This window comes from Rhizobium sp. RHZ02 (assembly GCF_014851575.1).
GTDB classification, from domain to species: Bacteria; Pseudomonadota; Alphaproteobacteria; order Rhizobiales; family Rhizobiaceae; genus Rhizobium; species Rhizobium altiplani.
This window is the reverse complement of sequence record NZ_JACUZX010000014.1, coordinates 1-56753: the sequence shown is the minus strand read 5'-3', so window position 1 is coordinate 56753 and position 56753 is coordinate 1. Positions and strand designations below refer to the sequence as shown.

The 56753-nt window shown below is 60.7% G+C and carries 51 protein-coding genes and 3 pseudogenes; 27 read left to right on the top strand and 27 right to left on the bottom strand.

Annotation, left to right across the window (positions count from 1 at the left end):
- Nucleotides 1–264 precede the first annotated feature (264 nt).
- The 5 genes from IB244_RS19520 to IB244_RS19500 form a co-directional block, all read right to left on the bottom strand.
- Nucleotides 265–582, bottom strand: coding sequence for an ArsR/SmtB family transcription factor (locus IB244_RS19520; RefSeq protein WP_018857565.1), 318 nt, complete (start codon nt 580–582; stop codon nt 265–267).
- 96 nt (nt 583–678) lie between these two features.
- The gene (locus IB244_RS19515; RefSeq protein ID WP_192305290.1) at nt 679–1434 is read right to left on the bottom strand and encodes a HugZ family protein; all 756 of its coding nucleotides are present in this window, start codon (nt 1432–1434) and stop codon (nt 679–681) included.
- A 32-nt stretch (nt 1435–1466) separates the two neighbouring features.
- The gene (choV, locus tag IB244_RS19510; RefSeq protein ID WP_018857567.1) at nt 1467–2519 is read right to left on the bottom strand and encodes a choline ABC transporter ATP-binding protein; all 1053 of its coding nucleotides are present in this window, start codon (nt 2517–2519) and stop codon (nt 1467–1469) included.
- Nucleotides 2516–3361: a choline ABC transporter permease subunit gene (choW, locus tag IB244_RS19505; RefSeq protein WP_018857568.1), complete on the bottom strand. Its 846-nt coding sequence runs from the start codon at nt 3359–3361 to the stop codon at nt 2516–2518. Before choW ends, choV begins: the two co-directional genes overlap by 4 nt.
- Nucleotides 3362–3442: 81 nt before the next feature.
- On the bottom strand, nt 3443–4399 hold the full coding sequence (locus IB244_RS19500) for a choline ABC transporter substrate-binding protein (protein ID WP_169682781.1): 957 nt from the start codon (nt 4397–4399) through the stop codon (nt 3443–3445).
- A 237-nt stretch (nt 4400–4636) separates the two neighbouring features.
- Between IB244_RS19500 and IB244_RS19495 the strand changes: the two are divergent.
- The 3 genes and pseudogenes from IB244_RS19495 (at nt 4637) to IB244_RS19485 (ending at nt 7596) form a co-directional block, all read left to right on the top strand.
- Nucleotides 4637–5238: pseudogene (locus tag IB244_RS19495) on the top strand (thymidine kinase).
- Between the two features lie 73 nt (nt 5239–5311).
- Nucleotides 5312–6406 (top strand): hypothetical protein, encoded by a 1095-nt coding sequence (locus tag IB244_RS19490; RefSeq protein ID WP_192305288.1) that lies wholly within the window; start codon nt 5312–5314, stop codon nt 6404–6406.
- Between the two features lie 75 nt (nt 6407–6481).
- Nucleotides 6482–7596, top strand: a pseudogene (locus IB244_RS19485) (DUF2333 family protein).
- An 8-nt stretch (nt 7597–7604) separates the two neighbouring features.
- Here IB244_RS19485 and IB244_RS19480 read toward each other — a convergent pair.
- Nucleotides 7605–8330: a helix-turn-helix transcriptional regulator gene (locus IB244_RS19480; RefSeq protein ID WP_025660418.1), complete on the bottom strand. Its 726-nt coding sequence runs from the start codon at nt 8328–8330 to the stop codon at nt 7605–7607.
- A gap of 241 nt (nt 8331–8571) precedes the next feature.
- Nucleotides 8572–9096, bottom strand: coding sequence for a TIGR00645 family protein (locus tag IB244_RS19475; protein WP_018857574.1), 525 nt, complete (start codon nt 9094–9096; stop codon nt 8572–8574).
- 155 nt (nt 9097–9251) lie between these two features.
- On the opposite strand from IB244_RS19475, the gene IB244_RS19470 reads away from it, so the two are divergent.
- Both IB244_RS19470 and IB244_RS19465 read left to right on the top strand, forming a co-directional pair.
- Nucleotides 9252–10931 carry a formate--tetrahydrofolate ligase gene (locus tag IB244_RS19470; protein ID WP_192305286.1) on the top strand — a complete coding sequence of 560 codons (1680 nt, stop codon included), beginning with the start codon at nt 9252–9254 and terminating at the stop codon, nt 10929–10931.
- 57 nt (nt 10932–10988) lie between these two features.
- Entirely contained in the window at nt 10989–11243 is a 255-nt protein-coding gene (locus tag IB244_RS19465; protein ID WP_192305284.1) for a hypothetical protein, read from the top strand.
- 53 nt (nt 11244–11296) lie between these two features.
- Here IB244_RS19465 and IB244_RS19460 read toward each other — a convergent pair whose 3' ends face one another.
- Nucleotides 11297–12148, bottom strand: coding sequence for an extensin family protein (locus tag IB244_RS19460; RefSeq protein ID WP_192305282.1), 852 nt, complete (start codon nt 12146–12148; stop codon nt 11297–11299).
- Between the two features lie 264 nt (nt 12149–12412).
- On the opposite strand from IB244_RS19460, the gene IB244_RS19455 reads away from it, so the two are divergent.
- From IB244_RS19455 to queF, 8 genes are all read left to right on the top strand, one after another.
- On the top strand, nt 12413–14716 hold the full coding sequence (locus tag IB244_RS19455) for a TonB-dependent hemoglobin/transferrin/lactoferrin family receptor (protein WP_192305280.1): 2304 nt from the start codon (nt 12413–12415) through the stop codon (nt 14714–14716).
- 248 nt (nt 14717–14964) lie between these two features.
- Nucleotides 14965–17154: an anthranilate synthase gene (locus tag IB244_RS19450; protein WP_018857579.1), complete on the top strand. Its 2190-nt coding sequence runs from the start codon at nt 14965–14967 to the stop codon at nt 17152–17154.
- Nucleotides 17155–17171: 17 nt separating this feature from the next.
- Nucleotides 17172–17879, top strand: a complete 708-nt coding sequence (locus IB244_RS19445; protein WP_018857580.1) for a DUF2161 domain-containing phosphodiesterase — start codon at nt 17172–17174, stop codon at nt 17877–17879.
- A gap of 254 nt (nt 17880–18133) precedes the next feature.
- Entirely contained in the window at nt 18134–18592 is a 459-nt protein-coding gene (locus IB244_RS19440; protein WP_192305278.1) for a (2Fe-2S)-binding protein, read from the top strand.
- Nucleotides 18593–18595: 3 nt separating this feature from the next.
- Nucleotides 18596–20755: a xanthine dehydrogenase family protein molybdopterin-binding subunit gene (locus IB244_RS19435; RefSeq protein ID WP_169682766.1), complete on the top strand. Its 2160-nt coding sequence runs from the start codon at nt 18596–18598 to the stop codon at nt 20753–20755.
- 11 nt (nt 20756–20766) lie between these two features.
- A complete protein-coding gene (locus IB244_RS19430; RefSeq protein WP_192305276.1) occupies nt 20767–21420 on the top strand; it encodes an Isoquinoline 1-oxidoreductase subunit in 654 nt (217 codons plus the stop codon).
- Nucleotides 21421–21672: 252 nt separating this feature from the next.
- Nucleotides 21673–22587 carry a CDF family cation efflux transporter EmfA gene (gene emfA / locus IB244_RS19425; protein ID WP_192305274.1) on the top strand — a complete coding sequence of 305 codons (915 nt, stop codon included), beginning with the start codon at nt 21673–21675 and terminating at the stop codon, nt 22585–22587.
- On the top strand, nt 22588–23052 hold the full coding sequence (queF, locus tag IB244_RS19420; RefSeq protein ID WP_018857585.1) for a preQ(1) synthase: 465 nt from the start codon (nt 22588–22590) through the stop codon (nt 23050–23052). It abuts the gene before it with no gap.
- Nucleotides 23053–23097: 45 nt separating this feature from the next.
- Here the strand turns inward: queF and IB244_RS19415 are convergent, their stop codons facing one another.
- Complete coding sequence (locus tag IB244_RS19415; protein WP_018857586.1) at nt 23098–23892, bottom strand: glycosyltransferase family 25 protein; 795 nt, start codon at nt 23890–23892, stop codon at nt 23098–23100.
- 126 nt (nt 23893–24018) lie between these two features.
- Nucleotides 24019–24822 carry a DUF2076 domain-containing protein gene (locus tag IB244_RS19410; protein WP_025660408.1) on the bottom strand — a complete coding sequence of 268 codons (804 nt, stop codon included), beginning with the start codon at nt 24820–24822 and terminating at the stop codon, nt 24019–24021.
- Nucleotides 24823–25036: 214 nt separating this feature from the next.
- Here IB244_RS19410 and IB244_RS19405 point away from each other — a divergent pair, with 214 nt between their 5' ends.
- The 3 genes from IB244_RS19405 to leuA all read left to right on the top strand — a co-directional run bounded on the left by IB244_RS19405 (nt 25037) and on the right by leuA (nt 29085).
- The gene (locus tag IB244_RS19405) at nt 25037–25624 is read left to right on the top strand and encodes an ATP-dependent Clp protease proteolytic subunit (protein ID WP_018857588.1); all 588 of its coding nucleotides are present in this window, start codon (nt 25037–25039) and stop codon (nt 25622–25624) included.
- A gap of 229 nt (nt 25625–25853) precedes the next feature.
- Nucleotides 25854–27038: a benzoate/H(+) symporter BenE family transporter gene (locus tag IB244_RS19400; protein WP_018857589.1), complete on the top strand. Its 1185-nt coding sequence runs from the start codon at nt 25854–25856 to the stop codon at nt 27036–27038.
- Nucleotides 27039–27369: 331 nt separating this feature from the next.
- Nucleotides 27370–29085 carry a 2-isopropylmalate synthase gene (gene leuA / locus IB244_RS19395; RefSeq protein ID WP_169682762.1) on the top strand — a complete coding sequence of 572 codons (1716 nt, stop codon included), beginning with the start codon at nt 27370–27372 and terminating at the stop codon, nt 29083–29085.
- A gap of 44 nt (nt 29086–29129) precedes the next feature.
- On the opposite strand, the gene IB244_RS19390 is transcribed toward leuA, so the two are convergent.
- A complete protein-coding gene (locus IB244_RS19390; RefSeq protein ID WP_169682760.1) occupies nt 29130–29504 on the bottom strand; it encodes a winged helix-turn-helix transcriptional regulator in 375 nt (124 codons plus the stop codon).
- 99 nt (nt 29505–29603) lie between these two features.
- Between IB244_RS19390 and IB244_RS19385 the strand changes: the two are divergent.
- Nucleotides 29604–30566: pseudogene (locus IB244_RS19385) on the top strand (zinc-binding alcohol dehydrogenase family protein).
- A gap of 26 nt (nt 30567–30592) precedes the next feature.
- Here IB244_RS19385 and IB244_RS19380 read toward each other — a convergent pair.
- From IB244_RS19380 to IB244_RS19365, 4 genes are all read right to left on the bottom strand, one after another.
- Nucleotides 30593–31435 (bottom strand): anti-sigma factor family protein, encoded by an 843-nt coding sequence (locus IB244_RS19380; protein ID WP_192305318.1) that lies wholly within the window; start codon nt 31433–31435, stop codon nt 30593–30595.
- 1 nt (nt 31436) lies between these two features.
- On the bottom strand, nt 31437–31943 hold the full coding sequence (locus tag IB244_RS19375) for an RNA polymerase sigma factor (RefSeq protein WP_018857593.1): 507 nt from the start codon (nt 31941–31943) through the stop codon (nt 31437–31439).
- Nucleotides 31944–32112: 169 nt separating this feature from the next.
- A complete protein-coding gene (locus IB244_RS19370) occupies nt 32113–32667 on the bottom strand; it encodes a hypothetical protein (protein WP_409564074.1) in 555 nt (184 codons plus the stop codon).
- Between the two features lie 156 nt (nt 32668–32823).
- Nucleotides 32824–33732, bottom strand: a complete 909-nt coding sequence (locus IB244_RS19365) for a metallophosphoesterase family protein (RefSeq protein WP_409564073.1) — start codon at nt 33730–33732, stop codon at nt 32824–32826.
- Nucleotides 33733–33845: 113 nt separating this feature from the next.
- Here IB244_RS19365 and IB244_RS19360 point away from each other — a divergent pair, with 113 nt between their 5' ends.
- Nucleotides 33846–34283 (top strand): NUDIX domain-containing protein, encoded by a 438-nt coding sequence (locus IB244_RS19360; RefSeq protein ID WP_051085592.1) that lies wholly within the window; start codon nt 33846–33848, stop codon nt 34281–34283.
- Between the two features lie 9 nt (nt 34284–34292).
- Here the strand turns inward: IB244_RS19360 and IB244_RS19355 are convergent, their stop codons facing one another.
- Nucleotides 34293–35279: a glutathione S-transferase family protein gene (locus IB244_RS19355; protein WP_026371828.1), complete on the bottom strand. Its 987-nt coding sequence runs from the start codon at nt 35277–35279 to the stop codon at nt 34293–34295.
- Nucleotides 35280–35549: 270 nt separating this feature from the next.
- Here IB244_RS19355 and IB244_RS19350 point away from each other — a divergent pair, with 270 nt between their 5' ends.
- On the top strand, nt 35550–36050 hold the full coding sequence (locus tag IB244_RS19350) for a GNAT family N-acetyltransferase (RefSeq protein WP_025660399.1): 501 nt from the start codon (nt 35550–35552) through the stop codon (nt 36048–36050).
- A gap of 72 nt (nt 36051–36122) precedes the next feature.
- The gene (locus IB244_RS19345) at nt 36123–37433 is read left to right on the top strand and encodes an MFS transporter (protein ID WP_169682754.1); all 1311 of its coding nucleotides are present in this window, start codon (nt 36123–36125) and stop codon (nt 37431–37433) included.
- On the opposite strand, the gene IB244_RS19340 is transcribed toward IB244_RS19345, so the two are convergent.
- From IB244_RS19340 to IB244_RS19320, 5 genes are read right to left on the bottom strand one after another with little or no spacing between them, the layout of a single operon-like run.
- Complete coding sequence (locus tag IB244_RS19340) at nt 37430–37846, bottom strand: GNAT family N-acetyltransferase (RefSeq protein ID WP_018857600.1); 417 nt, start codon at nt 37844–37846, stop codon at nt 37430–37432. The genes IB244_RS19345 and IB244_RS19340 overlap by 4 nt on opposite strands.
- A gap of 4 nt (nt 37847–37850) precedes the next feature.
- Nucleotides 37851–39920 (bottom strand): hypothetical protein, encoded by a 2070-nt coding sequence (locus tag IB244_RS19335; RefSeq protein WP_192305272.1) that lies wholly within the window; start codon nt 39918–39920, stop codon nt 37851–37853.
- A 1-nt stretch (nt 39921) separates the two neighbouring features.
- Entirely contained in the window at nt 39922–42735 is a 2814-nt protein-coding gene (locus IB244_RS19330) for a DUF4159 domain-containing protein (protein ID WP_192305270.1), read from the bottom strand.
- Complete coding sequence (locus tag IB244_RS19325; protein ID WP_018857603.1) at nt 42732–43652, bottom strand: DUF58 domain-containing protein; 921 nt, start codon at nt 43650–43652, stop codon at nt 42732–42734. The genes IB244_RS19330 and IB244_RS19325 overlap by 4 nt, the downstream gene beginning before the upstream one ends.
- Before the next feature lie 12 nt (nt 43653–43664).
- Complete coding sequence (locus tag IB244_RS19320) at nt 43665–44675, bottom strand: AAA family ATPase (RefSeq protein ID WP_018857604.1); 1011 nt, start codon at nt 44673–44675, stop codon at nt 43665–43667.
- A gap of 158 nt (nt 44676–44833) precedes the next feature.
- On the opposite strand from IB244_RS19320, the gene IB244_RS19315 reads away from it, so the two are divergent.
- Genes IB244_RS19315 through IB244_RS19305 form a run of 3 tightly spaced genes read left to right on the top strand, consistent with a single transcriptional unit; the run spans nt 44834 to nt 47351 of the window.
- Entirely contained in the window at nt 44834–45457 is a 624-nt protein-coding gene (locus IB244_RS19315; RefSeq protein ID WP_192305269.1) for a DUF1285 domain-containing protein, read from the top strand.
- Nucleotides 45454–46104, top strand: coding sequence for a CoA pyrophosphatase (locus IB244_RS19310; protein ID WP_018857606.1), 651 nt, complete (start codon nt 45454–45456; stop codon nt 46102–46104). Before IB244_RS19315 ends, IB244_RS19310 begins: the two co-directional genes overlap by 4 nt.
- Complete coding sequence (locus IB244_RS19305; protein WP_192305267.1) at nt 46101–47351, top strand: CCA tRNA nucleotidyltransferase; 1251 nt, start codon at nt 46101–46103, stop codon at nt 47349–47351. Before IB244_RS19310 ends, IB244_RS19305 begins: the two co-directional genes overlap by 4 nt.
- A 1-nt stretch (nt 47352) precedes the next feature.
- On the opposite strand, the gene IB244_RS19300 is transcribed toward IB244_RS19305, so the two are convergent.
- The 3 genes from IB244_RS19300 to hemF form a co-directional block, all read right to left on the bottom strand.
- Entirely contained in the window at nt 47353–47538 is a 186-nt protein-coding gene (locus IB244_RS19300) for a DUF1059 domain-containing protein (RefSeq protein ID WP_018857608.1), read from the bottom strand.
- A 111-nt stretch (nt 47539–47649) separates the two neighbouring features.
- Nucleotides 47650–47910: a hypothetical protein gene (locus IB244_RS19295; RefSeq protein ID WP_025660392.1), complete on the bottom strand. Its 261-nt coding sequence runs from the start codon at nt 47908–47910 to the stop codon at nt 47650–47652.
- 90 nt (nt 47911–48000) lie between these two features.
- Nucleotides 48001–48915, bottom strand: coding sequence for an oxygen-dependent coproporphyrinogen oxidase (gene hemF / locus IB244_RS19290; RefSeq protein ID WP_018857610.1), 915 nt, complete (start codon nt 48913–48915; stop codon nt 48001–48003).
- Between the two features lie 166 nt (nt 48916–49081).
- Between hemF and IB244_RS19285 the strand changes: the two genes are divergently transcribed.
- Nucleotides 49082–49342, top strand: a complete 261-nt coding sequence (locus IB244_RS19285) for a hypothetical protein (RefSeq protein WP_026371829.1) — start codon at nt 49082–49084, stop codon at nt 49340–49342.
- Between the two features lie 5 nt (nt 49343–49347).
- Here IB244_RS19285 and IB244_RS19280 read toward each other — a convergent pair whose 3' ends face one another.
- Together IB244_RS19280 and IB244_RS19275 are read right to left on the bottom strand one after the other, a co-directional pair.
- Nucleotides 49348–50994, bottom strand: coding sequence for a Na/Pi cotransporter family protein (locus IB244_RS19280; RefSeq protein ID WP_192305265.1), 1647 nt, complete (start codon nt 50992–50994; stop codon nt 49348–49350).
- A 195-nt stretch (nt 50995–51189) separates the two neighbouring features.
- Complete coding sequence (locus IB244_RS19275) at nt 51190–51651, bottom strand: tRNA (cytidine(34)-2'-O)-methyltransferase (protein WP_018857613.1); 462 nt, start codon at nt 51649–51651, stop codon at nt 51190–51192.
- Nucleotides 51652–52039: 388 nt separating this feature from the next.
- Here IB244_RS19275 and IB244_RS19270 point away from each other — a divergent pair, with 388 nt between their 5' ends.
- Entirely contained in the window at nt 52040–53896 is a 1857-nt protein-coding gene (locus IB244_RS19270; RefSeq protein WP_062370252.1) for an ABC transporter ATP-binding protein, read from the top strand.
- Nucleotides 53897–53956: 60 nt separating this feature from the next.
- Here the strand turns inward: IB244_RS19270 and IB244_RS19265 are convergent, their stop codons facing one another.
- Nucleotides 53957–54166 (bottom strand): ribbon-helix-helix protein, CopG family, encoded by a 210-nt coding sequence (locus tag IB244_RS19265; protein ID WP_018857615.1) that lies wholly within the window; start codon nt 54164–54166, stop codon nt 53957–53959.
- A 182-nt stretch (nt 54167–54348) separates the two neighbouring features.
- Here IB244_RS19265 and IB244_RS19260 point away from each other — a divergent pair, with 182 nt between their 5' ends.
- Both IB244_RS19260 and IB244_RS19255 read left to right on the top strand, forming a co-directional pair.
- Nucleotides 54349–56268 (top strand): ABC transporter ATP-binding protein, encoded by a 1920-nt coding sequence (locus IB244_RS19260; RefSeq protein ID WP_113471832.1) that lies wholly within the window; start codon nt 54349–54351, stop codon nt 56266–56268.
- A gap of 323 nt (nt 56269–56591) precedes the next feature.
- The coding region (locus IB244_RS19255) for a ubiquinol-cytochrome c reductase iron-sulfur subunit N-terminal domain-containing protein (RefSeq protein WP_192241685.1) at nt 56592–56753 on the top strand (162 nt) is incomplete at its 3' end.

Genomic DNA, 56753 nt, shown 5'->3' with positions numbered 1-56753 from the left:
CTGTTCTCCATGGCCGTTTCGGAGGCCCTTCCCAGTATTGGCTGATGCGGTTTTTTTACTGCCCGGTCAAATTATCAGCGGTTCTTCGGGCGTCAAGCCGCTGACATTGCCGTCAGGCCGTTGCATCGGAGGTACGCGCAAAAAATAGACCGGCATCGCTGCCGGTCTAAAAGTATGTAAACGTGCTGAAATGAGGTTGCCACACTATTCCGGATGCATTTCACGGCAGTGGGGCTTATCAGCTGACATTATGTCAGCTTGTCCTTACGCCGCGGACTTTGCCTGGCTTTGAACAGAGTAGATGTCGGTGAGGGCTTCGAGGATCCTGAGGACCGGCTCGGAGCTGCTGGAGTAGTAGATCGTCTGGGCGTCGCGGCGCGTCTTCACCAGTTTCTGGGCGCGCAGCTTTGACAAGTGCTGCGACAGCGCGGACTGGCTCAAGCCAACCTCCTGCGCCAGCGCACCGACCGGGATTTCGCCCTTCACGAGGTTGCAGAGAATGAGAAGCCTTTTCGGGTTTGCCATTGCGGACAAGAGCGCAGCGGCAATATTCGCATTGGCGGTTAAATCGATTGTGTCCATATCTTCTTCCCGATGTGAAACTAATTTCAAAAACGCATGTTCCCGCTCAATGCCGGACGGCGAAAACTATCAATACGGCGTCAAGATTGTATATAGCTAAATTTCAGGTATTGCGGATTTTATGTTAGATATATGGAAATAAACGTCCTCGATGTCCTCTGCGACGGCAGCGAATTCGCAACGCAGAAGCAAATCACCCGAAATCAGATCGAAACCGGCGCAGTCCACTCCACAAATGCGCCAATCGCCGCCGTTGCCGGCCTTCAAACTCGCTGCGGTCATGGGGGCGAGATCGGGGCTTGTACCTAGTAATTCTTGCACTATCGCATCGGCCTGCGCCGCCACGTTCTCGTTCCCGGGGGATCGAATCGTCAGGTCGTCTCCATCAAGAAGATAGGCGCGACCAAACCCACCATTCAGGCTCGCGGATTGCGGCACCAGCCGGAGGAAGCGGAAATCCGGGAAATCGATATAGAGCTTTGCCTTGGCATGGCGGTTGAGGAAGCGGCTGCGAATCCGGGCATGGATGACGCTGTCGCGCTCGACCGGTTCGGCAAGGCATTGGGTCGTCAAGCGCGGATAGGCCAGTGGATCGCCCTTGCCGGGCTCGCCCGTCAGAAGCGACGCACGGCGATCGGCGTCGAGCGCGCGGGTATGCGTCGACAGGCCCGACACGAGAATGACGGGAACGCCATCGATGTCGGTGCCGAGAAGTACCCGGCTGGCAAATGGGAAGCCGGTCTCGGGATCGAGGACGGCGATTGCAGCATAACGGGCGGAGCGGAGAAGCGTGCGCGCGAGCTTGCGGGCTTCTCCGTCCGTTTCCCTGAGAACGGAAGCTTGATCTTTCATGTCCACTTTTCTGACCGAAGCGGACGGTCGGATCAAGCTTCTTCTTTGCGGCGATGCTGCGTCAGACCCTCAACGATATCCTGGGCCGAAATGGTACCGATGATCGCGCCGTTTTCCACCACCCCGATACTGCCGGGCTGGCGCGACAGTGCATCGAGAATGTCGATCAATGGCGTCTCGGCGCGCGCAGTGCCGCTGACGCTTGCGCCAGCGGCGGCGTGGCCGAGGCCTGGCTGCATTACGTCCTGCGCCGTCAGCATGCTGATCGGATTCATGTGCTGGACGAAATCGGCGACGTACTGGTCGGCGGGGTTTTTGACGATCTCCTGCGGCGTGCCGCATTGGATGATGCGCCCGCCCTCCATGATGGCGATGCGGTTGCCGATGCGGAAGGCCTCATCCAGGTCGTGGCTGACGAAGAGGATCGTCTTCTTCAGCCGCCGCTGGAACTCGAGAAGCTCGTCCTGCAGGCGCGTGCGGATAAGCGGATCGAGCGCCGAGAACGGCTCGTCCATCAGCAGGATCGGCGCACCGGTCGCGAAGGCACGAGCGAGGCCAACGCGTTGCTGCATGCCGCCGGACAATTCATTGACCTTGCGGTCCGCCCATTTGGTCAGGTTGACCAGTTCGAGCTGTTCGCCCACGCGCTTCTTGCGCTCGGCCTCGGGCATGCCCGCAAGCTCAAGGCCGAAGCCGACATTTTCCGCGACCGTTCGCCACGGCAGCAAGGCAAACTGCTGAAACACCATGGAAACGGTGTGCATGCGCAGGTCGCGCAGGCCCTTGGCGGTGGTCTTGTAGGGATTGCAGGGGCCGTTTGGCGTTGCGACCGAAACCTCGCCGCGCACGACGGGCGCCAGCCCGTTTACGGCCCGCAGGAGGGTGGACTTGCCGGACCCAGAAAGTCCCATGAGGACGAGGATCTCGCCTTCCTGCACGGAGAGCGAGGCATCCGCCACGCCGAGAACAAGACCAGTCGCAGCACCGATCTCGTCGCGGTTTTTGCCCTGATCGGCCAAAACCAGGGCGTTTTCCGGCTTGTCGCCGAAGACGATGCTGACGTTGTCGAAACGGACCGCAGTCATACGCCTTCTCCTTCACCCGCAGTGCGGAACATTCGGTCGAGAATGATGGCCAGGATGACGATGCAGAGACCCGCTTCGAAGCCCTTGGCGACGTTGACCGTATTGAGTGCACGAACCACCGGCACGCCGAGGCCGTCGGCGCCGACAAGCGCGGCGATGACCACCATCGACAACGATAGCATGATCGTCTGCGTCAGGCCTGCCATGATCTGTGGCATGGCAAAGGGCAGCTCGACCTTGCGCAGCACCTGCATCGGCGTAGCGCCGAAAGATTCTGCCGCTTCCACCAGGGAGGAAGGGGTCGAGATGATACCGAGGCGCGTGAGGCGGATGGGGGCGGGGATTGCGAAGATCACGGTTGCGATCAAGCCCGGCACCATGCCGAGTCCGAAAAGGATAAGTGCAGGAATGAGATAGACGAATGTCGGAATGGTCTGCATCAAGTCGAGGATCGGGCGCAGGGCGGAATAGACCCAGGCGCGGCGCGCGGCGGCGATGCCAAGAGGAATGCCGACGATCATGCTGACAAAGGTTGAGGCGAGTACCAGCGCCAGCGTCTCCGTCGTCTCCTTCCAGTACCCCTGGTTCACGATGAAGAGGAGGCCAAGACAGGTGAAGACGGCCACGACGATCGAGCGACGGAGCCAGTAGGCAATCGCCCCGATCCCGAGGATGACGATTAGTGGGTGAGGTTTCTGCAGAATGAAAAGCAGCCCGTCGATGACGTGGGACAGAATGAAGGCGAGCTGATTGAAAAACCAATCGGCGTTGGAGGTCAGCCAGTCCACGAAGGCTTTCGCCCAGGAGCCGATGGGAATTTTAGTGTCGGTGAGCCAGGTCAAGGGAGCGCCTATCCATTAGGAACAACAACATTTCGCGACGATAGCGAGATGGGGCGGCGCGAGCCGCCCCGCTCGTCGTTATCAGAGGCCGAGGCTCTTCTTGACGACCGCGAGGCCATCGCCGCTGTCATCGCGCGCCTTGACGCCGGCAAGCCACGGGTCAAGCGCGGAAGGATTGGCCTTCAGCCACTCTGTCGCTGCCTTTTCCGGCTCATCGCCGTCGTTCAGGATCTTGCCCATGATCTGGTTTTCCATCTCGAGCGAGAAAACCATGTTCTTGAGCAATGCACCGACGTTCGGGCACTCATTGAGATAGCCCGCGCGCACGTTGGTGAAAACCTTCGCGCCGCCGAAGTCCGGCCCGAAGACATCGTCACCACCGGTCAGATAGGTCAGCTTGAAGTTGTCGTTCATCGGATGCGGCTCCCAGCCGAGGAAGACAACGGGCTTGCCTTCCTTCTCGGAGCGAGCCACCTGCGCCAGCATGCCCTGTTCGGAAGACTCGACCACTTCCATGCCCTTGAGGCCGAAGGTGTTCTTTTCGATCAGATCCATGACGAGGCGGTTACCGTCGTTTCCGGGCTCGATGCCGTAGATCTTGCCGTCAAGGTCATCCTTGTGAGCTGCAATATCCTTGAAATCCTTGATGCCGAGCTCAGCGCCCTTGGCGTTGGTCGCCAATGTGTATTTTGCGCCGACGAGATTCGGTCCGAAGGATTCGACCGATTTATCATCAAGGAAGGGGCGAACGTCTTTTTCCTGTGTCGGCATCCAGTTGCCGAGGAAGATGTCGATGTCCTTGTTCTTTAGCGATTGGTAGGTTACCGGCACGGAAAGAACTTTGACGTCAGGGGTATAGCCTAGTCCCTTCAGCACGACTGCTGCAGTCGCCGTTGTGGACGTGATGTCAGTCCAGCCGACGTCCGAAAAATGAACGGTGGAACAACTGTCTGGATCTGCGGCGAGTGCAGCGGTTGCGACAGAGAGAGCGGCAACTGCGGTGGCGGTGATCAGTATGAATGCGCTTGTCGTTTTCATTTATAGACTCCCAGTCTTACGTTCCCAAGCCAAGCACCAATAGCCGAGTTTTACAAGCGACCTCAGCGCGTTTGCGCCGCATTGCAGTACTCGATTGCGACGTGGGTCATTTTTCCGCCAGCGCTGAGATTTCAAAGGTTTTTGGCGATTTTTGGTCCTGAATTTCCTGTGACTATCAGAATGAGGGACTTTTCTTCGCGGTTTCGAGCTTCCAAGAAGCGAAAGACGGAGAAAACGATGGCAAAGCTCTATTTCAACTACTCGACCATGAACGCCGGCAAGTCGACGATGCTGCTGCAAGCCGCCTACAACTACGAGGAGCGCGGCATGCGTGTCGTTCTGCTGATTGCGGCCTTCGACGAGCGTGCTGGAAAGGGGATTATCGGTTCCCGGATCGGCCTGCAGGCAAGCGCCGTCGCCTTCGAACCGGAAGCTGACCTCCAGGCCTTGATCGGCGAACTCGGCAAGGAGGGAGAGCCGATCGCCTGCGTCTTTGTCGATGAGGCTCACTTCATGACGCGCGAGCAGGTCTGGCAGCTCGCCCGGGTCGTCGATCGCATGAATATACCTGTCATGGTCTATGGACTGAGAACTGATTTCCAGGGGCGCCTCTTCCCGGCGTCGCAGGAGCTTCTGGCGATTGCCGACGAGATGCGCGAGGTGCGGACCATCTGCCATTGCGGACGCAAGGCGACGATGGTGGTGCGTCTCGACGCAAATGGAAAGGTGCTGCGCGAAGGCGCACAGATCGATGTCGGCGGCAACGAAAAATACGTCTCGCTCTGCCGGCGTCACTGGGATGATGCAGTGAACGGGGATGGCTCGCCACGGCGGTGTGACCGGTCCTCAAAGTGATTCCGGTTTGGCAGCTTATGCGCTAGGTTCGCGATAACCGATTCATGGAGCCGCCCGGTGCGCAAGCCCTTCTCCTTCGATACCCAGCTCGAAGCCGCGCGAGCGCTCGTGGAGCAATTGCGTCTTGAAGCCAAGGTCTGCGTCGAATTCATCAACGAGTTCGCACGCCAGGCGGCTGCCGTCGATGACGAACGGTTTCTGGTCGAGAATGGCCGCTTCCAGGCGTTTGTTGCAAACGGCGCGAGCTTGACCAATCTTCTTGCTGAGCTCGTTTTCGTCCTCGACACGCTGACGGTCAAGATTTCGGCGGATCTCGATGGTTTCCGTGGCCTGACCGCCGGCGAAAGATTCATCGGTCGTTTTTCGCGCCAGCGGATGTGGCGTCGCCACAGCGCGCGCGTGCGCGCAGCCCCTGTCGTGGAGCGGCTTCGCGACCTGCTGGTGAAGTCCGAAGCCACGGCAGGTGTCATCGCGATCTACCGCACGATTGCGATCGACTTTCACAAGCTGGGTGAGCATGGGCTGATCGGCATCGTCGAGCAGCGCCGTCGGCTTGTCGACAAGATCGACATCGCCCGCCTTCGCATCCGGGAATTGAACGCCAAGGCACTGACGACGCAGGGCAGGATCGGCCTATACGGAAGCAGAGCCGAATGGGAGCTTATGGAACAAGAGCGGCGCTCGCTGAAAGCGGAGGCCGACCGTGTTGCCGATGAGGAACACGGAATGCGCGAGGAGAGCCAGCGCCGCGAACGCTTCATCAATCTCTTCCAGGTTTTCGTCGATGCGCTGAATAGCCAGGTGGGCCAGTGCAACGCCCTCAGGCGCAAGATGTTGATAGACACCGAAGAGCGGCTGCTGATCTATCAGGCGCAAGTCGACACCGACATCCCGGGATCGAAGGTTCAGATTTCAGCGGAGCTCTTTCCCGCCATCGCCGGTCCGATTGAATTGTTTGAGCGCAACATGCTGGCGCCACAGGAATTGGAGCAGCGCAAGCGGGCCGCCGACGCCGTCTTCGCGAGCAAGTTCGAAGCTTTCCGGCAGGAGCCGGAGGAGGGCTTCTCAGTGCCGATCATCGATACGACGGAAATCTCCAGGCGACTGCGCTTCCGTTTTCTGCGTCCTGGCTTCTGGCCGAAGAAACAATAATATCAGCACGATATTGTTCTTCCTGGAGCGAGCGCATATGTCAGTGCGCAGACCAAGCTTATCAAGGAGAAGACGATGCTCGACCGGATCGCCGGTTTTTTCAGGCTGATCGGCCGAACAATCGGACGCTGGGCGCGGGTTTTCTTTGCCTGGGCTTTCTGGCCATTCATCGCTGCCCGCGGCTGGTACGTTCAGCGGACTTGGATGATCCGCTTGCCGATCCTTGGTCTGATCGCGCTTCTTGCTGTCCTCTATTGCTATTTCATTTGGCAGACGCAGGTCTGGTCTAACTTCAATCCCTCCTTCGTGAATGAGTACAGACTTTCCGAGCGCAAGGTTCCTGCCGGCCAGGAGCTGCCGTCAACAGACGGAGCGGCAGCCAAGACTTGCCAGCGGTCGGCGATGTCGCAGCCGACCTGACCGATTTCAACGTCAACCAGAATGCGTGGATCTCCTCCATGCTTCTCTACCGTCTCGGCTTCTTCGGCATCGACTGGGATCACACGCCGTTTCTCGACAACAAGGCGTCGTTCCAGCGGGGCGTAAACCAGGCGGTTCGCCGCACCTCGGTCGAACTCGTCGATACGCTCGGGCGCGTCCGCGGGACGTCAGGGATCAATAACGATCTGCAGAAGGCGCGCGGCAACCTGCAATTCGACGAGTACAGCTGGTACTTCGGCCTTGATCCGTTCGGACCGAAGACACCGACGCCGAGCTATTATCGCTCGGCGCTCGACAGCCTGCGCAAGTTCAATACCGACCTCGCCGCCTGCAACGCCATCTTCGATGGGCGGGCGGATAACCTGATCCAGTTCATCGACCGCATCGCCAACGATCTCGGCAGTACCTCCGACGTGCTCGCGGACCGCTCGCAGAACCATCATCGGGGCTGGTTCGATACACGTGCAGACGATCGCTTCTGGTTCGCCTATGGTCAGCTTTACGCTTATTACGCCATCCTGGCGGCTGCACAGTCAGACTTTTCTCAAGTTATCGCGGAGCGCAATCTGGGCGCCATCTTTGGCGCAACAATGAGACAGTTCCAGGCGGCACTGAAGATCCAGCCGGCAATCATTTCTAACGGCCGGGAAGACGGCTGGCTTATGCCGAGCCATCTGGCAACGATGGGCTTCTATATTCTCCGCGTCCGGTCGAACCTCGTCGAGGTCCGCTCCGTGCTCGATCGCTGAGCGCTTGCTTAGTTGATCAGCTTCATACGGATCGCCTTGGCGACAAGCTGCGTCCGGTTCACACAGTCGAGCTTCTTGATGGCGCTCGTCATGTAGGCATTCACTGTGTGGTCGGATAGCGAGAGGATCTGGCCGATCTCGATCGACGTTTTTCCCTGCGCCGTCCACCGGACGACCTCGCGTTCGCGAGCGGAAAGGGGCGTGTGTTCCGGAAGCTTCGAATGCTGCGTGCGATGATACGCGTCGAGCAGATGGAGGATCGCAATGGTGAGTTCGTTGAGCTCGGTCTGCGCGAGCAGTGGGCGGTCGCCGGCCAGCCAAAACAGGATGCGCTCGCCGTCGCGAGTGTAGGCGGGCACCGCAACGCCTGTCGGTATGCCGAAGTGATGCAGAAGTTTGCTCAACTCATTGGGGAAAATTTCTGCGGAGGAACTGTCCAGAAGGCTCCATGAGCGCGGCAGGGCCGACTCGCTCATGCCCATTGCCAGCATGGGAAAACGCATGATGCGGGCGCGGTCGAACTGATTGAAGTATGCGGACGGAAGTGTTGTTTCGATGACCAGGGCCTTGAGGAGGACGCTTTCAGGAGCGGGCGCGAGCAACAGCGTGATATGCCGGAAGCCGTAGGCGCGGGCTACCTTTACAAGAACTTGCGCGAATTCGGCCCTGGTATTGACAGCTGAAATCTCTGTGGCCAGGGACAACTGTCTTTCCAAGGTAGTCATGTAAGACATCGATGCGTCCCTGCTTACCTTCATATCAGCGCCATAGAATATGCAAACTGATATATTTGCTAGTGCGAAACGGGGAGGCGCGCAGCGATTAATTTCAAATGTATTACTTTAACCACAGCGGATCGTCCCATGGTTGCGTTATTGTTTTCCAAAAACGCAACTTCAGGCACAATCGAGTTCCTCTTCTACGCCGCAGGAAAGCACACGGGTTCGCCGGAGAATAGCGCAAAGCGTCTTCGAATCACTTGGCGATCAGATCTTGTCCTTCACCCTTGGCCTTTTTTGTCAGCTGCTCGAGGAAACCGAGCATCACCGCGGAGACGACGAACGCAAGATGCATTGCCGTCAGCCACATGATCTTGCTGTCGGTGTATTGTTCGGCATTCAAGAAGACCTGGAGGAGGTGAATCGATGAAATTGCCACGATCGACGAGGCCACCTTGACCTTGAGGCTGCCGGCGTCGAGCTTGCCAATGAACGAGACGTCCTCTTCGCTCTCGTCAAAGCGGCTGACGAAGTTCTCGTACCCGGAGATCATCACCATGACGATGAGGCTCGCGACCAGGGCTGCGTCAATCAGGCCGAGCATGGCCAGAATCATTTCCCCCTCGTTGAGGACAAACACGCCGCCCGCCACCTTAAGGAATTTGTAACCGAAGGACACGGCGTACACGGCGAGCGCAAGAGCGAGACCGAGATAGAAGGCGACGAGTATCCAACGGCTCGAAAGGATGATGCGCTCGACAATCAGTTCGAGTGATTTCATGTCCGGTCCTCGCAATGTTAGAATCAATGCCTGACAGATAGCGGCTTGGATGAGCGTTGGGCAACCAGCGCGCTATTCACAGTCTCGGCATATTTCGCTATCCCGTTGAAACAATATGGGCGCGCCTATCGAGCGCAGAAAACCGGGGAACGGGGATGGCAGCACACAAGTCCGACATCGAGATCGCGCGCGCGGCGAACAAGAGACCGATCTTCGAGATCGGTGCAAAGCTCGGTATTCCGGCCGAGCAATTGGCGCCTTATGGGCATGACAAGGCTAAGCTCAGCGCGCAATTCATTGCCGCGCAGGCAGACAGGCCCGACGGCAAGCTGATCCTCGTCACGGCAATCAATCCGACCCCGGCAGGCGAGGGCAAGACGACAACGACCGTCGGTCTCGGCGACGGGCTGAACCGGATCGGCAAGAAGGCGATCGTCTGCATCCGCGAGGCCTCGCTTGGGCCATGCTTCGGAGTGAAGGGCGGGGCGGCGGGCGGCGGCTATGCCCAGGTCATTCCGATGGAAGACATCAACCTGCATTTCACCGGTGATTTCCATGCGATCACGTCGGCCCACAATTTGCTCGCAGCGATGGTCGACAATCACATCTATTGGGGCAACGAACAGGATATCGACCTCAGGCGCGTCACGTGGCGGCGCGTCATGGATATGAACGATCGGGCGCTGCGCGAGATGGTCTCTTCGCTGGGTGGTGTGGCCAACGGCTTTCCCCGGCAGAACGGCTTCGACATCACGGTCGCTTCCGAGGTGATGGCCATTCTTTGCCTCGCCAAGGACCTCGAGGATCTGGAAGAACGCCTCGGCAACATCATCATCGGCTACCGTCGCGACAAGTCGGCCGTCTACGCCCGCGACCTGAAGGCCGATGGGGCTATGGCGGTTCTTCTGAAGGACGCCATGCAGCCGAACCTCGTCCAGACGCTGGAAAACAATCCGGCCTTCGTCCATGGCGGCCCCTTCGCCAACATTGCCCACGGCTGCAACTCGGTGATTGCGACGAAAACGGCGTTGAAGCTTGGCGACTATGTCGTGACCGAGGCGGGCTTCGGCGCGGATCTCGGAGCCGAGAAATTCTTCGATATCAAGTGCCGCAAGGCGGGACTGGAGCCGGATGCCGCCGTCATCGTTGCGACGGTGCGTGCGCTCAAGATGAACGGCGGTGTAAAGAAGGAAGATCTCGGAACGGAGAATGTCGCTGCGCTGAGAAAGGGCTGCTCCAATCTCGGGCGCCATGTCGCCAACGTTCGCAAGTTCGGCGTTCCGGTTGTCGTTGCCATCAATCATTTTATCTCGGACACCGATGCGGAAATCGCTGAGGTGAAGGAGTATGTCTCGCGCCTCGGGGCTGAAGCGATCCTCTGCCGGCACTGGGCCGAGGGCTCTGCCGGTATCGAGGAGCTTGCCTACAAGGTGGTCGAGCTCGCGGAATCGGGACAGTCGAGATTCGAGCCGCTTTATCCCGACGATGTCTCCCTGTTCGAGAAGATCGAGATCGTCGCTTCGAAGATTTATCACGCAGGAGAGGTGACCGCTGATAAGGCGGTGAGGGACCAATTGCTTGCCTGGGAAGAGCAGGGTTATGGACACCTGCCGGTCTGCATGGCCAAGACGCAGTACTCCTTCTCAACCGATCCGAACCTGCGGGGTGCGCCGGAAGGGCATATCGTGCCGGTCCGTGAAGTTCGCCTATCGGCGGGCGCGGGCTTCGTTGTCGCCATCACAGGCGAGATCATGACCATGCCCGGCCTGCCGAGATCGCCGTCGGCGGAGCGGATTTACTTGAACGATCAAGGGTATATCGAAGGGTTGTTCTAATCTTCGATTAAGGACGGGGAGAGCTTATTGTCCCAGCCTATCAATTTGGAACCGATAATGTCGGCCTATTGGCGAAGCTGCGTTTTTGGCGTGGCTGCAGTTGTTTCTGTGATGGCAAGCAGCGCTGCGACCGGTGAGTCGGTTGCTACCGAACAAAGCATGGCCGACTTCATGAAGGGCAATCCCGACTGCGTGGAGTTCAACGATCAATGTTCGATCTGTACCGTGGTCGACGCCGAGGCCAATTGCTCCACGCCTAAGATAGCCTGCATCAAGAAGCCTTATGTCTGTACGCGGCGTTCGGACAAGTGAGTTGACGTCGACGGATGGCCGAGAGCCGCGATAAGGGACATTGGCGAAGCTTGCTAATGACAGTAGCGATATCCGCCCTTGCGTTCCAAGACATCGAGGTGGAAGTGGGTTTCGTGTGCTGCATCGCTTTCCGGATCCAGCACTGTCGTGAAGAAGAGGCAGCCTGCGGAACTGACTGTGCGCTGGAAGGCACCGATCAGAGTCGAATCCTCGCGGCGAGGCTGCACGGCGATATCCTTCCCTTTTTCGAAGCTGAAACTTGCGATGTCGATCGCGTTGCCGCGGGCATGCTCGGACACCTTGCCGGTCTCGGCACCATTGCGCAGGCGACAGATGTAGGTTGATGCCTGGTTGATGCCGACTATGCTCCCCTGATCCGGCGCGGCAACGCGGGCGGCCGGGATGACACTCTCCTTCATCCAGCGGGCGAGGCCGAGAGCCACGGGGCATCGGAAGACGGCATCCGGTTTTATCTTGATGCCCGGAAGGACCTCGGTGACCTTGATGGGCTTGTCGATGCCGCAACCGTTGCCATCATCGATGCGCGAGATGTCCTTGAAGACGACGCCAAGGGCCTGAAGCTCCTTCACACATTCAGAATGTTCCGCATCGCTCTCGGGGGCGATTGTCAGGTGTTGCTCCTCGAGCGTCTGCTGGGAGGGGAGCTTCGGCCCCTGCTTTTCCAACGGAGGAGAAGAGCCGGAAGGCGGCTGAGTGACCGGCGGCGTTTCGGTATCGGGCCTTTCCGGTTTTGGTTCGGGCTTTGGGGGAAGTCCTGGCGTGGGTTCTGCTGTAATTGATTTACCCGGACGGATTTCAGGTCGAGGGCCTTTCTCCGGCAGGCCTGCGTTGGTCAGGAGGCCAATGCAGCTCAGCGCCGCCAGTATCACGATGATCTTCTTCACACATCCACCCTTGTACGTTCGCCCCGGGAGAGAACGTGCGGATGCGGTTTTCGTTGCAATTTCGCAACGTTGATTGCTGCGGCGTAAATATGACTTATTAAATCAAGATATCTCGGGTCTGATATATTGACAATTATAGTCATGTTTTTTATGCGGCGAAAAGAAGGCGAGAAATCTTCGCCTGAAAGCCTAGCCAGCCCATCGAAAGCGCAACCGCGCCACGACCAGCCAGCCCGGTGACATTTCTCTCAAGGGGTTGTTTTCATGATCGTCCGGCACTCGCGCTCGGTTCTTTTGGCTTGCACGGCATTCGTCACGCTCGGCCTTACATCCATTTCACTAGCACAGACGACGGAGAAGCCCGCCGCGTCTGCCGGCGACAGCACGGTGCTGCAGCCGATCGTGGTCAAGGGCAAGCGCGTTGCAGCTAAGCCCGGCAGCGTGGCCGACACGCCGCTCGCCTCGCAGACGACGCAGGAAACGATCCTCAAGAAGAACGTCAACAACCTTGCGGATTTTGGCCGCACGGTGGATCCGGGCGTAACCTATGTGCCGAAGCAGGGCGGTGCCTTCCTGCGCGGCCTTGGTGGTCCCCGCATTACGACGATGGTGGATGGCGTTCCGATCCCGTTCCTGTCGAACGCTGCGCGTGCCGCCAACCCGATCACGGACACCACCAACGCCGACGGCGGCATGAATACCTTCGACTTCCAATCGCTTTCGACGCTGGATGTCGTACGCGGTGCGGACTCCAGCCGCGCCGGTTCGGGCGCGCTCGCCGGTGCATTTGTCCTCCGCACATTGGAGCCGGAGGATCTGATCGAGCCCGGCCGTGATTGGGGCGGCGTTACCAAGTTCGACTATGACGGTACCGACCGCAGCGCTGGCGGTTCTCTGGCTGTTGCAAAGAAGATCAACAACACCTCTGTCCTGTTCCAGGGCTCGTATCGAAAGGGGCATGAGATCGAGAACAACGGCAAGGTCGATACCATCGGACCGACCCGCACGGAGGCCAATCCGGCCGACTACGACCAGAACAACCTGCTCTTCAAGCTGCGGCAGCAGCTGGAAGGCGGCCACATGGTTGGGATCACCGCCGAACGCTTCAGCCGCGATACGACTACCGATCTGAAAACCCTTCAGGGCGCAACAACCGGCTCTTCCCGAGTCTACAAGATCGGCGACTATGACGGTACGGAAGACAATCGGCGTGAACGCGTTTCGTTGGATTACCAGTTCGAGGCGCCCAGTGCTGACTCGACCTTTGATGCGGCACGGATGAGCCTTTACTGGCAGCGTCTGACCCGTGAGGCAGGTGCCGAGGGTACCCGCGTCGGCACCGTCGCCGGCCCCTGGCTGCGCAACAACCAGATTCAGGAAAACGACTATGGTTTGACGGGTAACCTCACGTCCCGCTTTGCGACGGGCACATTTGAGCACGAGGTCAATATTGGCGGGGATGTCTCGCTCTTCAACGCGACATCCTTCATCGACGGCCTCGACGCTTGCATTCTCGGAACTGCCAGCGCTACCGCGAAGGCCTTTTCATGCCCGAATCTTCATGCCGACCCGGCTGATATTCCTGATGTCGATGGAGCACGCCTTGGCCTCTTCGTCGATGACAAGATCTCCTTCGGCAATAGCGGCTTTGCCCTCACGCCCGGTTTGCGCTTTGACTGGTACGACTACGACCCGAAGCAGACGGCCGCCTTTGAAGACAATCCGGGCTTTGCGGCCAACGGCCTGCCTGATGGAAGCGACGGTTCGCGCTTCTCGCCGAAGCTGCTTGCAACTTATCAGGTCGCGCCCGCAGTCGAACTCTTTGCGCAATGGTCAATGGCCTTCCGTGCGCCGACCATCAATGAACTCTATCTTGATTTCTCCAACCCTGCCTTCGGTTACGCTACCGTCGGCAATCCCGACCTGAAGCCGGAAACGGCGAACGGTTTCGAGATCGGCGCGAACTTCGGTGATAGCGATACGGGCGGTCGCGTCACGGCGTTCCACAATCTCTACCGGAACTTCATCGACAGTGAGACCAGCTTCGCCAATCCGCTCTATCCGGCGGGCCTGACCAGCTATTTCAATCGAAATCGCGTCCAGATATCGGGCGTCGAATTGGAGGCACATAAGCTCTTCGACAACGGCATCAACCTCCACGGCTCGCTTGCTTATGCCTACGGCAAGGACACCGACACGAACGAGTATCTGCGCTCGGTCGCGCCGCTCAAGGCAATTGTCGGCGCCGGCTATCAGCGCGAAACCTGGGGCACGGACCTGTCGCTTGTCACCTCCGCCGGCATGCGCAGTGACGGCAACACCAGGACCTTCGACGCACCTGGCTATGGCGTTGTCGATCTGACGGCCTGGTGGGAGCCGGAACAGACCAAGGGGCTGCGGATCCAGGGCGGCATCTACAACCTGTTCGATAAGACCTACTACAACGCCGTTGCGCTTAAGGACCTCAACAACACGACGGTCCCAAGCAATAGCAATACGGCGCAACCGCTGGACTTCTATTCGGAGCCTGGCCGGGTGTTCAAGATCTCGCTCGTACAGCGGTTCTAACGCGAGGGAAGGGCGGCCGTTGTGCCGCCCTTTTTATTCCCGGATTTCGGCTCTTGCGCTTGGTCCGATCTCACGCTAACAATTTCGCCCATGAACACGTCCTTGAACATTGCAGTTTGGTGGTGGGCTCGCTGAGGCGGCCTCGACCAATCGTGTCCAAAGACGACGATGAGCCGCCCGGAAAACGCCAGGCGGCTTTTTTGTTTTTAAGGCTGCCTGTCATCCGGGCCTGATAACGGAGTGGAACAATGGTAACGATCCTTCGTGATGACGGAGCGGAAATTTACGAGACCCGGGGCGGTATCACCGTTACCCGGCAGCGGCGCGCGATTCCTTACGCCGATGCGGTCTCCTCCTATATCGACAAGCTCGACGAGCGCCGCGGTGCCGTCTTCTCGTCGAATTACGAATATCCGGGCCGTTACACACGTTGGGACACCGCCGTCGTCGATCCGCCGCTCGGTATTTCCTGCAATGGCCGCCAGGTTTGGATCGAAGCCTACAACGAGCGTGGTGCGGTAATCCTCGCCTTTGTCGCCGAGCGCTTGAAGACAATTTCCGACCTCGTGCTCGGTGCGTCCTCGGCACGCCGTCTCGACCTAACGGTGAAGACGCCGGAGCGCGCCTTTACCGAGGAAGAACGCTCGAAGATCCCCACCGTCTTTACGGTGCTGCGCGCCGTCACCGATCTCTTCTATTCGAAGGCGGATGCGAGCCTCGGCCTCTATGGCGCCTTCGGCTACGATCTTGCCTTCCAGTTCGATGCGATCAATCTGAAGCTGACGCGCCCGGCCGACCAGCGCGACATGGTGCTCTACCTGCCGGATGAGATTCTCGTCGTCGACAACTACTCGGCCAAAGCCTGGATCGACCGCTACGATTTCGAAAAGGGCGGGCTTTCCACCGAGGGCAAGGCGGGCGACATTCCTGCCGAACCCTTCCAGCGCACGGATGCCATCCCACCGAAGAGCGATCATCGCCCCGGCGAATACGCCGATCTTGTCGTCAAGGCGAAGGAAAGCTTCCGCAAGGGCGACCTCTTCGAAGTGGTTCCCGGCCAGAAATTCATGGAACGCTGCGACAGCAAGCCGTCCGACATTTCCAAGCGGCTGAAGGCGATCAACCCGTCGCCCTATTCCTTCTTCATCAATCTCGGCAACCAGGAATATCTCGTCGGTGCTTCGCCTGAGATGTTCGTGCGAGTGTCGGGCCGCCGCATCGAAACCTGCCCGATCTCGGGCACGATCAAACGCGGGGATGATCCGATCGCCGACAGCGAGCAGATCCTGAAGCTCTTGAATTCCAAGAAGGACGAGTCCGAGTTGACGATGTGCTCGGACGTCGACCGCAACGACAAGTCACGCGTCTGCGAGCCAGGTTCGGTCAAGGTCATCGGTCGCCGCCAGATCGAGATGTATTCGCGTCTCATCCACACCGTCGACCACATCGAGGGCCGACTTCGCGACGACATGGATGCCTTCGACGGCTTCCTCAGCCACGCCTGGGCCGTGACGGTGACCGGCGCGCCGAAACTCTGGGCCATGCGCTTCATCGAAAGCCATGAGAAGAGCCCGCGCGCCTGGTATGGCGGCGCGATCGGCATGGTTGGCTTCAACGGCGACATGAACACTGGCCTGACGCTGCGCACCGTGCGCATCAAGGACGGCATCGCCGAAGTCCGGGCAGGGGCGACCTTGCTCAACGATTCCGATCCGCACGAAGAAGAAGCCGAAACCGAACTGAAGGCCTCCGCCATGCTTTCCGCCATCCGCGATGCCAAGGCCGGCAACTCCGGCAAGGTCAGCCGCGACGTTGCCGTCGTCGGCAAGGGCGTCAAGATCCTGCTCGTCGACCACGAAGACAGTTTCGTGCACACGTTGGCGAATTATTTCCGCCAGACAGGGGCGACGGTCTCCACCGTGCGCACACCGGTGCCGGAGGAAATCTTCGACCGGCTGGATCCTGATCTCGTCGTGCTGTCGCCGGGGCCCGGCAATCCGAAGGACTTCGATTGCAAGGCGACGATCAAGAAGGCGCGGGCGCGCAACCTGCCGATCTTCGGCGTCTGCCTCGGCCTGCAGGCATTGGCGGAAGCCTATGGCGGCGAGCTTCGCCATCTGGCAGTGCCGATGCATGGCAAGCCGTCGCGTATCCGCATTCTTGAACCTGGCTTGGTTTTCTCCGGCCTTGGCAAGGAAGTGACGGTGGGCCGCTATCACTCGATTTTCGCCGATCCATCGACTCTGCCGCGTGAATTCATGATCACGGCGGAAAGCGAAGACGGCACGATCATGGGTATCGAGCACACCAAGGAGCCGATCGCGGCGGTGCAGTTCCACCCGGAATCGATCATGACGCTTGGCGGCGATGCCGGCATGCGGATGATCGAGAACGTCGTCGCCCATCTGTCACGCAAGGCAAAGACCAAGGCGGCCTGACGGCGGCGCGGCTCTCGATGGAAACCTCGCTCTATCTGCCGGTCAAAGGCTTTCTGGAGGCGGCAGGCTATGTCGTCAAAGGCGAGATCGGCGGATGCGATCTCGTCGGCTTGACCGAGGGCGAGCCGCCTGTCGTGGTGGTGTGCGAGTTGAAGCTCAGCTTCAACCTCGAGCTCGTCCTGCAGGCGGTCGATCGCGCCGCCATGAGCGACGAGGTGTGGATCGCTGCCCGCGTGTCCGCCAAGGGACGCGGGCGCGAGGCTGACAAGCGCTACCGCGATCTTTGCCGCCGCCTCGGGATCGGCATGCTCGGCGTGTCCGACGGCGGCGACGTCAGTGTCATCGTCAGCTCGGTTTCGCCGATGCCGCGCACAAATCCGAAACGCCGGTCGCGGCTGGTCAGGGAACATCAGCGCCGGCGCGGCGATCCCGCCGTCGGCGGCAGTACGCGTGCGCCTGTCATGACGGCCTATCGCCAGCGTGCGCTGATCTGCGCTGCAGCACTCCAGCAGGGTTTGGTGCGACCGCGCGACATGAAGACGCTGGCGCCGGACGCGGGGAAGATCCTGCTCGGCAATGTCTACGGTTGGTTCGAACGGCGAGACAAGGGCGTCTATGCCCTGACGGCAGTGGGCGAAGCGGCGCTCCTCCGCTGGCCGCAATCCGTCAGCATCGCTGCTGAAGGCGGTAGTACAGGTATCGTTGACCCGGCGGAGAATTTCTGACGCCATCCGGAATGAGCAGTGGTCGCCGGCATAGCACTTGTGCGCACGCAGCCCCAAGATTGTTGGCTACAGGACCGCGCAATTGAACGCCGGCTTAGCTACGTGCGGCGGTCTGTAGGCCGGACCTCCAGTAACGCAACCTTTATCGGAGGGCCGTGGTCGCGGCGTTCCAATCGCCCTAGCTTACCCGTTGTGAAAAATGCTGCGACGCTCGCTGGGGCCGCAATGGGTCCAGCCAATCCCGAGGCTCGACCATGGTTACGTTCACGCTCAATGGACAGAAAAGAACTTTTGACGGCGATCCGGATACGCCGCTGCTATGGGTTATCCGCGATTTCGAAAGGTTGACAGGCACGAAATACGGTTGCGGCGTCGCCCAATGCGGCGCCTGCACTGTGCACATTGACGGCTTTACGCGTCGCTCCTGCATTACCCCGATTTCGACAGCTGAGGGCTCCGAGATCATTACGATCGAAGGGGTCGAAGGCAAGGAAGCGGAGGCTGTGAAAACCGCCTGGATCGCGATCGACGTGCCGCAATGCGGCTACTGTCAGTCGGGCCAGATCATGTCGGCCGTCTCGTTGCTGCAGAACATTCCCAAGCCGACCGACGAGGATATCGACGGTGCCATGGCCGGGAATATCTGTCGATGCGCCACCTACCACCGGATACGCGCGGCCATTCACAACGCCGCTGCTTCGATGGAGGGTTGAGCCATGACGATCCAGGAAATTTCAGCAACGCGCCGCGCCTTTCTTGCCGGCACGGGTGGATTGGTGATCGGCTTTGCGCTGATGCCGAAGGTATCCGCCTTCGCCGCCGAAAGCGGTGTGCAGGCCGGTGGCCCGGATTCGCTGGTGACGCTGAACACCTTCGTCAGGATCGGCACCGACGATATGGTGACGATCCTTTCCAAGCATATCGAGTTCGGGCAGGGGCCGTTCACTGGCCTCGCGACGCTGGTGGCCGAGGAGTTGGATGCCGATTGGGGGCAGATGCGCGCCGTGCATTCGCCCGCCGACGACAAGGTCTATGCCAACCTCGCCTTTGGCCTGCAGGGCACCGGCGGTTCGTCATCCATCGCCAATTCCTACGAGCAGTTCCGCAAGGCGGGCGCAACGGCACGGGCCATGCTGGTTGCGGCAGCCGCCGATGAATGGAACGTGCCGGCTAGCGAAATCACGGTCGAAAAGGGCCGCGTCAAGCATGCCGGTTCGGGCAAGGAGAGCGGCTTCGGTGCGCTGGCAACGCAAGCCGCGGGCATCAAGCCGCCGTCTAACGTCAATCTCAAGGACCCCGCGAACTTCACGCTTATCGGTCAGGAATTGCCGAAACTCGACACGTTCTCCAAGACCAATGGCCAGGCGATCTATACGCTGGACATCGTGCCCGACAATCTTCTTGTCGCGGTGGTGGCTCACCCGGATCATTTCGGAGCTGCGGTCAAATCCTTCGACGACAGTGAAGCCCGCAAGGTAAAAGGCGTGGTCGATGTCAAGCAGCTGCCGCAGGGAGTTGCCGTCTATGCCGACAATACCTTTGCCGCACTGAAGGGCCGGTCAGTGCTGAAGGTCGAGTGGGATCTGTCGAAGGCGGAAACGCGCTCCAGCAACCAACTCTCTGCCGACTACGCCAAGGCGCTGAGCGAAAAGGGCATCGTGGCATCTGAGAAAGGCGACGTCGAAAAAACCTTCGGCGATGCAAATCTGAAGATACTGGAGGCCCAGATCGTCTTTCCGTTCCTTGCCCATGCCCCGATGGAGCCTCTCGACGCGGTCTTCATCAAGGCGGCGGATGGAAGTCTCGACGTCTATAATGGTGCGCAGTTTCCCGGAATGGACAAGGCGACGGCGGCGAAGATCGTCGGGCTTGACCCGTCGAAGGTCCGGCTGAATACCCAGATCACCGGCGGCAGCTTCGGGCGCAAGGCGCAGTTTGGTTCGCCCTATATGCAGGAGGCGGCGGCAGTCTTTGCGGCGACCGACCAGTCGCGTCCGGTCAAGCACATGTGGACGCGCGAGGACGATATTCGCGGCGGCTATTACCGCCCGATGTATCTTCACAAGATGCGCGGCGCCATCGATGCGGATGGCCGCATCGTCGCCTGGGATCAGGCGATCGTCGGCCAATCGATCTTGGCCAAGGCGGATCTCGACAGCACTTCGGTCGAAGGGGCCTCGGACCTGCCCTACGACGTGCCGAACCTGCGAGTGGTGTCGCATAATGTGAACCTGTCGATCCCGCCGCTGTGGTGGCGGTCGGTCGGGCATACGCATACCGGATTTGCGGTCGAGACTTTCCTCGACGAACTGTTCCAGATGGCTGGCAAGGATCCGGTTCTGGGGCGGCTCCAGCAGTTGAAGGAGGACCCGCGTTACGCGGGCGTGTTGAACAAGGCCGCCGAGCTTGCCGATTGGGGAGGGAAGGTCCCCGAAGGCAGAGAGCGCGGCGTGGCAGTGGTCAAGAGCTTCAACACCTATGTCGGCCAGGTGGTCGAAGTCTCGGCTGGGACCGATGGCGTGCCTCGTGTCCACAAGGTCTGGTGTGCGGTCGATTGCGGCGTGGCGATCAACCCGAACGTCATCAAGGCACAAATGGAAGGCGGCATCGGCTATGGTCTCGGCGCGGTGCTGTTCGATGCCGTGACGCTTGGGGAGGGCGGCGCGATCATGCAGTCGAACTTCCACGACTATCGGTCGATCCGGATCAATGAGATGCCGGATGTCGAGGTCGCCGTTATCAAATCCGATGCGCCGCCTACGGGTGTCGGGGAGCCAGGCGTACCGCCCGTCGGACCCGCGACGGCGAATGCCTGGCGGCGACTGACCGGTGCGCCGGTTCGCAGCCTTCCGATCGTTGCCGTGGCGACGAGCTGAGGGAGGCGGAGATGAAAAGCAGACTAGCACTCGCCTGCGCAGCAGGCGGCCTCTCCCTTCTTGCGGCTTTGCCCGCCTCGTTCATGGCGCTGGCGCAGACGGCGCCCGCGTCCGACATGTCGACACTCAAGCCCGCGGCATCCTTTTCGTCGATCGCCGATCAGAAGGCGCGCTCGGTCGCTCTCTTCGAAGAGGCAAGCAAAGTGATCGAGCATCCCCGATGTCTGAACTGCCATCCGGCGGGCGACAGGCCGCTGCAGACGATGGCGATGCATCCGCATCAGCCGCCGGTGACCCGCGGCGATGGCGGAATGGGTGTGCCCGGCATGATGTGCAATACCTGTCACGGCGCGGTCAATGCCACTGTCGTGGGGCAATCGCCGACGTTGAAGAGCATTCCCGGCAATCCGGCCTGGCATCTGGCGCCGATCGAAATGGCGTGGGTGGGCAAGTCGCTCGGCGAAATCTGTCAGCAGCTCAAGGACCCGGCACGCAACGGCGGCAGGGATCTGAGCAAGATCGTCGAGCACATGTCCCATGACAGCCTCGTCGGCTGGGGCTGGAACCCCGGGGAGGGCCGCGAGCCCGCGCCGGGCACCCAGGCGGAGTTCGGTGAGTTGATCAAGGCCTGGGTCGACACGGGAGCCGCCTGTCCGGCCGGATGATGAGACGGCGTCAAGCGTCGGTCAGTCTCGACGCTTGACGACCCTAAGGTTCAGCTCCAGGCGCGTTTTCGAAGCCGAGCGTCTGGTAAGGGGCTTGGTTTTGTGACCTTGACCTTTGACAAACGGTACGGCTTCGCCCATATGAACCCCATTGGCCGCCTGTGCGATTTTCGCGCGGGCGGTTTTGCGTTTGGATAGGTTGGTTTCTGCAATTCATTCGCATCCGCACCGATGTCTGCGCAGGGGATGAAGATGGACGAGAAGGGCAATCTTACGGTTCGGCGGTTGGCGCTCTGGGGCATCCCGATGTCGTTCGGCGTGATGGGCCTGAAGATGCTTGCATGGTGGATAACCGGTTCGGTGGCATTGCTGTCGGACGGGCTGGAATCGACGGTCAACGTCGTTGCCGCCTTCATCGCCTTCTTCGTCATCCGCTATGCGCAGAAACCGGCCGACCACGATCATCCGTTCGGTCATCATAAAGCGGAATATCTTTCGGCCGTAACCGAGGGCGCGTTGATCGTCGTGGCGGCGCTCTTGATCGTCAACGAGGCGATTGGGCATCTCTTCGATCCCCAGATGCTGGATGCGCCGGCGCTCGGTCTTGCGATCAACTTCGTCGCCGGCCTGATCAATGCCGTCTGGGCGCAGATCCTGATCAGGACCGGGCACAAGTATCGCTCGGCAGCGCTGACGGCGGATGGCCAGCATATCATGTCTGACGTCTTCACTTCGGTCGGCGTTCTTATCGGCCTGCTTCTGGCGCTGGCCACCGGCTATGCAATCTTCGACCCTGTGCTTGCCATTCTGGTTGCCGTCAACATTCTTTATCAGGGCTGGAAGGTGATCTCGAATTCGATCGGTGGCCTGATGGATCAGGCTGTCACATCCGAGGAGGAGGAGGCGATCAAGCAGGCGATTGCCACCCATGCCGCCGGCTCGATCGGCGTGCACGATCTGAAGACGCGCCGCGCGGGCGCGGTCACCTTTGTCGATTTTCATCTTGTCGTGCCGGCAGCCATGTCTGTAAGGCAGGCGCACGATATCTGCGATCGCCTTGAAGATGCCATCCGTGCAGCGCATCGGGGCTCCAGCATCGCCATTCACGTGGAGCCGGAGGGCGAAAAGGCTCATGGCATCCGCGTCAAAGTCATCAAGGAGGCTTGAATGCCCACAACAGACGTATCCAACCTGTCCATGCTGGGTAGCCAGACGGAATCTCCGAAATCACCCGAAGAGGCGGTTCTTGAGAAGGTGCCGTCGAGTCATGCCGGCACCGACTATGTCGTCCGCTTCACAGCACCGGAATTCACGTCGCTCTGCCCGATGACGGGCCAGCCCGATTTCGCCCACATCGTGATCGATTACATCCCGAACGAATGGCTGGTGGAATCGAAGTCGCTAAAGCTCTTCCTGCATGCTTTCCGCAACCATGGTGCATTCCACGAGGATTGCTCGGTCTATATCGCCAAGCGGCTTGTCGAATTGCTCGACCCGAAGTGGCTTCGAATTGGCGCCTACTGGTATCCGCGCGGTGGTATTCCGATCGACGTCTTCTGGCAGACCGGCAAGCCGCCGGAGGGCGTGTGGCTGCCCGACCAGGGTGTCGCAACCTATCGCGGCCGCGGCTGATGATTTGAAAAGAGTCGGTGGCGATCGTCTCGTATCGCCGTCGTATCAGTCGCCTGATTTGGTGGGATCGAGCGGGAAGCTTGCGCGATCCATTCGCAGCGGGCGCTTCTCGCCGCCGAGCCAGCCCCGGATCAGGTTTCTCGTCTTGATGCCCTCGAGGCAGAGCCGCATGAGGTTCTTGCGCAGCTTGCTCCGGGGGGTGAAGGCGCGGTCGATCGACCTGCGTACGAAAGCCGTCTTGTCGGCGCTGCCGTCCAGGAACTGCATCTGGATGACCGGCGCCGGTTCGATCTGGTAGGCCTTCAGCCAAGCGCGATGCCACATATAGGCATCGAGGAGGCCGTAAATCTTGGTATCCTCGAGCATCCGTTTTGCCGTGCGCGGGCCGATGACGTAGCCTGCTGTCCCGACACGGTTCTGGAACACCCGTGTTGCCCTGTAGATGCCGTCGGTCCAGAGGGGCGTCCTTGCCAGGATATGCGGGCGCGGCGCGAATTCGAGATCGTAGGCGCAGTCGCCGTCCTCGGCGCGCGCTTCAATGCTGGCGAGTACATCGGCAAAGCTTTCGGCAAGCACCGCATCGTCTTCGAGGATCAACGTCTGCTCGTTGCGGTCGATGATGATCTGCCAGGCGATCCTGTGCGAGGTGAAACAGGCAACGTCTTCGCGCAGCGTCGGGCTCGGCCAGCTGTTTGCTGCCTTCTGGCAATCTTCTGCAGAAAGGTCGCGGGCTTCGAACGCATCCAGGAACTTGAAATCGAGGCCAAGTCTGCGCATCTGCTGCGTCTGGAACTGTCGTCTCTTCTCCTCGGCCTTCCGACTGATGATAAGGATCTTCACTGATGCCCGCCTGCTCGACAATGTCGGCGGACCTTATCCGCCCGGCGGGGGCTTATCAATCGATGCGGTGCCATGCCCACGGAAACTCGGGGCCAATGGCCGATTAGGCGGATGCCGGATCTCGGATCAGACGTCGAAGCTGTCGTCATTGTCGGATTGATCGTCGTCGCTGTCGTCGTAAGCGGCCTGCTGCAGACTGGCATCGTCGTTATCGTTGTCATTATCGTCGACGACCTGTTGTGCGTTGCCGGTATCATTCGATGCCTGTTGCTTGTCGCCGTCGCTGTTGAAATAGTTGTTGATGACAGTCTCTTCAGTCGGCGCGTTGCCGAAGGGATTGTTGCCGGCAAGCGGGCTACCCCAGCCAAGCGACGACATGTGGCTCCCGAAGATCCCGCTCAGCGAATTGGCAAGCAACATGCCGCCCGCAACGCCAGCCGCCGTGCCGAGCGCGCCCTGCAGGAAGCTGCCGCCCGCGGAAGGTGCCGCCGCCTGTGAGCTCCAGGGGCCGGTCGGCTGCTGCGGCACGGCTCGAGGTGACGTGTCGAAGCCGCGCTCCTGCTGGATCTGCTGACGCGGGGCGCTTCCCCACGGACCGGAGGAGGGCGGAGGCGCCGCCGGCTGCTGCGGTGCCTGGCTGCTGCCGAAGATCGAGCTAAGGAAGCCGCCACCCTGTTCGGCCTTGTGGTATTCGCTTTGGTCGGCCTCGAGCAGACGAATGCGCTCCTCCAACTGCTTGATGTGGTTGGCTGCCGCTTCCAGGCCCTTCTCTTGCACGATCACGGCTTGCGCAAGATAATAGGTGGCATAAGGCTGCTCGCGCGTTCCCTGATCGATCAGCGCTTCGGCGTCATGGTCACGCGGCGTTGCCGATGCGGTGCGGACGCGCTCGAAAAGGGCGGTCAGCAATTGGCGTTCTTCAGGTGACATGGCCGGTCTCCTTTGTTGCTGGCGATTTGCGCCTAGGGATGACGTAGGAACCGATTCCGACTTTTCAAAGCCGCGCTAAGTTACATCGCCGTAACCCGGCCCGGCTGCCTAACCATATCTTCACCCGTTCCGTGGCTTGTCTTTTTCCCGCATTGTTTTACGCATGGAGTCGCACTATGTGCGGTGAACCGAATTGGACGTAAGAGAGGTTCGAATGTACGAAGAAGAAGAACAGGACGACAAGACGAAGGAACTGCCGCTCGGCAAGGAAACGGAGGCGAACCTTTTTAAGTCGCGTTCGATCTTCATCTACGGGCCGATTACGCAGGAACTCGCGCAGAAGGTCTGCACGCAGCTCGTGGCGCTTGCCGCGGCCAATGACGACGATATTCGCATCTACGTCAACTCGCCCGGCGGCCATGTCGAATCCGGCGATTCGATCCATGACATGATCAAGTTCATCAAGCCGAAAGTCTGGATGATCGGAACCGGCTGGGTCGCATCCGCCGGCGCACTGATCTATGTCGCGGCTCCGAAGGAACAGCGCCTTTGCTTGCCGAACACGCGCTTCCTGCTGCACCAACCGTCCGGCGGCACGCGCGGCATGGCTTCCGATATCGAGATCCAGGCTCGTGAAATCATCAAGATGAACGAGCGCCTGAACAAGATCATGGCTGAAGCCACCGGCCAACCCTACGAGAAGATCGCTGCCGACACCGACCGCGACTATTGGCTGTCTGCTGAAGAAGCGAAGGCTTACGGCCTCGTCTCGCGCATCATCACGTCGCAGGCCGAGATCTGATTTTGAGCTATGAGAAGCGCCCTTGCCTGCCAGACAGCGGGCGAGGGCGCTTTTTTGTGGTCTGATGCGTCGTGACCCTTTGATGTGGCTAGCCTGAGCGAGCTCTGTTGGCCATCGGGCCCGCCAGACAACGCGCTAGCAGGAAGCAGAACCATATCGGCTCTTTCTGCCCTTGCCTCGCCGCGTTCCCTCGTGCTCCATGCGGACTTTCCGCTGCTCGAGTCCCGCGATGCTCAAAGATTTTTCCATCCAGGCCCTGTTCATGGGCATCCTCACCACCTTCGTGGGATTTGCCAGTTCGTTTGCCGTTGTCCTGCACGGCCTGCAGAGTGTCGGCGCGACGGATGCGCAGGCGGCGTCGGGTCTTATGGCGCTGTCGATCGCGCTGGGGCTCTGTGCGATCTTGCTCAGCAGCGTGACGCGGCTGCCCATCAGCATTGCTTGGTCGACGCCGGGTGGGGCGCTGCTTGCAAGTACCGGTGTGGTTGAGGGTGGGTTCAATGCGGCGGTCGGTGCGTTTCTGATTTGCGCGGTACTGATCGTCATCGCCGGCCTGTTCAAGCCGCTCGGCCGGGCGGTGGCCGCCATTCCGGCGCCTCTGGCCAATGCAATGCTCGCTGGCGTTCTGATCGGCTTGTGTTTTGCCCCGGTTAGGGCGATCAGTTTCAATGCGTTGCTAGGCTTGCCGATAGCGCTGGCGTGGATTGTCGTCGGCGCGTTCAAGCGGCTCTGGGCAGTGCCTGCGGCGCTCGCAGCCTTTGTGCTGGTGGTTGCCTTTGGCGTGGACATTCCCGATGGAGCGCTCGGCTCGATCGAACAAGCGCTGCGGCCGCCCGTCGAGTTCGTTATGCCCGTCTTCAACCTGCCGGCTTTCATCTCCATCGCCCTGCCGCTTTTCATCGTCACCATGGCGTCGCAGAACATTCCCGGCATCGCCGTCTTGAAGGTGAGCGGCTACGCGCCGAAGCCCGGGCCGCTTTTTTCCGTGACCGGACTGTTCTCGATAGTCTCGGCGCCATTCGGCGGCCATGCGGTGAATCTCGCGGCGATTACCGCCGCGATGTGCGCCGGCCAGGACGCGCACCCCGATCCCGCGCGACGCTATTGGGCTGTCCTCGTCTCAGGCATCTCCTACGTTATTCTCGGCCTGCTGGCAGGCGCGGTGACGACGTTCGTTGCCTTGGCGCCGCCGATCCTGATCCAGGCAGTGGCCGGTCTCGCACTGGTCGGGGCGTTTTCCAGTTCCGCCATGTCGGCCTTCCAGGCACAGGACTCGCGGGAGGCGGCAGCCATCACGTTCCTGGTGACGGCATCGGGCGTTTCCTTCGGAGGAATCTCGGGCGCATTCTGGGGATTGCTCGCCGGAGGGCTGATGCTGGCCCTGTCACGTATCGTGCAAGCGGCGAAAAAATAGACGGAGGGATTGCCAGTTTTTTGTACCCCGGCTATAAGCGCGACCATGAAGAACACGGGCATCACGATTTCTGAGCAGGTTGCTCGCGGGCGCATCGCGCTCCGTGACAACACGCGTGCCCTTACCTCGCTTCTTCTCCTCGGCCTTACGCGCGGTTGCCGGGTCCGTTGAGGAGCGCCCGGCGGCCGAAAGCCCGCCCAGGCCATCGCTCCTCGTGACCAATCCCGAAAACTGATCAGCCGGATGCTTTCGCACCGGATTCGTCATCGCCAAGCCAGACCCAATACGCTACGACGCGGCTGGCCAGATGACGGGAAGAGGAAGAGAAGACATGGACACGAACACCCGCTCCCAAACCAAAGGCATGCCCGAGGCGGCGATCAAGTATCGCGCCTATCCGCAGGTAAATATCCCTGACCGTACGTGGCCGTCGAAGACGCTGACCAAGGCGCCGATCTGGTGTTCGGTCGATCTGCGCGACGGCAATCAGGCGCTGGTCGATCCGATGGGCCACGACCGCAAGGCCCGCATGTTCCAGCTGCTGCTCGACATGGGCTTCAAGGAAATCGAGATCGGTTTCCCGTCCGCGTCGCAGACCGACTTCGATTTCGCGCGCTGGTGCGTCGAGCAGGGCAATGTGCCCGACGACGTCTCGCTGCAGGTGCTGGTGCAGTGCCGTCCGGAGCTGATCACCCGCACCTTCGAGGCGCTTGAAGGCGCGAACCGCCCGATCGTTCACTTTTACAACTCCACCAGCGAATTGCAGCGTCGCGTGGTGTTCGGCAAGGACGTCCACGGCATCAAGCAAATCGCCGTCGATGCGGCAAAGATGATCTCCGACATGGCGGCGAAGGCCGGCGGCGGCTATCGTTTCGAATATTCGCCGGAGAGCTTCACCGGCACCGAGCTCGACGTGGCGCTGGACATCTGCAACGCCGTTATCGAGGTGATGAAGCCGACGCCCGATAACAAGCTGATCATCAACCTGCCGTCGACCGTCGAAATGGCGACGCCGAACGTCTATGCCGACCAGATCGAGTGGATGTGCCGCAATCTCGACAACCGCGAAAACCTGATCATTTCGCTGCATCCGCACAACGACCGCGGCACCGGCATCGCCGCCGCCGAACTGGCCCTGCTGGCGGGCGCCGACCGCGTTGAAGGCACGCTCTTCGGTAATGGCGAGCGCACCGGCAACGTCGACGTCGTCACCATGGCGCTGAACATGTTCACGCAGGGCGTCGACCCCGAGATCGACTGCTCTGATATCGTGCGGATGAAGGAAGTCTTCGAATATTCGAACCAGATGCCGATCGGCGAGCGCCACCCCTATGTCGGCGAACTGGTCTATACAGCCTTCTCCGGCTCGCACCAGGATGCGATCAACAAGGGCATGAAGGCGATCAAGGTCGCCAACCATCCAGTGTGGGAAGTGCCTTACCTGCCAATCGATCCGCGGGACGTCGGTCGCTCCTACGAGGCGATCATTCGCATCAACTCGCAGTCCGGCAAGGGTGGCATCGCCTATATCTTGCAGCAGGACTACGGGCTCAATCTGCCGCGTAACCTGCAGGTCGAATTCCGCGAAGACATTCAGCGGATCACCGATGAAGAAGGCAAGGAATTGCCGTCGAAGCGGATCTACGACCGTTTCGTCGAGCGCTACGTGACGCAGCCGCAAGGCCGCATCAAGTTTGTTGAGCACCACACCTATGCCGATCCCGAGCGCAAGGGGCAACGCATCGTTGCCGCCGAAATCACTGATAACGGCGAGACGAAGCATATCGAGGGCAGGGGCAACGGCCCGGTCGACGGCTTTATCAACGCGCTCTCGCACTATCTCGGCATCGAGATGTCGGTCGAGGATTATTCGGAGCATTCGCTGCAGCACGGTTCGAACGCTGCCGCGATCTCCTACGTCGAGACGTCCTATCCTGGCGGCAAGCTCTTTGGCGCCGGCATCAGCACGAACATTGTCGGGGCGTCGCTGGAGGCGATCGTCTCGGCTGCGAACCGCGTGCTTGAGGTGCGGGCCGGAAAGGCCTGACGAAATCAGCGCAGCGGAGTATTCTGCTGCGCACTTTATCCGGCTCAGGCAGCCAGCCGTGCCCGGTTGCGTGGCACGATATCGTTTGCCTCGTCCTGTGCTTCGGCATGTTTCTGACCCCATTTGCAGAGCGCCAGCAGAACCGGTTCCAACTCCAAACCCACCTCAGTTGCCGAATATTCGACGCGTGCAGGTACCTCTGCGAAGATCTGCCGGGTCACCAGACCATGCTTCTCCATCTCGCGCAGCTGCTGGATCAGCACCTTTTGGGTGATCTTTGGCAACATCCGCTTGAGCTCCGACAGGCGCTTCGGGCCATCGAAGACATAATAAAGGATGATAGGCTTCCAGCGTCCGGCTATCACCTTGAGCGCCCGCTCGACAGGCAATCTGGGCAGCTTCTTGATCGGAGCGGTCATGGTCACCTCCTGGTGGGTGTAGCACCAAATTCTCTGTATTTTGGCAGCGCAGCTTATTGCTAAGGCGCATCTCACGCCAATTCAAACGTGAGGTTTGCTATGAAAGCCATCCGCTACGACCATTTCGGTTCGCCCGAGGTCTTGACCTGTGTTGAGCTGCCGGTGCCCGAACTGCAGGCCGGCGAAGTGCTCGTTAGGGTTCACGCCGTAGGCGTCAATTTCTTTGAAGTCTTGATGCGCGCTGACCGCTACGCGGTGACGCCTCTATTGCCGATGCTGCCGGGCGTCGAAGTTGCCGGAGTGGTCGAGAAAGTGGGTGAAGGCGTCGACGGCACTCGGCTTGGGACGCGAGTTGCCGTGCCGCTCTTTGCCCTCGGTCACGGAGGCGGATACGCCGAATATGTGGCGGTCGACGCAGGATATGCCGTGCCTATACCCGATAGGCTCCCCTTTTCCGGCGCAACTGCCCTGGTGGTGCATTGACTGACAGCATTGCATATGGTCCAGCAAAGCTCGCTGATGGGCAAAACGGTCCTTGTTCATGCCGCGGCAGGTGGCGTGGGTTCCTTGCTGACCCAGCTTGCCAGGCGTCGTGGTGCTCGGCGCGTGATCGCGACGGCAGTGAGCGCAGCAAAGCGATCGCTGGCGCTGGAGATGGGGGCTAATCTGGCTATAGACTATAGCGCCCCCGGCTGGGAAACGTCTTTAGCTGGCCTCCGCCCGGACGTTGTTTACGACACGATTGGTGGCGACATGACGCGTGCGTCGCTCGCGGTTCTCGCGGATGGCGGCGAACTTGTCTTTGCGGCGCTCGGCCGGTTCGCAGCCACAGCCGAGGACATTACCCGCATGCTCGACAAGAACCAGTCGCTGAGAGGCCTTGCGCTTCTGCCGTTGCTGGGAGCAAGTCTTGTTCCCGATCTCCAGTCGCTCTTCGAACTGGCCGCTTCCGGGGAGCTGAGGCTCTTACCCGGGCGCCAGTTTCCGCTTCACGGCGCAGCGGAGGCGTATCGGGCGATCGAAAGCCGCATGGCAACGGGGAAGGTGGTCCTGATGTCCTAAAGCTTTTCAATTCAACCCTGAAAGGTTCAGATCGATGTAGCGACCTGCATGGCGAGCTGGCCAAGCGAGGCTTCCGACGACGGGCCAACGAGCACATAGGATGTGCCGGCATTGTGCCAGGAAACGACGCCGATCTCGTCCTTGATCGTTTCCTTGAAATCGTCTGCCTCGGAAGGCAGGTTGTCCTTGCGGAAGCAGATGGAAGCCAGGTCGCCATCGGAGCTGGTGTAGACGAGTTGGCCGACCGGCCTGCTGTCGCCGATGAAGACGCGGGCACCCTGGAAGGTCCAGCCCTGTTCCGACAGGTCAGGGACACGGAACGCAACGCCGACCGTTGAGGTCAGCCAGGTAGAAATTTCCTCTGCCTGGGTCGACGGAACCTCGAAAATATGACGGGGCTGGCGGGCGATAAGCCGCTGGTTGGCGATGACGTCGGTCAGCCACTGGTTGGAGTCAGGAATGGCTTCCATCGTTGTCGCGGCAGGCGATTGCATGGTGCTCATGCTGCCGGCGGCGAAGAAGCCGATGCCACAGCCGGCAATGAGGAGGAGGATTGCAGCCGCAAGAGCCTGTGGGCCGATCGGCGCAAGTTTGAAGGAGGGCCGCGAAACGCGCGGTGCAACCGGAGCCTTTGGTGGCTGCGCGCTCTTGATCGACCGCACGAGGGCGAGTGGAACCGGCTCCCTGAGAACGTCGTCGAGGCGGTGCTTTCCGAAGTCGGCGCCGTGTCGCAGCTTGTCGTAGAGCCGCTTGGCACCCTCGTCGGTGGCCAGGCGCTGCTCAAGCTCATGCTTCTGTTCGGGCGTCGTCTCGCCATCCAGCAGGGCGGCTAGCTGAGCATCGAGCGGCAGTTTCTTGAAATCGAGCAATTCAGTACCTGTGAGGATAGTTGTCCGCGACACTGGCGAAATGCAGTCTCGCCGCGGCAAGCTGGGATACGACGATGTTGATGGTGACACCCATGATGTCGGCGGCCTGCTGATAGCTGTGCCCTTCGACAACAACCAGCAAAAAGGCGCTGGATGTGCCTTCCGGCATGTCGGCGATCATGCGGTGGATGACATCGGGATTGACAAGCGAGGTGCGATCGCGGTTCGCTTCCCGGATATCGGTGACATTGCCCCTGGGAGTGGGGTGCGGCTTCCGACGCCGATGCTCGTCCGTCCAATGTTGGCGGGCGAGGGCGTAGACCCAGCTTTCCAGGCGGCCTTCGCCATTCCATTGTCCGCTCTTGGCGATGGCGCGCTCACACGCCACTTGTGCGAGTTCGTCCGCACTCGCTGCGTCACCTGCAAGGGTCATCGCGAAACGCCGCAGCCGGGGCAGAAGGCCCACCAGGTCGCGTCTGATATCGATGGTCGTCACGGGTTGACGCATAGTCTTTCCAGGTAATGCTTGGGCGGTCGGCGAGAGCGCCCAGCAGCATATCGATTTATATTGCTTCTGTGTCCTTTATGAAACAAGTACCGGATGCTTCGCAAGCATCCGGCGGCCTATCCCACGGGTTCTCAAAGCTTTTCTTCATTAGGCTCGGCTCGGATCAACGTCAGTATGTACGATAACCATTCAGTGCCTGCAGCAGCGAGCGATAGGCCCAGGTCTGCTCGCCGCCCCGATCCCGGATCTCGACGAGCTGGACGCGCGCTCCCTGCACGTCACCCTGTTCCACCAAAGCTTGTCCCATATATGACCGTGCCAGAATATAATTCTCGTCCGCCTGCAGCGCCTTGCGGTAATACGACATCCCCAGCTCCATTCTGCCCGCCTTGCGGTTGGCATAGCCGAGATAGTTCAGGATGCGCGGATCGTTCTGGTTCCTGGCAAGCTGAAGCACCGTCAGGGCGTTGTCGTATTGACCGGCATAGGCAAATTCGCGGGCAGCCTTGTAGAGTTCATCGTCGTTGAACGAATTCTTCTTCGGGACCACGCATTCCTTGCGCTTCGCATCCCAAACCTTGCCGCCGGCACATTTTGTCGTCGTTTCGGTCTTTGGCGGCGGCTTGGTTTCGTCGCTTTCGTCGCCGATGGCAAAGGCGGATGAGGAGACTGCGAGGGCAAGCGAGCCGGCCAAAGCCAGACTGCGAAGACTGATCGACGCCATGGGCATGCAATAACTCCGTGAATTGGTGCTGCCGAGGCGACAAGTTTACGTGGCAATCGCCAATTGCCAAGACCTCGGATGCTTTGCCAAATTCAAGATATCGTCATCTTGAATTCCTGAATCAGCTTGGCGAAGAAGATGAATCCAAAAACGGCGCTAAGCCTTGAAAATATCGACGCTTTCGCTGCACACGCCATCGCCCATGGAGTTGATGCTGAACCGTTCCCCGGTCAGCTCCCAAGCGCCCGGTGCGCCATCGATCGAGAAGAGGTTGTAGCCGGCACGGGGTTTCAGCCCGCCGGGCCCCTGCGATGCAGAGGCGATACCGACGACGGGAACCGGACCAGTCTGGCCGCGCAGCCAGTGCAGCGTGTTCAAATGGGTATGGCCGTGGAGCACCAGTTCTGCACCGCCGGTGGAGATCACGGCGCCGAAGCGGCGGATGCCGATCATCCGCTTGTGGAAGGAGGTCGCGCCGCGGATCGGCGGATGGTGGATCATCACGACGCGAAACAAGCCGGCCTCGCCAGCGGCACGCAGCATGTTCACCGTATCGCGGGCCTGGCGCTCGCCGAAGAAGCCGCTGGCCGCGAAAGGGGGCGTCGCGACCGCCGTCGAACAGCCGACGATCGCGACCTTGCCGCGAACGCGAAGATAGGGAAAGACGTGGCGATTTTCCTGCCATTCGGCTGGAGCGAGGTCACCGCGCACATTGTCGTACCATGCGCGCACCGACTTTTCGTAGGCGCCGGGCACGTAGGCATCGTGGTTTCCCGGCACGATTGAATTGTCTTCGGGATCACCGAGTTCTTTCAGCCAAGCGGCTGCGGCTCGGATCTCCAGTCCGCTTGCGAGGTTCACGAGATCGCCGGTAACCGCCAAATGATCGGCTTGCTTCGCGTGTATGTCATCGAGCAGCAGATCGAGCGTGCTACCGAAAAGGTGCTTGCTCCTGTTGCGATGCCAGTTCACAAAGCCGGTAATGCGTTTGGAAAAGAGCTCGCGGACCGAAAGGCGAGGAAGAGGGCCGAGATGGATATCGGAGATGTGTGCGAGCTTGAACATGCGACGACACATAGCCCAGTCAGTCTGCAATTCAAACACATCTGCTTGAACGGATTAGCGGAATTGGAAAAAGCGTGACCAGAACCATACGCCCCTGGCAATCGCGAGTGCTGATGCGCATCGTGCATATGTATTTCGCTGTTGCGCGCGGAATGACGATGGGCGTGCGGGCCGCCTGCTTCGATTCGGCGGGTCGTATCTTTCTCGTGCGGCACAGCTACCTGCCGGGCTGGCACATGCCTGGCGGCGGGCTGGAGCGCAATGAGACTGCCGAGGAAGCCTTGATCAAGGAGCTTCGCGAGGAAGGGAATTTGCGCATCCTCGGACGGCCGGAGCTCTTCCACATCTATTTCAATACGGCGGCCAGCCGCCGCGATCATGTCCTTTTCTATAAGACGCAGGTTGAGCAGACGGCACCGCGCCCGCCAGACCGGGAAATCGTCGAGTGCGGCTTCTTCGCGATCGATGATCTGCCAGTGGGCACAACGGACGCAACGCGTCGTCGTCTGGCTGAACTCGCGGGCGAGCGGGAGCCCGCCCACGTGTGGTAGAGCGCAGGGCTAGGCCGCTGCCAGTAGGGCACGGCCATGCGGGCGATCGAGATCCAGTGCCGGGCCGACAGGCACGATGCCGGTCGGATTGATCGTCTTGTGGCTGCGGTAATAGTGGTCCTTGATGTGGCGGAAGTTGACCGTCTCCTTGACGCCCGGCGTCTGATAGAGATCGCGCAGATAGGCCGACAGATTGGGGTAGTCGTCGATGCGGCGAATGTTGCACTTGAAGTGGCCGACATAGACAGCATCGAAGCGCACCAAAGTCGTGAACAGCCGCCAATCGGCCTCGGTCAGTCGATCGCCGAAGAGATAACGACCCTTGCCGAGACGGTCTTCCAGCATGTCCAGCGTTTCGAAGAGCCTGACGACATTTTCGCCATAGGCTTCCTGTGTCGTGGCAAAGCCGGCCTTGTAGACGCCGTTGTTGACGGTGTCGTAGACGACAGCGTTGAGCTCATCGATATCGGCGTGCAGGTCGTTCGGGTAGAAATCGGCGGTCGAGCCCGTCAGATGATCGAAGGCGCTGTTGAACATCCGGATGATTTCGGAGGACTCGTTGTTGATGATCGTGTTGGTCTTCTTGTCCCACAAGACCGGAACGGTCACCCGGCCGGAATAGTGCGGGTCGGCCTTCATGTAGATTTCGTATAGCGTCTTGGCGTCGAAGAGATGGTCGCCGGTGGCGCCGTCGCCGATCTTGAATTCCCAGCCCTTCGAAAGCATCAGCGGATCGACGACCGAAACGCTGATGAGGTTTTCGAGCTTCTTCAGCTTGCGGAAGATCAGGGTCCGATGCGCCCACGGGCACGCCAGCGAGACATAAAGGTGGTAGCGGTCTGCCTCTGCCTTGAAACCACCCGTTCCGGACGGGCCAGCCGCTCCGTCCGCTGTAATCCAGTTCCGAAACTGCGAGGCGGTGCGCTTGAAGTGCCCCTTGGTTTCCTTCGTGTCGTACCAGACGTCATGCCAGACGCCATCAACCAGCATGCCCATATTGTGATCCTTCAAATTTTCCTTGGCTCGAACATATCCCACGTCCTGGCGATTTGCAGGGCGGTAAAGATTGAACACTGCGTCACGCCGCGCCGTCGCTTTCTAAATTTCCATTGGACGACTGAAATTTTTCCTGCTATCGGCGATTTCACATTTCTGGAAACCGATTTGATGTTTGCACCGAGAAACCTGCGACGACGCTGATGCTCCCGAACGCCTGACGGCGTGCTCGAGATCCATCAACTCTGTCTATCCGGTTTCCGTCTCATCATGCACAAGCACGATCTGGTCTACCTCACTGAGGATGCGTCGCACGACGCTGCTATCGAACACATCAACGAAGAAGCATTCGGCCCTGGCCGGCATACGCGTGCGGCCGCCCGGATCCGCGAGCAGGGGCCGCACGATCTCTCGCTCTCCTTCATTTGCGCCGATGATGGCGAGACCATTGCATCTGTGCGCATGACGGCTGTTCAGGCCGGCTCGGTGAATGGGCACCTGCTTGGGCCGCTTGCAGTACGGCCGTCGCACAAGGGTCGCGGCATCGGCCGGGAACTCGTCCGGATTGCCATCGACGCCGCGCGTCGCAAGGGATCGGAAGCGGTCATCCTCGTCGGCGATCCGCCTTACTACTGCCCCCTCGGCTTCGAGCGGGTGGCCCACAACGCGATCACGTTTCCCGGTCCCGTTGATCCGTCTCGCGTGCTGGTCGTGCCGCTTGTCGAGGATGCGCATAGCAGGCTGAAGGGAACTATCGGCTGGCGAAAATAGGTTGCATGCGGTATTGAGAGCCATAGGCCTGAGACACGCTTCGCGTGATTTTTCAGCGGCTTGAGAGGTAGCATGAGCAACGTTTCCATGGACGAGGCGCTGGATCGCGCCGGCACCGGGCCCTTCCAGTGGCGCCTGATCGGCATCTTCGGTCTTGTCTGGACAGCGGACGCGATGCAGGTCCTCGCCGTCGGCTTTACGGCAGCCTCGATCGCGGCCACCTTCGGGTTGACTGTTCCGCAAGCCCTGCAGACAGGTACGCTGTTCTTTCTCGGCATGCTCATCGGCGCTGTCGCCTTTGGGCGCCTGGCCGACAAGGTCGGGCGGCGTCGGGTCCTGATCACCACTGTTGCCTGCGATGCGCTTTTCGGCACCCTTTCCATCTTCGCTCCCAGCTTTGCCAGCCTGCTCGTGCTGCGTTTCCTGACAGGAGTGGCGGTCGGTGGCACGTTGCCTGTCGACTATGCGATGATGGCGGAGTTCCTGCCCGCCAAGAGCCGTGGCCGCTGGCTGGTGGCGTTGGAAGGCTTCTGGGCGGTCGGCACGCTGATCGTCGCACTGGCTGCCTGGGCTGCGAGCGTCGCCGGGGTAGCCGATACCTGGCGCTACATTTTCGCCGTCACCGCAGTTCCGGCGCTGCTGGGCCTGACACTGCGCTTCTTCGTTCCTGAATCGCCACTCTACCTGCTGCGGACCGGGCGGGCGGGCGAGGCCAAGGTGATCGTCAACCGAATGCTGGCGCTGCACCGGAAAGCACCACTGCTGCCCGAGGATCAAATCGTCGCGTCGTCGCAGGTGGCTGAGGGCATCTTCTCCGACGAGCTTCGTCGCCGAAGTGTACTGATCCTGACGATCTGGTTCCTGGTTTCCGTTTCCTACTACGGGGTCTTCACCTGGATGCCGGCGAAGCTGGCCAGCGATGGGTTCGGCTTCGTCCGCGGATACGGCTTTCTGGTCTTCGTCGCCCTGGCTCAGATCCCGGGCTATGTACTTGCCGCCTACGGGGTCGAGGCTTGGGGTCGCAGGCCGACCTTGATCGGTTTCTGCCTGCTGTCTGCGCTTGGTTGCCTGCTCTTCGTGGTTTCTCCTGACGACATGCTGATCGGCGCGTCGCTGCTGGTCATGAGTTTTGCGCTACTCGGGACGTGGGGCGCGCTCTATGCCTACACCCCGGAACTCTATCCCACCGCCTCACGGGCGACAGGCATGGGCGCTGCGGGGGCGATGGCCCGCCTTGGCGGACTGCTGGCTCCATCCCTGATGGCGTTCATCGTCACGGGTGGGTTCGGTCTGGCCATCGGCCTGTTTGCGGGCCTGCTGGTCGTGGCGGCCTTTGCGGCAACGGCGATCGATATTGAAACACGCCAGGCGGCGCTCAGCTAGAGCATCTTGCGCAGAAACGTGCGGGTACGGCCTTTCGGAAACTCTGGTAGTTCGCCGAATATCTCGTAGCCTTGCCGTTGATACGCTCGCAGGGCTAGCGGATTGAAGGTGTCGATCCAAGCCCCATGGCAGCCACGTGCCGCTGCTTCCTCTTCCGCCAAAGCAAGGATCTTGCCGGCCATGCCCTTGCCGCGTTCCTTGTCGGGAATGTACAGCAACTGCGTGAAGAGCCATCCCCAGGCGGTATAGCCGGACAGGCCACCGGTGACGTTCCCGTCGGTATCTCGAATGAGAACCGCGAGCGGTTGCCGTTCGGCTGGGCCGACGTCATGGACGTTGAAGGCTGATAGCGCGTCGCCGATCGTGCTGAGATCATCGGCGGCGGGCGAGCCGGTCACTTCAAACTCGGCCATGCCGCTAACGCCCTTCGCGCCACCACATGGCGCCAAAGGCAAGCAGCAGAATGCCGACACCGGCGAAACCGGCAAACAGCGGCAGGGTGTTGATGCCCCTCAGCACCGTTTCGTTGGTAAGGTGGATCTGCATGCGATCGTCGTCGGCAACGCGGATCTGGCCGCGAACCGGCAGGATCGGCGGGATGCTGATCGCGCCGCTGCTATCGGAAACGCGGGTGACGAGCCCCTTCGACTTGTCGGAAATCGGCTTCAACGCCTCGGTCGTCGAGATCATGGCCTTGAATTCAGGAGCATCGACTGCGCCGACATGCGCCAGCGTCGTCATGTCGCCGTTTCTGATCTCGAAAAGGCCGATCTCGTCCATCTTCTTCTCGGCCTTGAAGAGGCCCGGCTCGGCTTGCGTCAGGGGGAGAGTTTCCGTCCTTCCCGAGGGATATCGGACCGTTGCATTGCCCGGGTCGCCGCCAATGGTCTGACGCGTGATCTCCAGCGTGCGGCCGGATGCGCGTGCCGTCAGGGCCTCTTCCTCAAGGGCGGGCTCCTTCATCAGCCAGTGGGCGACGCGGCGATAGAGCGACACATGCGGGCCTCCGCCCTCGAAGCCGCGGGCCCAGAGCCAGCCCTGGTCGGAGAGCAGCATGGCGACACGCCCCTGTCCGGCGCGATTGAGAACGAGCAGCGGATGGTTGTCAGCGCCGACCATCACCGTCTGGCCCTGCGGCGGCTCCACATCGACGCTGCGGAACCAGCGGCCCCAATGCGGCGGTTCGTCAGCGGATCCATCGAGGCCGCGGGTAACGGGGTGTTTGCGGCCTTCCTCCGAAAGCCGGGGGTAAAAGGCTTTTTCGATCATCTGCCCGGTCGGTGCGGCCGGCAGCACCGACGATAGCGGCGTCAGGGCAATCGAATCCTGGCCGGCATGTTCTGGGCCGGCAGCGATCAACAGCGCGCCGCCATTTTCCACGTACTGGGCGATATAGTCGTAGTAGAGGATCGGCAGCACGCCGCGATGCTGATAGCGGTCGAAGATGATCAGGTCGAAGTCCTTGATCTTATCGACGAACAGCTCGCGGGTTGGGAAGGCGATCAGCGACAGTTCGTTGATCGGTGTGCCGTCCTGCTTTTCGGGCGGGCGCAGAATGGTAAAGTGGACGAGATCCACCGAGGCATCCGACTTCAAGAGATTGCGCCAGGCGCGCTCGCCGGCATGCGGCTCGCCGGAGACGAGCAGAACGCGCAGGTTTTCGCGAATGCCGTCGATCAGGTGGACCGCGCGGTTGTTGGCGTCGGTGACTTCGCCCGGAAGATCGGCGACCGAAAATTCGAGAACGTTGCTGCCGCCGCGCTCGACCTTGAACGAAAAGGGCGTGTCGCGGCCAGGCGTTGCCTGGAGCGTGGCGATCTCGTTGCCGTTGAGTTTCACCGTGACGCTTGCCGTGCCGCCGGGGCTCGGTCCGTCGTCGAAGACGCGCAGCATCAATTGCTGCTCCTCATTGACGATCCCGAAGCGCGGTGCCTTCACGACCTCGATGCGGCGGTCGAACTCGTTGGCCTTGCCCGTGATCAGGCCGTGGATCGGCGCGTCGAAGCCGAGCGCCTGATTGACGCCGGGAACGTCGTGGATTTCGCCGTCCGTCAGCATGATCGCGCCGCCGATGCGCGCGGGCGGCACGTCCGCGACAGCCGCCGAAAGCGCATTGAACAGCCGGGTCGAGGGAGCATCGGAATCTTGCGGCTCCGTCGCGTCGACGTAGCGCGGCTCGACATTGGGGAAGCGCGAGAGGCGATCCTTCAACTGCGCCAGCGCATCGTCGGTCATCTTGATGCGATCAGGCGTTTGCTGGCTCTGGCTGCGGTCAACAATGACGGGCACGACGGTCGACAGTGGGTCGCGATCTTCCTGCAGCAAGAGAGGGTTGGCGAGGGCAGCCAGCAAGGCAAGGGCCGCGATCGAACGAATCCATGCGCCGCGCACGCCGCGCCAGATGCCAAAGGCAGCGGTTGCGAGAACAATAACCGCCAGACCCGCCAGGAGCGACCAAGGAATGAAGGGTGAAAAATCAACCGTCATATCACTGTCCCAACCGTTCCAGCAGGGCGGGGACGTGGACCTGATCGGTCTTGTAGTTGCCGGTTAGCATGTACATCATGATGTTGACGCCGCTGCGGTAGGCGTATTCGCGCTGTGTCTCGTCCGGGGGGACCGTCGGCAACAACGGTACCCCATTGTCATCGACGGCCCAGGCACCGGCAAAATCGTTGCCGGTGATGAGGATCGGGGAAACGCCGTCGGCCGTGGCCGCCGACTTGGCGTTTTCGGGACGACTTTCCTGGCGTGCTTCAATCCAGAGCGGGCTACCCGTGTAGCGGCCGGGGAAGCTTGAGAGCAGGTAGAACGATTTCGTCAGCACGTGGTCCGACGGCACCGGTTCCAGCGGCGGAATATCGAGATTGGCAAGGATTTGCTGCAAGCGCTCGCCGTTGGCGCTGACCGAGCCGCCATTGTTGTCGAGCGCGCTGAACTGATCGCGCGTATCGAAGAGCACGGTTCCGCCGGCGCGCATATAGGCATCGATCTTGTTGATTGCAGCTGCCGAGGGCATCGGCGCGGTGGCCGAGATCGGCCAATAGATGATCGGATAGAAGGTGAGCTCATCCTTGGTGAGATCCACGCCGACAGGCGGTGATGGCTCCAACGTGGTGCGGTATGTCAGGAATTCCGTCAGGCCCTCCAGCCCGCGTTCGGATATGTGGTCGACGTCCTGTTCGCCGGTGACGACATAGGCGAGGTGCGTATTGTCGAGCCGCTGGAAGATCTGATCGTCGCCGGGCTTGGAGTCGTCGGCATGCGATTGCCCCGGCTGCAGGAAGAAGGCCGCACTGACCGCCACAGCGACAAGCGCCGCTGTTCGCGCCGCCGGGCGCAGCCTCGAGAAAGCGCCGCTCATGAACATTACGATCAGGCTGTCGGCCAGCAGCAACAGGAAGGCGATTAGGAACAGCGCGGGCTTTGCCGACCAGGTTTCGCCGCCGATCAGCCCTTCGCGCACGACTGTGAGACCCGACGTATCAAGCGGCTTCAGTTCGGCATTCTTCGGCAGGATGTTCAGCGCGGTAAATCCTTCTTCGGAGCCGTAAAGGCCGGGCGGGTTGTCGAAGCTTGCGACCGGCGTGACCTTCGCGTTCGGGATCAGCGGACGCGCCGTGCCGGTTTCGGTCGTGAGTGCGCCTTTGGCGGTCAACAATCGGAAAGGCGGCAGCGCCTCGGCGGTCGATGCACCGCCGGCTTCAGCGGTAACGCCACCGGAACGCGACAACTGGACGAGGCGGCGCAGCATCTCGACAAAATTGCCCGAGATCGGCAGGTCAGACCACGTCGCTTCTGCGCTGACATGGAACAGGACGATCCTGCCTGCATTGATCGGCTTCGTCGTGACCAGCGGCGTGCCATCGGCGAGGCTCGCCCAGGTGCGCTCGGCAAGATCCGGCGTCGGCTCTGCGAGAACCTGCCGCTTGACGGTAACATCGGTCGGCTTCGGCATGCCGGCGAAGGGGCCGAAGGTTGGAAATTCGGCGAGGGGCTGCGGTTCGGCCCATGAGAGCGCGCCACCCAATGCACGCTCGCCCTGGCGCAACGTCACCGGCACCAGCGGATCGTCGGCGGGTGCGGCGGCAAGGCGCGGCCCGGCGAAGCGGACAAGTGTTCCGCCATTTGCGATCCAGCGCTGCAGCGGCTCGTAGGTTTCCTGGGGTAGGCGACCGATATCCGCCATGATGATGACAGATGGATTCTGCGACAGGAGATCCGGGATCGAGGTCGCGAGATCAGGCGTGTTCGGCTCGATCAAATCGGCATAAGGCTGCAAAGCGCGCTGGATGTAATAAAGCGGCGAAAGCAGCGGTTGGAAAGTGTCACCGACCTCACCTGATAGCAGAACCACGCGGCGACGCTTAAAACCGTCGTCGAGCAGATGCACGGCGCCAGCCGTCGCGTGGTTGTCGATGCTGACGCGCGCGAAATCGTTGCGCATCTCAAACGGTGCGGTGATTGATCCGGTCGCGACGCTCTGACCCGGCTGGAAGTCGATCGAGCCGGTCGCGATCGCGCGTCCCTGCGTGTCCTGCGCGGTGATCGGGCGCGAGGCGGCAGCGCCACTGTCGAGGCGCGTGGCGGTGACCGTCATCGCGTCGGCGGCATTGCTTGCGGACGTGATCGCAATCGTTTCGTTTGCGTCCGCTGAGATCAATCGCAATTGGGCAGGCGAGAGGTCGGAAAGCTGGCGGACGGTCGTGTCGTTCTCTCTTGCGGCGGCGCCATCCGTAAGGAAGGCGAGAGTGCCGGGATGGACGCCGTTCAGCGCGGCGCGGAGAGCCTCGAAAGCACGCTGGCGATCCGGCACAAGCGGCTTCGGTTCTGCGGCACGCAGCTTGTCGCGGGCGACGGCTGCCGTTCCGGGGACGGCATCGTTGGTCGGGTCGGCGGTGAAGGCGATCGCCACCGGAGTACCAGCGGATTCCGCGTCGTCGATCAGGGCGTCAGCGGTCTTCACGCGGCGATCCCAATCCGGCGAGGTGGCCCAGCCGTTGTCAACAAAGAGCACGAGCGGACCGCCGGAAGCGATTGAATTGGTGCGCGGATTGAAGACCGGATCGGCGATGGCCAGGATGACTGCGGTCGCAAGCAGCATGCGCAGCAGCGTCAGCCACCAGGGACTTTGGGCAGGGGTTTCTTCCCGCTTCAGGACCGTGGCGAGAATCTTCAGAGGTGGGAAGACTTCTGTCTTCGGGCGCGGCGGCGTCAGTCTGAGAAGCCACCAGATGATCGGCAAGGCCACAAGGGCGCCGAGGATTGCGGGATAGGCAAAAGCAAAGGGGAGAGCGTTCACGCGCGTTCTCCCTGCGTCATCCTTGCGGGCATGCCCGAAAGGTACATGTGGACGGCGACCAGCGCTTCAGAGGCTAGGTGGTCTGTGCGGTGGCTGACGAAGGTCCAGCCCATGTGGCGCAGCGCCTGGCCGAGATCGTCCCGGCGGTCGAGATAGGCGCGGGTATAGGCTTCGCGAACATGCTCGGCGCGGCCGGATGTCAGCTTCGACCCTGTCTCGGGGTCGGTGAATTCGGTGCGGCCATCATACGGGAAGAGCTCCTCGGCCGGATCGGCGATCTCGATCACGTGGCCGCGCAGACCGCGCCGCGCCAAGGGGGCGATGCGCGCCATCACTGCTCGCGCGTCATCGAGAAAATCGCCAATCAAGACGAGTTCGCTCCAGCCGCGGATCATCGCCGTGTCGGGAAGCCCTCCGCTCAGCGGCGCGTGCATCAATGCCGTCGCAAGCCGTTCCGCGGCATTGCGTGCGGCAATCGGTTCCATGACGCCGGGACATCCGATGCGTTCGCCGGAACGCGCCAGGATTTCGGCAAGCGCCAGCATGATGACGAGCGCGCGGCCTTCCTTGGAGGCGTTTCCGAAGGTCGACTTGTACATCATCGAGGGAGACATGTCGGCCCAGAGCCAGATCGTATGGGCTGCTTCCCACTCGCGGTCGCGGATGTAGGTATGGTCGTCGCGCGCCGAACGGCGCCAATCGATGCGGGATAGACTTTCGCCCTCGGTATAGGGACGGAACTGCCAGAAATTCTCGCCGATGCCGCGCTTGCGGCGACCGTGCCAGCCGGCGATCACCGTGTTGGCGATCCGCTTGGCCTCGACCAGACAATCCGGCACAAGGCTCGCCCGCTGCCTTGCGCGAGCGAGGGCGTCATTGCCCGAGGTCGGATTGACGATCTGTCCGATGGGTGCCACGCAGACGCTTCCTTATCCCTTGGCCTGCTTGACCAGCCCTTCGATGACATCGCGAACCGACATGCCTTCCGCGCGGGCCGCAAATGTCAGCGCCATGCGGTGCTGCAGCACCGGTTCCGCGAGGGCATGGACGTCGTCAATAGACGGCGCCAGGCGGCCTTCGTAAAGGGCACGGGCGCGGGCGCAAAGCATCATGGCTTGGCCGGCGCGCGGACCAGGGCCCCAGGCGACGTTCTTGTCGGTCGCGGCATTTCCCTGACCCGGACGGGCCGAGCGAACAAGCGCGAGGATAGCGTCGACAACCTTGTCGCTGACCGGCATCTGGCGAATGAGCGTTTGGATTTCGACGAGGCGCTCCGCGTTCAGGATCGCTTGCGGCGTCGTTTCGCTGGTCCCGGTCGTCTCGAGCAGGATCTGTCGCTCGGCGGCGAGCTCCGGATAGTGGACGTCTACCTGGAGAAGGAAGCGGTCGAGCTGCGCCTCGGGCAAGGGATAGGTGCCTTCCTGCTCCAGCGGGTTCTGGGTGGCCAGGACGTGGAAGGGCGCGGGCAGATCGTAGCGGTGGCCGGCAACGGTGATGTGGTATTCCTGCATGGACTGCAGCAGGGCCGATTGCGTGCGCGGCGACGCGCGGTTGATTTCGTCGGCCATGAGGAGTTGGGCGAACACCGGACCCTTGACGAAACGGAAGGAACGGCGGCCGCTGTCATCTTGGTCCATCACTTCGGAGCCCAAGATATCGGAAGGCATCAGATCCGGTGTGAACTGGATGCGGTTGGAGGCGAGGCCAAGCACTTCGCCGAGGGTAGTAACGAGTTTGGTCTTGGCAAGGCCCGGCACACCGACCAGCAGGGCATGGCCGCCCGAAAGAACCGCGAGAAGAGTGTTCTCGACGACGCTTTCCTGGCCGAAGATCACCTTCGAGACTTCACCCCGCACGGCGGCAATATCTGCAAGGGCCTTCTCGGCCGCGGCGATGATCGCCTTTTCATCGAGGGGGGCTTCGGTCTTCATCATACCCATAAGGCATCTCCAGCGGGTGATATCATTCGTCGCGAATCGGCAGACTTACACGCAAGCGTCATACCAGATAGAGTTATGGAGATGTTGCGGGCTGACAAGTTCGTTCCGAATGACTATCTCGTGACCTTCTTGAGTTAAAGACAAACCGGGACAGAAGAATGGCAGCCGAAGAGATCAAGGCGACAACAGACGCGGCCGGTCTTGCTGCGCTGATTTCGCGCGCCGCCGGTGATGCAGGGGCCAAAGCCCGAGGCCTTCCGCCCGTCGATAAGTGGAATCCGCCGTTCTGCGGCGATATCGACATGGAAATCCGAGCGGACGGAACATGGTTCTACATGGGAACGCCGATCGGCCGGGCGCCGCTCGTCAGGTTGTTCTCCACGGTCCTGCGCAAGGACGAAGATGAGAAGACCTACCTTGTAACCCCCGTCGAACGGGTTGGTATCCGGGTTGTCGATGCGCCGTTCGTCGCCGTTGAAATGAATGCCGGACAAAGGGATGGCGAGCCGCTGTTAACTTTCCGGACCAATGTCGGTGACGTGGTCGAGGCTGGGCCGGAGCATCCGCTGCGTTTTGTAGTTCATGGCGAAAACAGCGAGTTGAAGCCCTATCTTCATGTTCGCGGGCGGCTGGAGGCGCTGGTTTCGCGACCGATCATGTACGAACTCGTCGAGCTCGGCGAACGCCTTGAAGTCGACGGTAAGACGATGTTCTGTCTGCGCTCCGGCGGTGTGACCTTTCCTGTCATGCCGGCGGAAGAACTGGATGCACTCTCCCGATGAACAATGTTTTGACCGAAAACCGTTCGCTCTATTCAGCGGCTGAATTCCGCCGTCGCGCTCTTCACCAGAGCGGTGGTCCGGTGGATCTCTCCTGGCGTGATCACGGCGATCACATTCTCAACCCCGATATCGTCACGCAGGTGGAGACCTTCAAACTTCGCGATGCCGCGGTGCTGGTGCCTGTTATCGACGATGGTGACGATGCGCATGTGATTTTCACGCAGCGCACGGCGACGCTGCGCAAGCATTCCGGACAGATCGCGTTCCCGGGTGGAAAGATTGACGCCATCGACGGCTCCGCCGAAAAGGCCGCAATCCGGGAAACCGAAGAGGAGATCGGCATCGACGGCTCCTTTGTCGAGACCGTGGCGCGGCTTCCGAACTATCTGGCGTCGACCGGCTTCCGTATAACGCCAGTGCTCGCCGTTGTTCGGCGCGGCTTCGAATTGAAACTCAACCCCACCGAGGTGGATGACGTGTTCGAAGTACCGCTGTCCTTTCTCATGAACCCGGCCAACCACAGCCGCGACAGGCGCGTGCTTGACGGTCTCGAACGACAATTCTACCGGATGCCCTATGAAAGCCGGATGATCTGGGGCATTACCGCCGGCATCGTTCGCACCCTCTATGAAAGGCTCTATGCATGACCAACCTTGGCAACGAGGCATGGTTCAAGGATCCGGCTCTGACGCGTGTTTTTGCGTTGCTCAACTCTGATGGAGAAGGGCGCGTCGTCGGTGGGGCGGTCCGCAACAGCCTCATGCGGCTTCCGGTCAGTGACATTGATGTCGCCACGACCCTTACGCCGGAGCAGGTCATCGAGCGGGCGGTTGCCGCTGGGATCAAGGCTGTGCCGACCGGCGTGGCGCACGGCACTGTGACCCTCGTCATCGATGGCAAGCCGTTCGAGGTCACGACGCTGAGGGCAGACGTGGAAACCGATGGGCGGCGTGCAAAGGTAGCCTTCGGTTCCGATTGGCGGACAGACGCGGAACGCCGCGACCTCACGATCAACGCGCTCTATGTCGACGCCAAAGGCGATGTGATCGACCTGGTCGGTGGTCTCGCCGATATCGAGAAGCGCAATATCCGCTTCATTGGGGACGCGGCGACGCGTGTTGCCGAGGACTATCTGCGTATCCTGCGATTTTTCCGGTTCTTCGCCTACTATGGCTCCGGTCGTCCGGATGCTGATGGGTTGAGAGCCTGCGCATCGGCTCGCGCCAAGCTGAAGACGCTTTCAGCCGAAAGGGTCTGGTCGGAACTGCGCAAGCTACTCAGCGCCGAAGATCCCGGACGGGCACTTCTGTGGATGCGACAGGTCGGCGTGCTCAGCGAAATCCTGCCAGAGACTGAGAAATGGGGGATCGACACCATTCCGACATTGATCGGTACGGAGCAAGCGCTTGCCTGGAAGCCAGATCCGCTTCTGCGTCTTGCTGCCATCATTCCGCCCGATGCCGATCGGCTGGAGAAGATGGCGGCGCGCCTCAAGCTGGCCAATGCCGAGGCCGCCTGGTTCAAGGCATGGGCCAAGGCGCCTGTTATCAATGATGAATTGTCCTCGGCCGCCCTTTCACGACTGCTTTTTCGGCACGGCGCCGACGGCATCAATACCCGCTTGAAACTTGCGCTGGCAACAGCACGCGGCAAGGCGGAAGGTGACACACAGGAGATGGCTCGCTCGGCAAGGCTCGGCAAGCTGCTCGAACTGGCGGATAACTGGAAGAAACCGCAATTCCCGATCAATGGCGGCGACGTCATGGCTGCCGGTGTCCCGGCCGGGAAGCAGGTCGGCGAGACGCTGTCGGTCTTGGAAAACGCCTGGATCGAGGAAAACTTCATACCGGACCGGGCGGCGTTGCTCGCCCGGCTGAAGGATCTGGTGGGGTAGTTTAGGCCGCTGTCGCCTCGTTGCGGATGCGGGCCTTGATGTTTTCTACCATGTTTTCGCGGATCACGGTCTCGCCGTGGGCGTTGCGCATATGTTCGACAACGCGACGGACGATTTCGGCATCGTCATTCGCGCGGGTATGCCAGTCGCATCCAGGAACGAGCGTTCCGCATTCGAAGAGTCTCATTCTTTTCCTCCTTCGGTTTCATGCGATTGCGCGATGATGCAATGGCTGAATGCTCGAGGGGTAAGAAGGTTCCGGCCGGCGCGAAGGACCGGCCGGTTGGTCATTTTCTTGTTATTCGGGCATCGCCCAGGATCTGAAGCAATCTGTCGCCGCCTTGTTGTCCGGACGCTTTGCCAGACGGTCCAGTTCTTCCGGTGTCTTGCCGCCTGCCAGCTGGAGCTTCACTTGTTCCACAAAGCAGGAAAGGGGAAGGTCGGAGCCGCTTTTCGCCCGGAGCCGTTCTGCAATCCGGCTCAAAAATTCGGGTGCATCCATAGATGGGGGTTGCTCTGGCGCACCCGCCGATGCCGCAGAGCTACTTTGTACCGTCATGACAATCCTCCTCCGATTGTTACGCGTACATGCACAGAGTTAGTGGTCCAGTCTCCGAATTTAAGCCCTTCAGACGTCTTTTTTGTCTGATCACGGCCAACGGACAAGAGGGGGCAAGGATGAGAGAATGGACTCGACGTTTCCTCCTGTCTTGAGGCCAAAGATTGTACCTCGATCATAGAGTAAATTGAACTCAACATAGCGCCCACGGCGAATCAATTGTTCGTCACGATCCGCGTCTGTCCACGGCTTATTGAAGTTGGTGCGAACAATGCGTGGATAAACCATGGCGAAAGCCCGTCCGACGTCGCGGGTGAAGGCGAAATCGGCGTCCCATCCGCCGGCTTCCTCGCCGGAATGCAGCCAGTCATAGAAGATGCCCCCGATGCCGCGCGCTTCGTTGCGGTGCTTGAGGAAGAAATACTCGTCGCACCATTTCTTGTAGGCGGCGTAATCGGCGACGCCCGAGTGGCTGCGGCAGGCGATCTCCATCGCCTTGTGAAACAGCTGGCTGTCCTCATCTTCCTGCGTACGGCGGCGGTCGAGCACTGGCGTCAGGTCGGCGCCGCCGCCGAACCAGCGGCTCGAGGTTACGACCATGCGCGTGTTCATGTGAACGGCCGGTACGTTGGGGTTGACCGGATGGGCGATCAGCGAGATGCCAGAGGCCCAGAAACGCGGATCTTCCTTGGCGCCGGGCATCTGGGCGCGCAGATCAGGCGCGAATTCGCCATAGACGGTGGATGTATGCACGCCAACTTTCTCGAAGACGCGGCCATGCATCATCGACATGCGGCCGCCGCCACCGGCGCCATTTTCGCGCGTCCATTCCTTCGCCACGAAGAGGCCGGGTTCTCTATCGGAGAGTGGGCCCGAGAGTTCGTCTTCGAGCGCTTCGAATGAGGCGCAGATAGTATCGCGAAGACTTTCAAACCAGGCGCGGGCGACTGACTTCTTCTCTTCGATATCGTCCGGCAGGCCGATCGGAAGTTCGGGTCGTTCCATTTCATCTCTCTCCGAGCGGGTCGCCATCGACTCGCGCTTTCGTCTTTGCTGCTCTGATAGCAGGTAGGGCAGGGTCCTGCCAGCAGAGGCGATGCCTGAGGGCTCCTCAGATTCGACTCGCAAAAGGCGGCTTTCGATACTAACTTTTTGTCACAGAGGTAGGCTCATGACGAAAATCCCTGGACCTCCGTCGTTCGACGGTCTCAAGCGACGGATTGCTACCCACCGGGCGGAAGGCACACCCCGGAATAACGATCGTTTCGTGCGACAAACCTATTGCCTCAATCTGCTCGACGCGCGCGCCAAGGCGCGCGAATGGTTCGACGAGTATCCCAAGGCCGCGTACTGGACGGAGGTCGAGAGTTGGCGTCAGTTGGAAGGCGACCAGATCGAATTCACCATGCGCCGGCTGCCGTCCGCCGATTGATCGGTCTACTCGGCCGCACCCTTCAACCTGCTTTCGATGAGCAGGCCGCTTTCGTCGAGGATGGGGTGGGCGACGGAGACGATGTGGGCGTTGATGCGCTTTAGGTCGCGCAGCATGTCGAGGTGCAGCGAGCTTGTCTGCAGGCTGTCGGCGCGACCGTCGCGCAGGCGCTCCAGATGCCGCTCCGACGATTGCTTTTCCATCCGGCGAACCTCGACCTTCACCTCCATCAACTGCCTGGCGAGATTGAAGTCGCCGGTGACGAGGATCGTCTGGGCAATGCGCAGATTGTCGATCGTAAGGTGGAAGAGCTTGCGCAGCTCCTCATAGCCTTCCTCGGAGAATTTCAAGCCGAGCGAAACCTTCTTCGTCACCTGCGGCATCAGCCCCTTCTCGATGATGTCGCCGATGTGTTCGAGATTGATGGCGTAGTCGATGATCACGATCGAGCGGCGCCCGTCCTCTTCGCTGAGCCCGGCATGGCCGAGCTTGGAGAGATAGATCTTCACCTCCTGCTGCAGGCTGTCGACCCGCTTTTCCAGCGACGGGATTTCCTTCAGGTTCGCCAGGTTGTTGGCCTCGAAGGCATCCGAGGCGCGCATCAGCATGCGTTCGATCAGGTCACCGACGCCGAGCACCTCCCTTGTCGCACTGGCCAGCGCCACGACCGGTGTCGCCAGCTCCTGCTGGTCGAGATAGCGTGGTCCGCCCTCCGCCTGGGACTCCTCCGGCACCAGCCTGAGCATCAACCGCGAGAGGGGGCGGGAGAACGGCCAGGCGAGCGCAGCCAGCATCAGGTTGAAGCCTAGATGGGCGTCGACCGGCAGTTTCGCCGGCGTCAGCGGCAGCGTTCCAAGCAGGTCGGCGCCGTAGCCTGCGAGCGGCAATGCGATCAGGCAGCCGATGGCGCGTACGATCAGATTGCCGAGCGTGACGCGCCTGGCGGCTGCCGGACCGGCAAGCGAGGCGATCACCGGCGGAATGGCGCCGCCGAGATTGGCGCCGAGCACCAGAACGATGATCAGCCCTGCTGACAGGATGCCCGTCGAGGCCAGCGAGAGAATGAGGACGACGGCGGCAAGGCTCGACGACGAGATGAAGGCGATGACTGCGGAAAAGGCGAGTGCGACCGGCCAGGCATTGTCGAGCAGGGCAATGAAGGCGCCGAGCGCCGGCGACTGCCGCATCGGTTCGGTGGCGCTGCTCAAAAGATGCAGCGACAACAGCATCAGGCCGATGCCGATCAGTGCGGTGCCGCCGCCCTGGCGCGACGACGAGCCGCTGCGATGCAGCACCATGCCGGCAAGGATCACCAGTGGTGACAGCCACGCGATGCCGGTGGCGACGATCCAGGCGGTCACCGCGGTTCCGACATTGGCGCCGAGCAGGACGATCTGCGCCATGCGCGGCTTCACCAGCTCGCGCTCGACGAAGGAGGCGACCATCAGCGCGGTTGCCGTCGAACTCTGCAGCGCAATCGTCGCAAAGAAGCCCGAGACGAACGAGCGCAGGCCGCTGCGCGTGCCGGTGGCAAGGCCGGTGCGCAACCGCGCCCCAAACGCACGCGACACGCCGTCCTTCACCTGGGCCAGGCCGAACAGCAGCAGCGCTACCGCGCCGAACAGGTTGATCATGACGATCGTCGATTCCATGCTGCCGTTTCTTTGCCTCTTATGCGGGAAGGGTGTTCCTATTCGAATATAGGTTCTCAAGTGTTTGAAAATATGGCGTTACGCGCGCAATTTTTATTGCTCGGCTAAAAACTATACGCTGCTTGGGGAAATTCACAACGTCGTTCGCGACATATTTTGAAGCGGTATCGTCGTCGAGGTCGCGAAGGTCGGAAATCAGCGCCAGACGGTCTGCCGCATGGCTTCTCCGACGATCATCGCAGCCGAGACGGCGACGTTTATCGAGCGTTGGCCTTCCACCATGGGAACGAGGATCCGGGCGTCGGCTGCCGCGTGGACATGATCAGGGACGCCGGCGCTCTCGCGGCCGAAAAGAAGGATGTCGTCGTCACGGAATGCGAAGTCGGTATAGCGGTCGGACGACTTGGTGGACGCCAGCACCAAACGCCGACCGGTAGCCTTTCGCCAGTCCTCGAAGCGATCCCAATTGACATGGCGGGTGAGGGCGGCTGCGGCGATATAGTCCATGCCTGCCCGTTTGAGGTTGCGGTCGGATATGTCGAAACCAGCAGGCTCGATAATGTCGACAGCGAAGCCAAGACAGGCGGCGAGACGCAGGATGGTTCCCGTATTGCCGGGTATGTCAGGCTGATAGAGCGCTAGTCTGAGGATCGCCATGGTCTAGGCCGTATTTTTCGGTTTTCGTCGAAGGACGCCTATTGCAACTGTGATTTCAGCGCAATAGGGCGCATTTTGGCCGATAATTGTTCAATTTCCGGCCGGTCGGGGCTGGAAATTCTGCTTGATTCGCGTTAAGGGTGCACATCTTTTAATCGCCAGAAGGGAGCGCCAAGATGGAAATATTGCCGCGTATGCGCTCTCGATGCGTGACCCCGCGAGTGGCGACCTGGCACGCGTAGTGCCATTTCTCTCCTGAGTTCCCATTTCTAACCTTTGCGCGGCCGTTATGGCCTCGTCCCGTGAACGTCCGGTTCCCATATGAGCTCTCAAGCGCCGTTTTGCGCGAGCCGGGGAGGCTGGACCGATCAGGTTTCGGAGCATTTTCATGTTTGGCTGGTTCGAGCAGCGACTTAATCCTTTCCCGACCGAGGAGCCGGTTGCTCCTCCGAAGGGTCTTTTTGCATTTTGCTGGCACTACACGAAGCCGGCAGCACCGTGGCTCGCCATCATGGCAGTGCTGACGGCGCTGATCGCCGTCGGCGAGGTGGCGCTCTTCCAGTTCCTCGGTGATATCGTGGACTGGCTGACTAAAGCCGACAAGGCGACATTTCTGGAGTCGGAATGGCCGAGGTTGGCATGGATGGGATCGTTGATCCTCATCGGCCTGCCGCTGGCGGCGGGGCTGGATTCACTCATCATGCATCAGGTGCTACTCGGCAACTATCCGATGATCGCACGCTGGCAGATGCACCGTTTCCTGCTGCGTCACAGCATGACCTTTTTCGCCAACGAATTCGCCGGACGCGTTGCGACGAAGGTGATGCAGACGTCGCTTGCGGTTCGCGAAACGACGATGAAGATCCTCGATGTCTTCGTCTATGTCGTCACCTACTTCCTGTCGATGATCATTGTGATCGCTGCTGCCGACTGGCGGCTGATGATACCGATCCTCGTTTGGCTCGCTGTCTATATCGGAATCGTGTCCTACTTCGTGCCGCGGCTTCGCAAGATCGCGGCACAGCAGGCGGATGCGCGCTCTATGATGACGGGGCGGGTGGTCGACAGCTACACGAACATCGCGACGGTGAAGCTGTTCTCGCATGCCGGCCGCGAAGAGACCTATGCGCGTAGCGGCATGGAGGAGTTCCTCGAAACTGTCCACTCGCAGATGCGTCGCGTCACGTTGTTTCATATATCCGTCTATATGAACAACTGCGTGGCGTTGTTCGTGGTGTCCGGCCTGTCCATCTGGTTCTGGCTGAACGGACAGATCTCGGTCGGTGCCATTGCTATTGCGATCGGTCTTGCCATGCGTGTCAACGGCATGTCGCAGTGGATCATGTGGGAAGTCTCGGCGCTGTTCGAGAACATCGGCACGGTCTATGACGGCATGGAGATGATGACGAAGAAGCATGACATCGTCGACAAGCCGAACGCGCCGCAGTTGTCAGCGAGGAAGGGTGCAATCCACTACGAGCGCATCCGCTTCCACTATGGCAAGGGCAAAGGTGTCATCGACAATCTCTCCCTAGACATCAAGGCGGGTGAGAAGGTCGGCCTGGTCGGTCGCTCCGGTGCCGGCAAGACGACGCTGATGAACCTGTTGCTGCGCTTCTACGATCTGGAGGCCGGCCGCATCACGATCGATGGGCAGGACATCTCGGGCGTGTCCCAGGAAAGCCTGCGTGAACTGATCGGCGTCGTGACGCAGGATACGTCCCTGCTGCACCGGTCGATCCGCGACAACATCGCCTATGGCCGCCCGGACGCGACCGACGCCCAGGTGATCGAAGCCGCCAGGCGTGCGAATGCCTGGGACTTCATCGAAGGGCTTGTCGACATGCAGGGCCGCACAGGGCTCGACGCGCAGGTAGGCGAACGCGGCGTGAAGCTCTCCGGCGGCCAGCGTCAGCGCGTCGCGATCGCCCGCGTCTTCCTGAAGGACGCGCCGATCCTGGTGCTCGACGAGGCGACATCGGCGCTCGACTCCGAGGTCGAGGCAGCGATTCAGGAAAACCTATTTGCGCTGATGGAAGGCAAGACGGTGATTGCGATCGCGCATCGCCTGTCGACCCTGACCGAGATGGACCGTCTGATCGTGCTCGACAAGGGCAGGATCATCGAGGCCGGCGCCCACGCAGAGCTGGTCCAGCAGGGCGGTATTTACGCTGACCTGTGGAACCGTCAGTCCGGCGGCTTCTTGGCGGATCACTCGGAAGAGGCGGAAGAGGCGGCCGAATAGAAAGAAGCCCTCCCTGCGGATGCGGGGAGGGCTTCTCTTTTCGTGTCCATGGATGTGGTGTCAGAGGCTGTCTGCCCAGTCTTTCACCCGGTTTCCTTCGACAAGCATGCTATTGGTCGACACAAGCGTACGCAATGCGAACAGACGTCGCTCTTCCTCGCGATCGACCCACGTAGAGATCGCCTCGGCGATTGCCTCGTCGTAGGACATTTCCAACTGTTCAACGATTGCATCAAGTCGTTCCGCAAGGGGCAGCGGAATACTCGACAATACTGTCTTCCTTGCTTGCATCGCGGCCGTCTCCCGTAAGAATCCATTGTACCTCGAGATTGTGACGAGGTCAGTCTCATTCAACAACGATGCCGTTGTTGTTACCGATTGTTACGAAAATATAAGGTTGCGCCCTGGGGCCGTTGCTTTCCCGCCCTGGCTAATAAGCCTATATCGCATTTATGCTGATAAAACGACTCCTTCGTGTCTTTGAAAATTGGATTAATCCCTTTGCGCCGCGGGAAAACATTCAGCCCCCGCGTTCCACGCTTGGATTCATCTGGTTCTATATCGGGCAGGCGAAGACGCCCTTCGTCGCGATGCTCGTGCTCGGCGGGATGTCGGCGGCAATCGAGGCGGCGCTCTTCTGGTTCGTCGGCCGGCTTGTCGATATCCTCGCGACGATCACGCCGGCCGCAGGCTGGAGCGGCCTTCTTGCCGCGCACGGCGCCGAACTCTTCGGTATGCTCGTCCTTATCGGCATCGTCCGCTTTGTCGTCGCGCTGTTGATTGCGCTCGTCGATCAGCAGGTGATCACGCCCGGCTTCTATAACCTCGCGCGCTGGCAATCCTACCTGCATGTTTCGAGGCAATCGCTCTCGTTCTTTCAAAGCGATTTCTCCGGCCGCGTCGTCACCAAGGTCTGGTCGGCGGGCCAGGCCACGGGCGATCTGGTGACGTCGCTGATGGAGAGCGTCTGGTTCGTCGGCATCTATGCGGCGACAACGCTGGTGCTCGTCGCGCGGCTGGATCTCTCGCTTGCCGTGGTCGTGCTCTGCTGGCTCGGCGTGTTCGGCGTTCTCGCGCGTTATTTCGTGCCCCGCATCCGATTGCATTCCCGGGAAACGGCGGAAGCGGCGTCGATGATCAACGGGCGCATGGTGGACGCCTACAGCAACATCCAGACACTGAAGCTGTTTGCGCGTGACGAAGAGAGCGACCGCTACATGCGGCAAGGCTTCGACTTCTATCAGCACACTGTCCTGCGGTTCACGCGCTTCATCACCGGGGTACGCGCCTCGATGGCACTGCTTTCGGGCATCATGATCGTTACGATGGCCGGACTGAGCGTTCATCTTTGGCTGGCGGGGCTCATCAGTTCCGGCGCGGTCGCCTTCTCGCTGGCGCTTGTGCTGCGCCTCAACTTCCTTCTCGGCCGGCTGATGACCCAGTTCAACGGCATCATGCGCAACCTCGGCACGATCCAGAATGCTGCCGAGCTGATCTCGCAGCCGCTTGGACTGGTCGATCGCCCCGGTGCCCGCGACCTTACTATTCGACAGCCCGGCATCCGCTTCGAGAACGTCTCTTTCCACTACGGCAGACCAGATGGCGTTATCGACAACTTCTCGCTCACGATCGAGCCGGGGGAGAAGGTCGGCATCGTCGGGCGCTCGGGCGCCGGCAAGTCGACACTGGTCAACCTCCTGCTGCGGCTCTACGACCTCGAAGGTGGACGGATCTTGATCGACGGCCAGGACATTGCGTCCGTCACGCAGGAAACCCTGCGCATGCAGATCGGCGTTGTCAGCCAGGATACGTCGCTCCTGCATCGTTCCGTCCGGGACAATATCTTGTTTGGGCGCCCTGATGCGGGCGAGGCGCGGTTGGTCGAAGCGGCTCGGCGCGCGGAAGCGCTTGGCTTCATCGAGCGCCTGCAGGACCAGAATGGCCGCAGGGGTTTCGACGCGCACGTCGGGGAGCGTGGCGTGAAGCTTTCCGGCGGTCAGCGCCAGCGTATCGCGATTGCGCGCGTCATGCTGAAGGATGCGCCGATCCTCGTTCTCGACGAAGCAACATCGGCGCTGGATTCCGAGGTGGAAGAGGCGATCCAATCCAATCTGATCGGCCTCATGCAAGGCAAGACGGTGCTTGCCATCGCGCATCGGCTCTCGACCATCGCCGCCCTCGACCGATTGATCGTCGTCGACGAGGGGGGGATTATAGAAGAGGGGACGCACGAAGCTCTGCTGAAACAGGGTGGTCTCTATGCCGAACTCTGGGCACGGCAATCCGGTGGGTTCATCGCAACCGATGTCGAGGCGCCACCGCCCGGTTCAAAGGCGCACCGTAAACTCGGCGACGAGGCCAAAGTCGTCTGAGATGCAGTGTTACCTTCGGTCCACTGGAATGGTTTCAGCCGTAGTGGCCGGTCGGCGGGAACGCCGTCGACGCTGGTGCCGAAGGCTCGAGTTGGTGCAATGCGCAGCTGTGGCAAGCATGTGATTGTCTTCGAAAATCATCTGAAAATTCCCGCGACATTGTGCCCACATGGCCTTGCCAAGGCTGGACATAATTTGCGATCAAGCTTAGAACGCGCCGGATTGGTGGGGAATCTATGGTCGAATTGTGTCGCGACAGATTCGCCGCCGCGAGGAGCAGGGGCGGAGTTCCGCAAAATTTGCGTAGAGGATGGTTATAAGCCGTGAGCGAACACGAAACGACAGGCGAGATCACGGGCGAGCCGACTCGCCGTGATTTCCTTTATCTCACCACAGGCATGGCGGGGGCGGTTGGGGCCGTTGCGGTTGCATGGCCGTTTATCGACCAGATGCGTCCGGATGCTTCGACGTTGGCGCTGGCCTCG

Excerpts from the sequence above, each read along its gene's own strand:
- IB244_RS19260 (WP_113471832.1), top strand. The coding sequence starts at position 54,349 with ATGCTGATAAAACGACTCCTTCGTGTCTTTGAAAATTGGATTAATCCC.
- IB244_RS19475 (WP_018857574.1), bottom strand. The coding sequence starts at position 9,096 with ATGAAATCACTCGAACTGATTGTCGAGCGCATCATCCTTTCGAGCCGT.
- IB244_RS19355 (WP_026371828.1), bottom strand. The coding sequence starts at position 35,279 with ATGGGCATGCTGGTTGATGGCGTCTGGCATGACGTCTGGTACGACACG.
- IB244_RS19445 (WP_018857580.1), top strand. The coding sequence starts at position 17,172 with ATGGAAACCTCGCTCTATCTGCCGGTCAAAGGCTTTCTGGAGGCGGCA.
- IB244_RS19465 (WP_192305284.1), top strand. The coding sequence starts at position 10,989 with ATGTCGGCCTATTGGCGAAGCTGCGTTTTTGGCGTGGCTGCAGTTGTT.
- IB244_RS19365 (WP_409564073.1), bottom strand. The coding sequence starts at position 33,732 with ATGTTCAAGCTCGCACACATCTCCGATATCCATCTCGGCCCTCTTCCT.
- IB244_RS19455 (WP_192305280.1), top strand. The coding sequence starts at position 12,413 with ATGATCGTCCGGCACTCGCGCTCGGTTCTTTTGGCTTGCACGGCATTC.
- queF (WP_018857585.1), top strand. The coding sequence starts at position 22,588 with ATGCCCACAACAGACGTATCCAACCTGTCCATGCTGGGTAGCCAGACG.
- IB244_RS19390 (WP_169682760.1), bottom strand. The coding sequence starts at position 29,504 with ATGACCGCTCCGATCAAGAAGCTGCCCAGATTGCCTGTCGAGCGGGCG.
- IB244_RS19470 (WP_192305286.1), top strand. The coding sequence starts at position 9,252 with ATGGCAGCACACAAGTCCGACATCGAGATCGCGCGCGCGGCGAACAAG.
- IB244_RS19405 (WP_018857588.1), top strand. The coding sequence starts at position 25,037 with ATGTACGAAGAAGAAGAACAGGACGACAAGACGAAGGAACTGCCGCTC.
- IB244_RS19300 (WP_018857608.1), bottom strand. The coding sequence starts at position 47,538 with ATGAGACTCTTCGAATGCGGAACGCTCGTTCCTGGATGCGACTGGCAT.
- IB244_RS19360 (WP_051085592.1), top strand. The coding sequence starts at position 33,846 with ATGCGCATCGTGCATATGTATTTCGCTGTTGCGCGCGGAATGACGATG.
- choV (WP_018857567.1), bottom strand. The coding sequence starts at position 2,519 with ATGACTGCGGTCCGTTTCGACAACGTCAGCATCGTCTTCGGCGACAAG.
- IB244_RS19520 (WP_018857565.1), bottom strand. The coding sequence starts at position 582 with ATGGACACAATCGATTTAACCGCCAATGCGAATATTGCCGCTGCGCTC.
- IB244_RS19280 (WP_192305265.1), bottom strand. The coding sequence starts at position 50,994 with ATGGAATCGACGATCGTCATGATCAACCTGTTCGGCGCGGTAGCGCTG.
- IB244_RS19275 (WP_018857613.1), bottom strand. The coding sequence starts at position 51,651 with ATGGCGATCCTCAGACTAGCGCTCTATCAGCCTGACATACCCGGCAAT.
- IB244_RS19370 (WP_409564074.1), bottom strand. The coding sequence starts at position 32,667 with ATGGCGTCGATCAGTCTTCGCAGTCTGGCTTTGGCCGGCTCGCTTGCC.
- IB244_RS19345 (WP_169682754.1), top strand. The coding sequence starts at position 36,123 with ATGAGCAACGTTTCCATGGACGAGGCGCTGGATCGCGCCGGCACCGGG.
- IB244_RS19340 (WP_018857600.1), bottom strand. The coding sequence starts at position 37,846 with ATGGCCGAGTTTGAAGTGACCGGCTCGCCCGCCGCCGATGATCTCAGC.
- IB244_RS19270 (WP_062370252.1), top strand. The coding sequence starts at position 52,040 with ATGTTTGGCTGGTTCGAGCAGCGACTTAATCCTTTCCCGACCGAGGAG.
- IB244_RS19310 (WP_018857606.1), top strand. The coding sequence starts at position 45,454 with ATGAACAATGTTTTGACCGAAAACCGTTCGCTCTATTCAGCGGCTGAA.
- IB244_RS19500 (WP_169682781.1), bottom strand. The coding sequence starts at position 4,399 with ATGAAAACGACAAGCGCATTCATACTGATCACCGCCACCGCAGTTGCC.
- emfA (WP_192305274.1), top strand. The coding sequence starts at position 21,673 with ATGGACGAGAAGGGCAATCTTACGGTTCGGCGGTTGGCGCTCTGGGGC.
- IB244_RS19335 (WP_192305272.1), bottom strand. The coding sequence starts at position 39,920 with ATGACGGTTGATTTTTCACCCTTCATTCCTTGGTCGCTCCTGGCGGGT.
- IB244_RS19440 (WP_192305278.1), top strand. The coding sequence starts at position 18,134 with ATGGTTACGTTCACGCTCAATGGACAGAAAAGAACTTTTGACGGCGAT.
- IB244_RS19450 (WP_018857579.1), top strand. The coding sequence starts at position 14,965 with ATGGTAACGATCCTTCGTGATGACGGAGCGGAAATTTACGAGACCCGG.
- IB244_RS19400 (WP_018857589.1), top strand. The coding sequence starts at position 25,854 with ATGCTCAAAGATTTTTCCATCCAGGCCCTGTTCATGGGCATCCTCACC.
- IB244_RS19515 (WP_192305290.1), bottom strand. The coding sequence starts at position 1,434 with ATGAAAGATCAAGCTTCCGTTCTCAGGGAAACGGACGGAGAAGCCCGC.
- hemF (WP_018857610.1), bottom strand. The coding sequence starts at position 48,915 with ATGGAACGACCCGAACTTCCGATCGGCCTGCCGGACGATATCGAAGAG.
- IB244_RS19480 (WP_025660418.1), bottom strand. The coding sequence starts at position 8,330 with ATGTCTTACATGACTACCTTGGAAAGACAGTTGTCCCTGGCCACAGAG.
- IB244_RS19350 (WP_025660399.1), top strand. The coding sequence starts at position 35,550 with ATGCACAAGCACGATCTGGTCTACCTCACTGAGGATGCGTCGCACGAC.
- IB244_RS19285 (WP_026371829.1), top strand. The coding sequence starts at position 49,082 with ATGACGAAAATCCCTGGACCTCCGTCGTTCGACGGTCTCAAGCGACGG.
- leuA (WP_169682762.1), top strand. The coding sequence starts at position 27,370 with ATGGACACGAACACCCGCTCCCAAACCAAAGGCATGCCCGAGGCGGCG.
- IB244_RS19410 (WP_025660408.1), bottom strand. The coding sequence starts at position 24,822 with ATGTCACCTGAAGAACGCCAATTGCTGACCGCCCTTTTCGAGCGCGTC.
- IB244_RS19315 (WP_192305269.1), top strand. The coding sequence starts at position 44,834 with ATGGCAGCCGAAGAGATCAAGGCGACAACAGACGCGGCCGGTCTTGCT.
- IB244_RS19430 (WP_192305276.1), top strand. The coding sequence starts at position 20,767 with ATGAAAAGCAGACTAGCACTCGCCTGCGCAGCAGGCGGCCTCTCCCTT.
- IB244_RS19305 (WP_192305267.1), top strand. The coding sequence starts at position 46,101 with ATGACCAACCTTGGCAACGAGGCATGGTTCAAGGATCCGGCTCTGACG.
- IB244_RS19295 (WP_025660392.1), bottom strand. The coding sequence starts at position 47,910 with ATGACGGTACAAAGTAGCTCTGCGGCATCGGCGGGTGCGCCAGAGCAA.
- IB244_RS19375 (WP_018857593.1), bottom strand. The coding sequence starts at position 31,943 with ATGCGTCAACCCGTGACGACCATCGATATCAGACGCGACCTGGTGGGC.
- IB244_RS19320 (WP_018857604.1), bottom strand. The coding sequence starts at position 44,675 with ATGGGTATGATGAAGACCGAAGCCCCCCTCGATGAAAAGGCGATCATC.
- IB244_RS19435 (WP_169682766.1), top strand. The coding sequence starts at position 18,596 with ATGACGATCCAGGAAATTTCAGCAACGCGCCGCGCCTTTCTTGCCGGC.